Annotated in this window: 46 protein-coding genes; 28 read left to right on the forward strand and 18 right to left on the reverse strand. The window is 41.9% G+C overall.

Annotated features, from left to right (window positions below; genetic code table 11):
• The first annotated feature begins 55 nt into the window (after window positions 1-55).
• The 4 genes from ACTWQL_RS17975 to ACTWQL_RS17990 all read left to right on the forward strand — a co-directional run bounded on the left by ACTWQL_RS17975 (window position 56) and on the right by ACTWQL_RS17990 (window position 3,734).
• Window positions 56-580, forward strand: a complete 525-nt coding sequence (locus ACTWQL_RS17975) for a hypothetical protein (protein ID WP_443143810.1) — start codon at window positions 56-58, stop codon at window positions 578-580.
• 84 nt (window positions 581-664) lie between these two features.
• Entirely contained in the window at window positions 665-829 is a 165-nt protein-coding gene (ytzI, locus tag ACTWQL_RS17980) for a YtzI protein (RefSeq protein WP_443143811.1), read from the forward strand.
• Between the two features lie 160 nt (window positions 830-989).
• Window positions 990-2,372 carry an N-acetylmuramoyl-L-alanine amidase gene (locus ACTWQL_RS17985; RefSeq protein ID WP_443143812.1) on the forward strand — a complete coding sequence of 461 codons (1,383 nt, stop codon included), beginning with the start codon at window positions 990-992 and terminating at the stop codon, window positions 2,370-2,372.
• A gap of 189 nt (window positions 2,373-2,561) precedes the next feature.
• The gene (locus ACTWQL_RS17990; protein WP_443143813.1) at window positions 2,562-3,734 is read left to right on the forward strand and encodes an MFS transporter; all 1,173 of its coding nucleotides are present in this window, start codon (window positions 2,562-2,564) and stop codon (window positions 3,732-3,734) included.
• 515 nt (window positions 3,735-4,249) lie between these two features.
• On the opposite strand, the gene ACTWQL_RS17995 is transcribed toward ACTWQL_RS17990, so the two are convergent.
• Window positions 4,250-4,726 (reverse strand): BsuPI-related putative proteinase inhibitor, encoded by a 477-nt coding sequence (locus ACTWQL_RS17995; protein ID WP_443143814.1) that lies wholly within the window; start codon window positions 4,724-4,726, stop codon window positions 4,250-4,252.
• A gap of 332 nt (window positions 4,727-5,058) precedes the next feature.
• Window positions 5,059-5,940 (reverse strand): protease HtpX, encoded by an 882-nt coding sequence (gene htpX / locus ACTWQL_RS18000; RefSeq protein WP_443143815.1) that lies wholly within the window; start codon window positions 5,938-5,940, stop codon window positions 5,059-5,061.
• A 312-nt stretch (window positions 5,941-6,252) separates the two neighbouring features.
• Between htpX and ACTWQL_RS18005 the strand changes: the two genes are divergently transcribed.
• The 4 genes from ACTWQL_RS18005 (at window position 6,253) to ACTWQL_RS18020 (ending at window position 9,374) form a co-directional block, all read left to right on the forward strand.
• Window positions 6,253-6,999, forward strand: coding sequence for a DUF1836 domain-containing protein (locus ACTWQL_RS18005; protein ID WP_443143816.1), 747 nt, complete (start codon window positions 6,253-6,255; stop codon window positions 6,997-6,999).
• Window positions 7,000-7,232: 233 nt separating this feature from the next.
• Entirely contained in the window at window positions 7,233-8,447 is a 1,215-nt protein-coding gene (locus ACTWQL_RS18010; RefSeq protein ID WP_443143817.1) for a DUF2157 domain-containing protein, read from the forward strand.
• On the forward strand, window positions 8,444-8,953 hold the full coding sequence (locus ACTWQL_RS18015) for a GDYXXLXY domain-containing protein (RefSeq protein ID WP_443143818.1): 510 nt from the start codon (window positions 8,444-8,446) through the stop codon (window positions 8,951-8,953). Before ACTWQL_RS18010 ends, ACTWQL_RS18015 begins: the two co-directional genes overlap by 4 nt.
• 73 nt (window positions 8,954-9,026) lie before the next feature.
• Complete coding sequence (locus ACTWQL_RS18020) at window positions 9,027-9,374, forward strand: cyclic-phosphate processing receiver domain-containing protein (RefSeq protein WP_443143819.1); 348 nt, start codon at window positions 9,027-9,029, stop codon at window positions 9,372-9,374.
• Between the two features lie 144 nt (window positions 9,375-9,518).
• Here ACTWQL_RS18020 and ACTWQL_RS18025 read toward each other — a convergent pair whose 3' ends face one another.
• Window positions 9,519-9,764 carry a hypothetical protein gene (locus tag ACTWQL_RS18025; protein ID WP_443143820.1) on the reverse strand — a complete coding sequence of 82 codons (246 nt, stop codon included), beginning with the start codon at window positions 9,762-9,764 and terminating at the stop codon, window positions 9,519-9,521.
• A 239-nt stretch (window positions 9,765-10,003) separates the two neighbouring features.
• Between ACTWQL_RS18025 and ACTWQL_RS18030 the strand changes: the two genes are divergently transcribed.
• Window positions 10,004-11,551: an ABC-F family ATP-binding cassette domain-containing protein gene (locus ACTWQL_RS18030; protein ID WP_443143821.1), complete on the forward strand. Its 1,548-nt coding sequence runs from the start codon at window positions 10,004-10,006 to the stop codon at window positions 11,549-11,551.
• A gap of 259 nt (window positions 11,552-11,810) precedes the next feature.
• Window positions 11,811-11,996, forward strand: coding sequence for a hypothetical protein (locus ACTWQL_RS18035; RefSeq protein ID WP_443143822.1), 186 nt, complete (start codon window positions 11,811-11,813; stop codon window positions 11,994-11,996).
• A 43-nt stretch (window positions 11,997-12,039) separates the two neighbouring features.
• Here the strand turns inward: ACTWQL_RS18035 and rnz are convergent, their stop codons facing one another.
• Window positions 12,040-12,972: a ribonuclease Z gene (gene rnz / locus ACTWQL_RS18040; RefSeq protein ID WP_443143857.1), complete on the reverse strand. Its 933-nt coding sequence runs from the start codon at window positions 12,970-12,972 to the stop codon at window positions 12,040-12,042.
• Between the two features lie 161 nt (window positions 12,973-13,133).
• On the opposite strand from rnz, the gene ACTWQL_RS18045 reads away from it, so the two are divergent.
• The 5 genes from ACTWQL_RS18045 to ACTWQL_RS18065 all read left to right on the forward strand — a co-directional run bounded on the left by ACTWQL_RS18045 (window position 13,134) and on the right by ACTWQL_RS18065 (window position 20,822).
• Window positions 13,134-13,778, forward strand: a complete 645-nt coding sequence (locus ACTWQL_RS18045) for a toast rack family protein (protein ID WP_443143823.1) — start codon at window positions 13,134-13,136, stop codon at window positions 13,776-13,778.
• A gap of 380 nt (window positions 13,779-14,158) precedes the next feature.
• Window positions 14,159-16,555: an immune inhibitor A domain-containing protein gene (locus ACTWQL_RS18050; protein ID WP_443143824.1), complete on the forward strand. Its 2,397-nt coding sequence runs from the start codon at window positions 14,159-14,161 to the stop codon at window positions 16,553-16,555.
• Window positions 16,556-16,876: 321 nt separating this feature from the next.
• A complete protein-coding gene (locus ACTWQL_RS18055; protein ID WP_443143825.1) occupies window positions 16,877-19,282 on the forward strand; it encodes an immune inhibitor A domain-containing protein in 2,406 nt (801 codons plus the stop codon).
• Window positions 19,283-19,404: 122 nt separating this feature from the next.
• Window positions 19,405-20,385, forward strand: coding sequence for a S66 family peptidase (locus tag ACTWQL_RS18060; protein ID WP_443143826.1), 981 nt, complete (start codon window positions 19,405-19,407; stop codon window positions 20,383-20,385).
• A 2-nt stretch (window positions 20,386-20,387) separates the two neighbouring features.
• Window positions 20,388-20,822 (forward strand): GNAT family N-acetyltransferase, encoded by a 435-nt coding sequence (locus ACTWQL_RS18065; protein ID WP_443143827.1) that lies wholly within the window; start codon window positions 20,388-20,390, stop codon window positions 20,820-20,822.
• Between the two features lie 178 nt (window positions 20,823-21,000).
• Here the strand turns inward: ACTWQL_RS18065 and yfkAB are convergent, their stop codons facing one another.
• Entirely contained in the window at window positions 21,001-22,134 is a 1,134-nt protein-coding gene (yfkAB, locus tag ACTWQL_RS18070; protein ID WP_443143828.1) for a radical SAM/CxCxxxxC motif protein YfkAB, read from the reverse strand.
• An 80-nt stretch (window positions 22,135-22,214) separates the two neighbouring features.
• On the reverse strand, window positions 22,215-22,679 hold the full coding sequence (locus ACTWQL_RS18075) for a GNAT family N-acetyltransferase (protein ID WP_443143829.1): 465 nt from the start codon (window positions 22,677-22,679) through the stop codon (window positions 22,215-22,217).
• Between the two features lie 125 nt (window positions 22,680-22,804).
• Here ACTWQL_RS18075 and ACTWQL_RS18080 point away from each other — a divergent pair, with 125 nt between their 5' ends.
• Window positions 22,805-23,794, forward strand: coding sequence for a zinc-binding dehydrogenase (locus tag ACTWQL_RS18080; protein WP_443143830.1), 990 nt, complete (start codon window positions 22,805-22,807; stop codon window positions 23,792-23,794).
• Window positions 23,795-24,387: 593 nt separating this feature from the next.
• On the opposite strand, the gene ACTWQL_RS18085 is transcribed toward ACTWQL_RS18080, so the two are convergent.
• A complete protein-coding gene (locus ACTWQL_RS18085; RefSeq protein WP_443143831.1) occupies window positions 24,388-24,564 on the reverse strand; it encodes a hypothetical protein in 177 nt (58 codons plus the stop codon).
• Between the two features lie 103 nt (window positions 24,565-24,667).
• The gene (locus tag ACTWQL_RS18090) at window positions 24,668-24,964 is read right to left on the reverse strand and encodes a DUF3784 domain-containing protein (RefSeq protein WP_443143832.1); all 297 of its coding nucleotides are present in this window, start codon (window positions 24,962-24,964) and stop codon (window positions 24,668-24,670) included.
• A 141-nt stretch (window positions 24,965-25,105) separates the two neighbouring features.
• Here ACTWQL_RS18090 and ACTWQL_RS18095 point away from each other — a divergent pair, with 141 nt between their 5' ends.
• The 7 genes from ACTWQL_RS18095 (at window position 25,106) to ACTWQL_RS18125 (ending at window position 29,877) form a co-directional block, all read left to right on the forward strand.
• On the forward strand, window positions 25,106-25,297 hold the full coding sequence (locus tag ACTWQL_RS18095) for a hypothetical protein (protein WP_443143833.1): 192 nt from the start codon (window positions 25,106-25,108) through the stop codon (window positions 25,295-25,297).
• 189 nt (window positions 25,298-25,486) lie between these two features.
• Window positions 25,487-26,365 (forward strand): patatin-like phospholipase family protein, encoded by an 879-nt coding sequence (locus ACTWQL_RS18100; protein WP_443143834.1) that lies wholly within the window; start codon window positions 25,487-25,489, stop codon window positions 26,363-26,365.
• Between the two features lie 84 nt (window positions 26,366-26,449).
• Entirely contained in the window at window positions 26,450-27,397 is a 948-nt protein-coding gene (locus ACTWQL_RS18105) for a hypothetical protein (RefSeq protein ID WP_443143835.1), read from the forward strand.
• 116 nt (window positions 27,398-27,513) lie between these two features.
• Window positions 27,514-28,224, forward strand: coding sequence for a DsbA family protein (locus ACTWQL_RS18110; RefSeq protein WP_443143836.1), 711 nt, complete (start codon window positions 27,514-27,516; stop codon window positions 28,222-28,224).
• Window positions 28,217-28,621 carry a disulfide oxidoreductase gene (locus ACTWQL_RS18115; RefSeq protein WP_443143837.1) on the forward strand — a complete coding sequence of 135 codons (405 nt, stop codon included), beginning with the start codon at window positions 28,217-28,219 and terminating at the stop codon, window positions 28,619-28,621. The genes ACTWQL_RS18110 and ACTWQL_RS18115 overlap by 8 nt, the downstream gene beginning before the upstream one ends.
• A gap of 272 nt (window positions 28,622-28,893) precedes the next feature.
• Complete coding sequence (gene nfsA / locus ACTWQL_RS18120) at window positions 28,894-29,652, forward strand: oxygen-insensitive NADPH nitroreductase (RefSeq protein ID WP_443143838.1); 759 nt, start codon at window positions 28,894-28,896, stop codon at window positions 29,650-29,652.
• Between the two features lie 69 nt (window positions 29,653-29,721).
• Complete coding sequence (locus ACTWQL_RS18125; protein WP_443143839.1) at window positions 29,722-29,877, forward strand: hypothetical protein; 156 nt, start codon at window positions 29,722-29,724, stop codon at window positions 29,875-29,877.
• Window positions 29,878-30,166: 289 nt separating this feature from the next.
• On the opposite strand, the gene ACTWQL_RS18130 is transcribed toward ACTWQL_RS18125, so the two are convergent.
• Window positions 30,167-30,715 carry a flavodoxin family protein gene (locus ACTWQL_RS18130; protein ID WP_443143840.1) on the reverse strand — a complete coding sequence of 183 codons (549 nt, stop codon included), beginning with the start codon at window positions 30,713-30,715 and terminating at the stop codon, window positions 30,167-30,169.
• 268 nt (window positions 30,716-30,983) lie between these two features.
• Here ACTWQL_RS18130 and ACTWQL_RS18135 point away from each other — a divergent pair, with 268 nt between their 5' ends.
• Window positions 30,984-33,104, forward strand: coding sequence for an AAA family ATPase (locus ACTWQL_RS18135; RefSeq protein ID WP_443143841.1), 2,121 nt, complete (start codon window positions 30,984-30,986; stop codon window positions 33,102-33,104).
• Window positions 33,105-33,211: 107 nt separating this feature from the next.
• On the opposite strand, the gene ACTWQL_RS18140 is transcribed toward ACTWQL_RS18135, so the two are convergent.
• The 3 genes from ACTWQL_RS18140 to ACTWQL_RS18150 all read right to left on the reverse strand — a co-directional run bounded on the left by ACTWQL_RS18140 (window position 33,212) and on the right by ACTWQL_RS18150 (window position 36,683).
• Entirely contained in the window at window positions 33,212-33,952 is a 741-nt protein-coding gene (locus tag ACTWQL_RS18140) for an ABC transporter permease (RefSeq protein WP_443143842.1), read from the reverse strand.
• Window positions 33,949-34,863 carry an ABC transporter ATP-binding protein gene (locus tag ACTWQL_RS18145; RefSeq protein ID WP_443143843.1) on the reverse strand — a complete coding sequence of 305 codons (915 nt, stop codon included), beginning with the start codon at window positions 34,861-34,863 and terminating at the stop codon, window positions 33,949-33,951. Before ACTWQL_RS18145 ends, ACTWQL_RS18140 begins: the two co-directional genes overlap by 4 nt.
• 188 nt (window positions 34,864-35,051) lie before the next feature.
• On the reverse strand, window positions 35,052-36,683 hold the full coding sequence (locus ACTWQL_RS18150; RefSeq protein WP_443143844.1) for a sodium:solute symporter family protein: 1,632 nt from the start codon (window positions 36,681-36,683) through the stop codon (window positions 35,052-35,054).
• A gap of 421 nt (window positions 36,684-37,104) precedes the next feature.
• Between ACTWQL_RS18150 and ACTWQL_RS18155 the strand changes: the two genes are divergently transcribed.
• From ACTWQL_RS18155 to ACTWQL_RS18165, 3 genes are read left to right on the forward strand one after another with little or no spacing between them, the layout of a single operon-like run.
• Complete coding sequence (locus ACTWQL_RS18155) at window positions 37,105-38,004, forward strand: EamA family transporter (protein ID WP_443143845.1); 900 nt, start codon at window positions 37,105-37,107, stop codon at window positions 38,002-38,004.
• A 12-nt stretch (window positions 38,005-38,016) separates the two neighbouring features.
• Window positions 38,017-38,784 carry an SDR family oxidoreductase gene (locus ACTWQL_RS18160; protein WP_443143846.1) on the forward strand — a complete coding sequence of 256 codons (768 nt, stop codon included), beginning with the start codon at window positions 38,017-38,019 and terminating at the stop codon, window positions 38,782-38,784.
• 13 nt (window positions 38,785-38,797) lie between these two features.
• Window positions 38,798-39,352: a histidine phosphatase family protein gene (locus ACTWQL_RS18165; RefSeq protein WP_443143847.1), complete on the forward strand. Its 555-nt coding sequence runs from the start codon at window positions 38,798-38,800 to the stop codon at window positions 39,350-39,352.
• 440 nt (window positions 39,353-39,792) lie between these two features.
• On the opposite strand, the gene ACTWQL_RS18170 is transcribed toward ACTWQL_RS18165, so the two are convergent.
• Window positions 39,793-39,954, reverse strand: a complete 162-nt coding sequence (locus ACTWQL_RS18170; RefSeq protein ID WP_443143848.1) for a hypothetical protein — start codon at window positions 39,952-39,954, stop codon at window positions 39,793-39,795.
• A gap of 209 nt (window positions 39,955-40,163) precedes the next feature.
• Window positions 40,164-41,618, reverse strand: a complete 1,455-nt coding sequence (hpaB, locus tag ACTWQL_RS18175) for a 4-hydroxyphenylacetate 3-monooxygenase, oxygenase component (RefSeq protein ID WP_443143849.1) — start codon at window positions 41,616-41,618, stop codon at window positions 40,164-40,166.
• A gap of 214 nt (window positions 41,619-41,832) precedes the next feature.
• On the opposite strand from hpaB, the gene ACTWQL_RS18180 reads away from it, so the two are divergent.
• Window positions 41,833-42,219: a hypothetical protein gene (locus ACTWQL_RS18180; RefSeq protein ID WP_443143850.1), complete on the forward strand. Its 387-nt coding sequence runs from the start codon at window positions 41,833-41,835 to the stop codon at window positions 42,217-42,219.
• Window positions 42,220-42,224: 5 nt separating this feature from the next.
• Here the strand turns inward: ACTWQL_RS18180 and ACTWQL_RS18185 are convergent, their stop codons facing one another.
• The 4 genes from ACTWQL_RS18185 to ACTWQL_RS18200 form a co-directional block, all read right to left on the reverse strand.
• Complete coding sequence (locus ACTWQL_RS18185) at window positions 42,225-42,806, reverse strand: GNAT family N-acetyltransferase (protein WP_443143851.1); 582 nt, start codon at window positions 42,804-42,806, stop codon at window positions 42,225-42,227.
• A 175-nt stretch (window positions 42,807-42,981) separates the two neighbouring features.
• Entirely contained in the window at window positions 42,982-43,131 is a 150-nt protein-coding gene (locus tag ACTWQL_RS18190; RefSeq protein WP_443143852.1) for a hypothetical protein, read from the reverse strand.
• A gap of 199 nt (window positions 43,132-43,330) precedes the next feature.
• Window positions 43,331-44,020 carry a hypothetical protein gene (locus ACTWQL_RS18195; protein ID WP_443143853.1) on the reverse strand — a complete coding sequence of 230 codons (690 nt, stop codon included), beginning with the start codon at window positions 44,018-44,020 and terminating at the stop codon, window positions 43,331-43,333.
• A 184-nt stretch (window positions 44,021-44,204) separates the two neighbouring features.
• A complete protein-coding gene (locus ACTWQL_RS18200) occupies window positions 44,205-44,375 on the reverse strand; it encodes a hypothetical protein (protein ID WP_443143854.1) in 171 nt (56 codons plus the stop codon).
• Window positions 44,376-44,426: the final 51 nt, after the last annotated feature.

Raw genomic sequence — 44,426 nt, forward strand, 5'->3', positions numbered from 1 at the left:
ATAGGAAAATCCATAATAAAGGGAGAGGTAAAATCCGAACTGGGAGGTTGTTACGATGAGTATAAGACGACCATCAAAGTTGGTTATGATCATATCAGCGATAGTGATCTTTATAGTTGTAATCGGAGGATGGACTGGTATGCAAATGTTAAAGAAGGCAAATGATGAGTCTGTTACTCTAGCTGATGCGAAAAATAATGGGGAGGTCCGGGTCGTTTCTGATGATACTATTTTTGTGAACGGGAAGGAAGAGGAGTTTTCGAGAGAAATAGCAAAAATGCATGCTTATTTCAATGAATTGCTCGGGTGGGGAGGCTGGAGGACGTTCGATCCAAAGAGCAAAGACGATGAACTTCAGTCACAGCTCCAATACATCAATACCATCCTTTTACCTGAAACCACGGGTACATTAGCGACAGATATGCAACGTGCTTCAGAAGGAATAGAAAAAGCATTAGAAACCAACACCACTGAGGAAATGTTTATTACCCACCGGATTTTCCATGACCTTGATGTGGTTATGAATGACAATACCGCAGATGATTATTGGGGGATCACCACAACTTACGGAAAACAATGATTCTGTTTAGAAAACGTCAATTTTTTACTGCTGTCACGCTGCATTCTATGGTAAAGTGATAAGTGGAAGGACGGGATGTACAAGATGTTCAAAGTATTACTTGTCTCTATTCTTATCATCATCGTTGTTTTGGTTCTTTTCGTGGCAGCAATTTCTAAGGGTTATTCCTATAAACATACAATTGATCCATTGGAAAACAACCCTAACATAGATGAAAAAGAGGAAGACGAAGAAAAACCGAATCGATAAATCACTAATTCCATAATTATCTTTGAAAACAGGTTGGCTGTATAATGCAGTCAACCTTTTTATTTTGGCTCCGGGCCTTGATAGATGTACAAGCAATCTCCATGAATTGGAATATATTGTTTGTGAGGGGTGATAATCTATTGAAAGTGGTGAAAAATTGATGAGAATTGTTATAGATCCGGGTCATGGAGGATCTGATACAGGTGCTGTATATAAGCAGTACAGAGAAAAAGACTTTAACCTGAAAGTGTCACTTCTCGTAAGGGACCATCTTCTAAAGTCTTATGAAGCGGAAATCCTCATGACTAGAACAACTGACAAAACGATGGCTTTGAAAGAAAGGACAGACTTTGCAAATAACAGGAAAGCTGACTTTTTTTGTTCCATCCATCATAATGCAGCAGGTGGAAGAGGATTCGAAAGCTTTATTTTCAATGGTACAGTCCCTGACAGGACAAAACAAATCCAAACTGTCGTCCACAAAGAATTCATGTTTACTGCAAAAAAATATGGTGTAAACGATCGGGGGCAGAAAAGAGCGAATTTCTATGTGTTGAGAAACACGAGGATGAATGCATTGTTGTTAGAGGTTTTGTTCGTCGACAATGAGCATGATCTGAAACTGATCCTAAATGATCAATTTGTCCGCGATGTTTCCAAAGCGATTGCAATAGGTATCGCCAAAGCCTTGAACCTCAAGGAAAAACCTGCGCCATCCCCGGATCCTGGAACCTTATATAAGGTGATTGCTGGATCTTTTAATGAAGAAGAAAACGCGAAAGAGCGAGCTCAGTTCCTTTCAAACAATAAAATAGAAGCTTATATATATCCGATTACAATCGATGGTACTAAATTTTATCGTGTACAAGCTGGGGCATTTTCAGAAAAAAAGAATGCTGAAGACAGAGTTGCAGCCTTGAAACGTTTAGGAATTCCAGATGCTTTTATCGTAACAGAAGGGAAAAGCGATCCGGAAGAACCGCCACAACCAGAGCCGATTAAAGGATTTACGATACTAGGCTCAAGTGTCCTGGCAGCATCCAATTTGCAGGCATTGGTGAAACGGATCAATCCGAATGCTCCGAATCTTGCTTCCCTTTACATTGAAATTGGAAAGAAATACGGTATTCGTGGAGATACAGCATATGCTCAAGCGGTGCATGAAACGAATTATTTCAGATTTACAGGTGTGGTGAAACCAGAACAAAACAACTATGCGGGGATCGGAGCAACAGGACCTGAAGAACCGGGGGCTTCATTCGCTACTCCGCGAGAAGGTGTAACTGCGCATATCCAACACTTGTATGCGTATGCTTCAAAAGCTGGGTTGCCAGAAGGAGAGACTCTAGTAGATCCACGGTTCAATCTCGTATCTCGCGGATCAGCACCGACATGGGTCGCTTTAAATGGAAAATGGGCTGTACCCGGTACCAATTATGGACAACTTATCCTTGGCATCTATGATAAGGTGATTGATTACGAAGTCAGCAAACTTAATGAACAGCTTGACTTGTTAGAAAAGACGAAGCAACAATTAGATTAGGGAGCTGCCTTTTTGGTCAGCTCTTTTTTTGTTAAACATTCTTTCAGGTATATTGCTCGGCATATATTGAACATGTCCCAAGATTTGTGTACACACAGGGATTATGAGCAGGAAAGTAAGTTGAAAATACATACAGTGGTACAATTGAAAGAGGATTATCAGCTCCAAAATAGACTAGGATGAATAACTATGAAGAATTGGCGAAAAAGTGCACGTTTCTTGTGGCTTTGTAATTTCATAATCGTTGCAGCAATGACGATGATATTGCCCTTTTTGCCACTTTATCTCGAGGAATTGGGTGTAACAGGAAGTAAGGCTCTTAGTAATTGGACTGGAGCTGTTTTTTCTGCGGCATTTTTATCCGGAGCTATCATGGCACCGATATGGGGGATTTTTGCAGATAAATATGGCCAAAAAGCGAACTTGATCCGTGCCGGAATTGGTATGGGTATTTTGACGTTTTCGATGGCCTTCGCAACCGGTCCATGGATGTTATTAGCATTGCGCTTTTTCATGGGATTCTTTTCAGGTTTTATTACGGTCTCTTTTTCATACTTATCCAGAATCACACCGAAAGAACATACCGGGAGCGCCCTTGGTTTTTTACAAACAGGAGGAATATCAGGTGGAATCATCGGACCTTTGATCGGGGGTGCATTATCCGATTTATTCGGGTTCAGACCGGTTTTTGCTGTTACAGGAATCAGCATAATGGTGACATTGACGCTTGTCGTCTTTTTCATACCTAAAGATGAACCAATGCAAGCGGTAAAAGGGAAGCAAGGCACCTTCATGGACGTATTGAAAAATAGACAATTGCTCCTATTGTTCATTGCGACATTTCTTCTTCAAGCTTCTATGTTGAGTACGAATTCAATGATGACGATCTTCGTGAAGACATTTGTCGGTGATCCGGAAAACCTGGCATTACTTGCTGGTTTAGCGGCCTCCATTCTAGGGATTGCAACGATCATCGGTTCCCCGTACCTTGGAAAACTCGGGGATCGGATCGGCCATGTCAAAATGCTGCCAGTCCTTATGCTTGTCAGCGGAATTCTCTTCTTCCCACAACTATGGACGGATAATATATACGAGCTATATATATGGCGATTTCTGCAAGGATTGATATTAGGCGGAGTTTGGCCGGCGCTTCAGACACTGATTCATAAAAAAACACCGCCGGCTATACAAGGGCGTGCTTTCGGTGTCACTGGCAGCTGCCGCTTTCTTGGGAATTTGACTGGACCGATCATCGGAGGTTGGATATCAGGGAGTTTTATAACGGCCTATGTGTTCGGTTTTGCAGGCGTCATTTTGGTGATGGGCAGTGTCCTCGTGAAATGGGGCTTGGAACGGGATTGAGGACAACGAAGAAATAAGAATTTTCGTTGTAGAGATAATTTCGGAGTTGTAGATATAATTTCGAGTTTGTAGCGTTTCGGTGTAAAGTTGTAGAGATAATTTGATTAGACTAACTCAAACTAAAAGCAGGTTTTAATCTAAAAAACTTCCTCAATAACAAAAAGAGGCTGGGACAAATGAACTTTGTTCAATAGAAAACCCGAACAATTTGTCCGGATTTTCTTTAGTCAGCCATAATAAATGAAGGTCCCGCTTCGTCAACATCCTTCGCTTTACGCGGACACGGCCTCAGCCACCTCAGAAAGCACAAACCGCTTTCTTCCGGGGTCTTCGACTCGTGCTGTTCCGCAGGAGTCTATGGATGTTGCCTACGCTTTTCGTCTTTCATTTTATCCATAATACTTTATTGTTCGTCTCTTCTGTTTTCAGTTATAGTTTTGTCCCAGCCTCTTCATTAACATACGAGGCAACCTAAGCTCAGCGTACGCCAAAGGCCTGGCTGAGCCAAGTTTTCTTTATTCAATCGTGTGTGTAAATGATGTCTCAATTGGGGGTTTGGATGTGACCTTGAACTTCACTTTATACGTACCTGGATCAAGTTTTGGAATATCAACTTCAAATGTATGTTTCTGACCAGGTTCTATCGTGATCGTCTTCAAGGCTTGAGTGAACATTTTACCTTCTGCCCAATGGAAGACTTCTTTTCCATCTTGATCTGTGATCCACATATCATATTGCTGACCACTGGAAAATTGAAGCTCTTTAGAACTTTGCGTCTGATTTTGGAGTTCGATCACCGCTTTATTATCAGTGAATGAAACGACGTTAAGCTGTAATTCATCTGACACGCTATCATTCCCTTCCGAACTTTTCTCCTTTTTATCTTCACTTGCTTCTCCATTTGTCGGCTGGGATTCTGGTTCTTCAGGTTGATTGCTTGTCCCACATGCAGTCAGAAGAAGGACTAGAAAAATCGTTACAAGTCGATACATGGTGAGTTCCTCCTTTTCCGGACATCCCATCTATTCTTCGATGCCCTGAAATCGTATTTGTAGTATAGACGTAACGATCTCAGGCTATGTTTCACCGTTTTATAAATTAAGCAGTTTTTTATAGAGTCTAGTGTTTACATATATATATTGACACTCCCACGGCTAAACCGCAAGTTGAACTTCGGCCATCCCACCCCTAAATGACCCTAAATGAGGGCTTTCCCGCTCATTAGAGCTTTAAATCAGAAGGACGCTTTATCGCAATTATCGCAATTATTGATATTAAAAACAGGGGCTGACACGTCGGCCAACCCCTGTAGATGTTCATTTGATTATTTAGCATGTAAACGACGGATACGCTCGTCTAGATCTGGGTGAGTCGAGAACAGCATTTTCTTCTTCTTACCACCGCTGATTTTCATTGTTGCAAGTGATTCTTGACGAGTATCGACCCGGTTTACATGAGCACGTAACGATTCAAGTGCATGAATCATCTTATCTTTCCCAGCTAGATCCGCACCACCACGGTCCGCATGGAATTCACGGTATCTTGAGTACGCCATGACAACAATCGCACCAAGAATTGAAAATGCGATTTGGAAGACAATGATGGCAAGGAAATGGACTAATGCCGCTTTATCTTCATCAACGAGTTGCGCGACTGCCCATGCTGCGATACGTGATAAGAATACTACAAATGTATTGATGACACCTTGCAGTAAGGTCATCGTCACCATATCCCCATTGGAGATGTGAGCAACTTCGTGCGCTAGTACACCTTCAACAGCATCGTCATCCATGTTTTGTAGTAATCCGCTTGAAACAGCGACGAGTGAACGGCGTTTCGATGGACCAGTTGCGAAAGCATTGACTTCTGGAGAATCATAGATTCCGACCTCTGGCATCTTCGTCAATCCCGCTGCACGTGACAAACGGTGTACTCGTTCAACAAGATCTTGCTCATATGATGAATTTGGTCTGTCAGGATCAATAACCTTGACGCCCATCATTTTTTTAGCCATCCAACGAGAAATTGCAAGCGATATGAATGAACCACTGAAACCAATTACTGCACTGAAGACCAATAATTGGCCGAACATGATGCTGCCATCAGCACCGATGTAATTGTTTACACCTAACAACGATAAGACAATCATGATCGTAGTAAGGACTAGAATGTTTGTCAGGATAAACAGAAAAATTCTTTTTGCCATTTTCCATACCTCGTTTCAAGTTCATTTGAACTTAAGTTATGAGAATAGTATAAATTACCCTTAAGGAATTTTCAAGATAAGAGTTTCAGATTTTAATGAAAATTATTGGTGGACGTCGAACCTAGCAGAAGGAACGCTGTTTGGTCGCGCCTCCTCGTCATTTTCCAGTAACCTATGTGTCTAAACGAGTCGCTGCCACTTTTATTTGCTTTAACCTGTGGATAAGGAGTGGAATTTTAATTCTATAATTGACGTTCCCCTCGTTTATTGCGTATGATAAGTTCAAATGACCATATTTGAAGAGGTGAAATGATGCCTTCCTTTAAACTTACCCGTAAACAAATGGCAGAACTACTCATATCTTTACAGCCTGATCAAGATAAAACACCCTTGGATGTGTTGAAACAAGCCTGGCGTGATTCGAATGGCCAATCAGAAGGATTTGATGAGAATGGAATTCCTGAATCTTCATTTCCTGGCATTTTCGAAAGAATCATCAAAGGGCCGAAACAGGACAAGGGCTTTTCAATCAACGAAATTGTATCTCTCGGGAACCAGATTGAGTATAGCAGTTTTTCAACTAGTGCCGTTCAAAACTGGGTGAAGAGGGATGTGCGAAATTTGATCGGTTCACCTCAGAAGGGAAAGAAATATTCTCTTGAACAAGCAGCGATTCTGTTTATCGTGGAAGATCTCAAGAGTACGCTTGATTTCCTATCCATAAGAAATCTGCTTACACTCATCTTCAATAATATAGAAGACCGACATGATGACCTTATCGATCCGCTTGATTTCTATTATACATATACAGCTATTTTTGAAGAGCTGGATCTGAACAATGACCAGGTTGTTGATGTTGATTTTCGTGTGAAAAATGGTGCTAAAGCTGAAACGCTTATTTTTACGAAAGCGGGAAATAAAATCCAGTACCTTGAAAACTTGGATAGTAAAGAACATTCCATTGTGAAAAATGGGTTGGTGATAGCGACATTATCCGTGCAAACTTCGTACTTTCAATCTGTATCCCGGCAATTTTTAAACAAAACCTTATTCATATGAAGGGCTGTTCCAAAGTGTCTGTGTCTCTCCGAACTTAACAACATTTCGAGAAATTTCGTGGTTATACAAAATGTTGTGTTGGGGTGTCTGACACTTTTTTTCTTTTTGGACAGTATTATTTTTGTATATCCAAAAGTGCGAAAATAGTGTAAAATTACACTAATGAACCTTTTGTATTTTATAACTGTTTTTTTATAAGTCTTCATAAATTAATAGGGAGAGGGGGAGCAAGAATGAACGAACGAAGATGGTTGAAAAAAGAAGGTCCGAAATGGATGGAAAAAGGACTGGTTGAAAAAGAACAGCTTGATGGCATCTTATCGTTATATGAAAAAAAGAACAACAATCTTTTACCGATCTTAGCAAGTATTTTAATAGGCTTGGGGGTTCTTACTTTTGTAGCTTCCAATTGGGGGAACATGAGTGACTTGTTCAGGTTAGTCATCATTTGTGCAGCACTCATCGGTTTCCAGCTAATTGGATACCGCCTTATTGAAAAAGGATCCGAAACACTGGGAATTGCTCTAGTAGGGATCGGAGTGATCACCTTCGGAGCAGGGATATTCCTGACTGCTCAAATGTTCCATATCGTTTCCTATACCGCAACAGCCTTTATTTTATGGATGGTAGTCGCTTTATTAACGTATGCAATGCTGCCGAACAGTTATATTTATCTCTTGTCTTTAGTGATTGGTGTTGCAGGCTTGATCTATAGTGCCGTCTCTTTTCAAGGCTTCAGTTTTGTATTAGCTTTCCTTATTCTGATTGTAGCAGGATACTTGACGTTTAAAGAGGATCATCCACTCTTTTATTACTTCTATTCAATCGCCTATTCAATTACAGGAATAACGTTGTTAGTTGCATACGATTTAACGTATTTATGGATGACGATCATCTTCTTCATCCTTTATGGAATCAGTGAATTGATTCCAGGTGAAAAGGGTCAGCTGGCATTCAGGAATATGAGTATCATCGGTAGTTTAGCAGTTATCTTCATCCATGTCTTCTTTTTGGAAGAGCTTGTCCGTTATGAAGAGGATATCATCGGAAGCGGAGCGTTCTATTTTATCATGTTACTAGGACTCGGTGCTTTGATTGGATGGAACAAATTCCGTCAGAACACACAGTCCAATTGGCTTGATCTCGCTTTATTTTTACCGTTGTTCTTAATAAGTGATATTGGGGACTTGCTTTATTTATTGCTTGCGTTCGGTTATTCCTTATTCATATTGATCCAAGGATACCAATTAGAAGAATCTGAACGGATCAATCGTGGGACTTTTCTGTTCCTGATCAGTACTCTCGTCGCTTATATTCAATTAGCCTGGGACTTTCTGCCAAAGTCGATGTTCTTCTTAGCTGGAGGGGTCTTGCTCTTCATCCTGAGCTGGCTTCTTGAACGGAGAAGAAGAAAATGGGTGCACCAGGCAAAAGGAGGGCGATCATGATGCGAAAAAAATGGATCTATTTATTGATCGTGCTTCAAGTGTTGATGCTGTCAGGCATTGCTTCATCACATTATTTAACGTTGAAAATCGGTGAACAGGTTGTACTTAAAGCAGAACCGATTGATCCGCGCGATCTCTTTTACGGCGATTACGTGACATTGAATTACGAAATTTCAACTTTACCTCAGAATTTAGTAGAAAATGAGGACATCGAACAGAGGGAAACGGTATATGTCGTCCTTCAGAAAGCAGGCGATGTTCATGAAGCGAAAAGTGTACACCGTAGTAAGCCTGATGTCGCAAATGATGAAATCGTCTTAAAAGGTAAAGTCCGTTGGGTTGATGAATATTCTAATATTTTGACGGTTGATTATGGGATTGAACGATTTTATGTGGAAGAAGGCACAGGAAAGACTATTGAAAATGAGCGGCCTGATAAAATAGCCGTGCGGATTGCTCCATGGGGAAATGTCGTGATAGAAGAACTTTTGTCGAATGATAGCTGATTTGATAATCGTTTTGGGGTTATGGAACTGAGTGTGTTATACTTGTCTTAACCTAGCGGGAAGGAGACAAATATTGTCAAAAATTAACGTGTTTTTAGACGATGTCCGTCCATGTCCCGACAATTATATTTTAGCTTCAGACATTGAAGAATGTATTAAATTGTTGAAGGAAAGGGATATTCAACATCTTTCATTAGACCATGATTTAGAAAACAAGTATCGTAATGGATATATGCTTGTTGAGTATATGGTGAAACACAAATTATTCGCAGACACCATCACGGTTCATTCCGCTAATTCAGGTGCTGGGAAGCGAATGTTTTGGTTTTTGAAAGATGCGCAAAAGAATTTTCTCGTTCCAAGAGATGTTGAAATATTTTACAATCCATTACCGTTGAAAATAATAAGTAAAGTCCACTAGCATTTGAATAAGAATGCTTCAGGCTGTCGGGGGAACGTCTCGGCAGCCTTTTGTTGCATTTAAAGAAAGTATAAATTACTTTCTTCAATATAAGTGTAACTAAGGCTCAGCCTTCGCCCAAGGCTTGGCTTTGCCAAGTTTTCTTTATGCCGGATAGCTGGGATCTGCTTTACAATGGAATTGAAATTCGATAACATGGAAGTAATAACCAACGAAAGGGTGTTTATTTCGAGATGATGATGCGTTCTGTTGTGCTTTTAATTGTAATGGCTTGATGACGGGAGAAGTATGCCCATTTTCAGGAAAAGCCATCACAAGACAACAGATCAACATCCTCGTAACCCCTTTACCGGCATAGAATGATACGGAAAGGATTTTTCCTTTCCTCATGATCAGGAAAGAAGTAGCAGGGTGTTCGTTCACTCTGCTTTTTTTACATGTAAAAACTAAGGCTCAGCCTGCACCAAAGGTTTGGCTTTGCTAGTTTACTGTAAGAGAAATTTGTAATAAACCCGCGGAAAGGGAGTAAATTCCGTAGAATTCCATAATAACAACGAATATAAAGGGTGAGCAATTCGTTCTGCTGTCTTGTGTGATGGTCCAAACTATAAAGAAAGAAGGAACAATCGATGAGTATATTACATGTTAATGGACTGACACACGGTTTTGGTGATCGGACTTTATTTAATCAAATCGAATTCAGGCTTTTGAAAGGTGAGCATGTCGGGCTTGTAGGCGCTAATGGGAGCGGGAAATCTACATTATTGAACCTGCTGATAGGAAAGTTAGTTCCTGATGGCGGTGATATCGACCGTCATCCAGGCATTGAAATCGGCTATCTAGAGCAGCATCCTGATTTTAAAAAAGGAGAAACCATCAAAGCTTACTTGCAAGGTGCATTTGCACGTCTTTATGAACTAGAAAAAGAGATGATGAGCATCACTGAACGCTTATCAGACCCGAAGAATAACAATCTAGAAAAAGATCTCGAAAGACTCGGAAAAATCCAGGATACGTTGGAGGCTCATCAGTTTTACACAATCGATGCAACAATAGAAGAAGTAGCAGCAGGCTTAGGGATTACAGCTTTAGGGATGACTACGGAGACGGAACAGTTGAGCGGAGGGCAGCGTACCAAGTTGATGCTTGCGAAACTGTTATTGAGACAACCAGATGTCTTATTGATGGATGAGCCTACGAACTACTTGGATGATGTTCATATCACCTGGCTTCAGAAATATCTATCAGATTACCCGAATGCGTTTATCTTGATCTCCCATGACACGTCATTCATGAATGCGGTGGTGACGGTGATCCACCATTTAGAGCATACAAAGTTGACTCGATATGTGGGAGATTACCATGCTTTCACAGAAGCCTATGAATTACGGAAAAGACAAACGTATCAGGCTTTTGTCCGACAACAGAGGGAAATCGACAAGCTGGAGGATTATATCCGCCGTAATAAAGCACGGGCATCGACAGCCAAGCAGGCGAAGAGCCGTGAAAAAAAGCTGGAGAAAATTGAGCGCATTGAAAAACCATCAAACTTACCTGTGCCACGTTTCAATTTTGATGTATGCCGTGAACCGAATCAAGAAGTGGTGATAGCGAATGAGTTGCAGGTTGGTTATGAAAGACCATTGTTTAGCGGCATCGATTTGACGATCAAGAAGAATAGGAAGATTGCGATCACAGGATACAACGGAATCGGAAAATCGACGACGATCAAGTCCTTACTGGGCTTCATTGAACCACTTGGAGGAGAAGTGAAGCTCGGAAGTTTCGTGAGACCAGTTTATTTTGAACAGGAAATCACGCTGCCAATTAAAGAGTCAGCTCTTCAATATGTGTGGTCCAGATTTCCGCTCATGCAAGAAAAGGATGTACGGAAGCGTCTGGCGAGAAGCGGTTTGAAAAACGAACACATTTATCAGCCGATGAACACACTGAGTGGAGGAGAGCAGACGAAGGTAAGGCTTTGTGTGTTGATGATGCAGGAAAGTAACTTTCTTGTCCTGGATGAACCGACAAATCATCTAGATGTGCGGGCGAAAGAAGCTTTGAAGGAAGCCCTCAGAAAATACAAGGGCACACTCCTGATCGTCTCCCACGAACCTGAATTTTACGAGGAGTGGGTCACAGATATATGGAATGTGGAAGATTGGGTGAATTAAAGTAAGAAAGACTTCGGTTAACAGCCGAAGTCTTTTTTATGAAGGTTTATAAGGCTTCCTCTTAGTTTTTTCAAAAGGCTGTTTTCGCAAACCTAGTTGATTTTGCAAGTCGTTGATTTCCGCTCCAGGATGCTCGCTTTCTGCGGGGCGTGCGGTGAGCCCACTCGTCGCCTTGCGACCTCAGGAGTCTCCTTTTCAAGGAAGCATTTGTGCTCCTGCGTCTACAAGAAAGTCCTGTCGAAGCGAGCTTTCTCGTCGCATGCCTTGCGAGGAGATTATTCAGGTAGTAGGCACGCTGATCCCGCAGGACAAGGAAAGCTTCGTCAGCGTTACATCGCACGAAGAAAATACGATTTTCATTTTCGAGGAGTCTCGCACCTTGCTCTCCAATCAACTTGGACAAGGTGGTTTATTACAAAAATGCCCCAGGAGCAACAATCTTTAAGTAAAGAGGCTTTCAAAATCACCACTAGGTTTTACAAATATAGCTACGTATCTTTCCGTTTTGTCAGGTTAAAAATGTCGAGGTCGTGTGCGAGTTCTGTGTTCGTAAATACGCGGACTGCACTTTCAAGTAACTCATCTGATTGGTCATGGTATCTTGAACTGATATGGTTAAGGATCAGGCGTTTGGCATTCGCCTTTTTCGCAATGTCAGCGGCTTGTATCGTAGTCGAGTGGTAGTAATCGATCGCCTGCTCCTCCATCCCCTCAGCAAACGTCGCTTCATGGATAAGCAGGTCCGCATTTCGAGCCAGCTGGACTGTTTTTTCAGAAGGACGAGTATCGCCGCAAACTGTAACGACCCGGCCTGATTGTACCTCACCGACAAAGTCTGCTCCGTTTAAGATCCGTCCATCTTCCAAGGTGACTGTCTTACCATCTTTCAGCTTTTTATAGAGGGGTCCTGGCGGAACATCGAATTCCTTAAGCTTTTCAACAAGCAACCGCCCAGGCTGTGAAGGTTCTGTCACTCGAATTCCAAAGGAAGGGATCACATGCTCCAGTAACGATACTTCAATTTTATAACCGTCATCATTTTCAACATATCCATCTTCATATTCAACAATCTCCAAAGGATATTTCAAGTAGGTCCTGCTCGTTTCCAATGCAGCGGTCACAAATTCGTAGATACCCTTTGGTCCGTATACTGTCAAAGGATTTTCTGCTCCCTGGAACGAACGACTCCCTAAAACTCCGGGAAGGCCGTAAAAGTGATCGCCATGCATATGTGTGATGAAGATTTTTGATATTTGCCATAGCTTTAAGTTTGTATGGAGTATCTGGTGTTGCGTAGATTCACCGCAATCGAATAACCATACATCACCTTCACGATTTGTCATGAAACGCAGAGCAAGAGACGAAACGTTCCGGTCTTTAGAAGGAACACCTGCCCCTGTTCCGAGAAAATGAAATTCCATACGATTCATCCTTTCACTGATAGTATATACCATCCATTCTCCATCCTAAAACGAATGCACACTTCAGTCCTCAGACGGATATGAAACCAACCTCTTGCCCGTTTAATGTAAATCCTTAACGGACTAAACTAAAGATAGCGATAAAAAAGGAGCGATCAAATATGTTCATAAAAGAAAGAACGACGAAAACACAGACCATTAAACGGAAAAATGAAACAGAATTGGATGTAAAGTTGCAATTAGGAACCGGAAAACTTGATCTACACGATGGTACAAAGGAAATCATGGAAGGAATGTTTACGGTCTACGGGGAATCTTCTGAACCCGAAATTGAATATGACATTTCTGAAAGTGGTATCGGAAAACTTGTCGTACCTCAGAAATCTATTGCCACATGGAGTATGAAAAAGACTCAACAAGAGTGGGACATTGCATTGAATGGAGATCTGACTCTTACTCTGAAAGTAGAGCTGGGTGCCGGAAAGTCAAAACTCGGTCTTTCTAAGTTGAATTTAAAGGATCTACATATTGAATCGGGGGTAGGGGAAACAGAAATCGACCTGGCAGGAGAATGGAAAAATAGTTTTAGAGTCAAAATTGACGCCGGTATCGGGAAAATGAAAATCCGTGTACAGAAACATGCAGGCGTGAAGATTGATGTTGATAAAGGGATCGGCAAAGTAAAAGCGGATCATTTCATTGGTGTGGAGGACAGCTATCAAAACCAGTCGTATGAAACAGCTGATGTGAAAATTGATATTGATCTTGATGTCGGAGTAGGAGAAGTGATTTTGGAACAAGTTTAAAGAACCCCTCCACCCTCCTCTAATAAAAAGCTAGCAGTAACCAGAAAGGAGCGTGGAGGCACAGTGCGGTGAATGGCGAAAAAATCAAGTCAATGGCAAAAAGACCTATTACATTAAATGGGTCTTTTTTCAGGTATGCCCATTCTCTATCCGAAAATAATGGTGTTAATCAGTGCGAAATTCCCATTTAATTCAAGTAGTAAAGGTATTTTTTACCACCATATACTTCATTATTTTTCAATATTATACAAAAATATGTCTATTTTCCCCTTTTTCTTTATTATTAAACATAATATTTACAATTTTTCGTCAGATTGATACTATTACTACAAAAGTATTAGAATATTATATTTTAATAGTTTAGGGGAGGGCATTACCAGGTGAAAAAGAAGAAGATAGCATCCACGGCACTAGCAGTCATGATGGGGATCAGTACGCTTACATACGGTGCATTTTCATCACCTCAGCACGCAGAAGCTGAGCATATCAAAGAAAGCGTTTCAAAATCTTATGCAGGAGCACCGATTGATCTCGGGATTGCAAATGATGAGAGATTAATAGAAATGCTGAAAGAAAGCGGCAAGATTTCAAAGAATGCGACACCTGCGGAAGCAGAAAAAGCATTGAAGAAATATTTGAAAGAAAGAGCAGGGAATGTAAAACATTCGCATGGCGGAGAGCTTGAAGAAGAAGCCAAAGAATCTAAAGAACAACTAAAATCACAAATGGAAAGTAACGGATTGATGTCGGGCAAAGGGAATAAAAAAGGAAAGTCAAAAGGTGAAATTGTTGATGGAGTTGAGGAAGAAGATTGGAACGGTGGAACACGTACAGATAAAGTTCTAGCTCTGTTAATTGAATATCCAGATTTCCCTGCGGAGGAAATCATTCCTGAAAGTACTGACATGTATTATGAGGATTATACAAAAGAGCATTACACGGATATGCTGTTCAGTGACGATGGTTACACTGGACCGAATGGTGAAAAACTTGTCTCTGTCAAACAATATTATGAGGAGCAATCAGGGGGAAGCTATTCGATCGAAGGTGAAGTTGCAGGATGGTATCAAGCCTCTAAACCAGCTGCAGCCTATGGTGGAAACAATGATAGTGATAACGATACCGACGCTCGTGGACTTGTAAAAGAAGCACTTATGGCAGCAGCAGCAGATCCAAACCTTGATTTGAGCCAGTATGACCAGGAAGATCGTTATGACCTTGATGGTGATGGTGAATACCGTGAGCCAGATGGTTTGATCGACCACTTGATGATTGTCCACTCTTCTGTTGGTGAAGAAGCAGGTGGTGGACAACTAGGTGGAGATGCGATCTGGTCACACCGTTGGAATTTGGGTGGAGTCACAGCGCTCCCAGGCACTGAAGCGGAAGTTCCATACTGGGGCGGAGCAATGGCAGCTTACGATTACACAATCGAACCTGCGGATGGCGCCGCTGGTGTATTCGCCCATGAATACGGTCATGACTTAGGGCTTCCAGATGAATACGACACGATCTATTCAGGTGCAGGAGAGCCGGTTTCTTATTGGTCAATCATGTCAAGCGGAAGCTGGGCTGGTGACATTCCTGGAACAGAACCGACTGGATTCAGCGCATGGGCTAAAGAATTCTTACATTCTTCAATGCCTGGCAGCAACTGGTTGACTGGTACCACAATCCATGCTGATGACGTGACAAGCTCAGGCACTGAAGTGTTGCTTGATGAAGCCGTAACAAAAGGTACAAACAATGATGCAGTGCGTGTGGATCTGCCAGACAAGGTTACGGTCGTCAATACTCCTGCGAGTGGTGAATATGAGTACCATGGCGGTACAGGGGATGAAATCGACCATAACATGGTGACAGAAGTAGATCTAACGAATGCAACGAATGCAACATTAGACTACGATGTATGGTATAACATCGAATCCAATTGGGACTTCGGAATGGTGCAAGTATCCACTGATGGTGGGGAAACTTGGAACTCACTTTCAACACCAAACACTTCATCTGATATCGTTTCAGATGGTTATCCAGCGATCAAAGAGAATCTTCCTGGATACACTGGTTCAAGTAATGGATGGTTGCATGAGTCGGTTGATTTGAGTGAATATGCAGGACAAAAAGTGCTTATGCAGTTCCGTTATATGACGGACTGGGGCACGAACCTTGATGGTTTATATGTGGATAATGTCAAAGTGACAGCTGACGGAAGTGAAGTCCTATCTGATGGTGCAGAAGCAGAATCAGCATTTGATTTACATGGGTTCAAAAAGGATACAGGTACGTTCACTTCAAGCCACTATTACCTGCTTGAATGGAGATCACACAACGGTGTCGATGAAGGGCTTGCTCATATCCGACGTGGAAACAGCTTGATGAAATTCGATTCAGGGCTAGTCGTATGGTATGTTGATGATTCTTACGATAACAACTGGACGGGAGTCCATCCTGGTGAAGGATTCCTAGGAGTAGTCGATGGGGATCAAGTTGTGAACCGTTGGAGCGATGGAACTTTAGGCGCTACTCGTTACCAAATGCACGATGCAGCATTCGGATTAGGTAAGACTGAAGATATGTTCCTTGATTACAGCGATACGTTAGGTATCACGATGAAGGACTATGCAACAGAAAGAAAGCCAGTTTTTGATGACTCTAGCAAATACATGTCTCCAGTACTTCCAGACGCAGGACGTAACGTTCCTACTTACGGATTGAAATTCCGTGTTCTTGCAGATAGCGAAGACGGAACAGTCGGTAAAGTAGGTATTTATAAGTAAGGACGTCAACCTTTAGGAAATATATTGAATCCCGAATGATGGATTTTAAAACAGCCCATCATTCGGGATTTTTTATCTCTGAATGAAGACTTATCGATACAAAGGGCGTATAAGTACTGATTGAAAAAATTCATGATTAATTTCCTACAGTAAAAAGTCCTGACTATCTTGGAAACTTTGAGGATTTCCGCATGAAACCTGTCGAAAAATAACTACTTTTGCGGAAAATTATTCATAATATTTACAAAATTCTACTACTTTGGTATTATTGTAAAAGTATTACAAGATATAAATAATTTACTAGTTTAGGGAGGGTGTTACGTGAAGAAGAGTAAGGTGGTTTCAACGGCACTAGCAGTCATGATGGGGATCAGTACGCTTACATACGGTGCATTTTCATCACCTCAGCATGCAGAAGCTGAGCATATCAAAGAAAGCATTTCAAAGTCTTATGCAGGAGCACCGATCGATCTCGGTATTGCAAATGATGAAAAGTTGATCGAAATGCTGAAAAAAGAGGGGAAGATCTCTAAAGATGCAACTGCATCCGAAGCAGAGAAAGCTCTTAAAAAGTATTTGAAAAAACGATCTGCAAATGCTGAGCATGCACATGATGAAGGTGAACTTCATGATGAAGCACAGGAATCTAAAGCGAAATTGGAAAAAGAAATGAAAAACAACGGGTTAACATCCGGAAAAGGTAATAAATTAGGACAAGCAAAAAAGAATAAAGTGGATGGTGTAGAAGAAGAGGCCTGGAATGGGGAAATGAGAACGGATAAAGTTTTGGCGATATTGATTGACTATCCAGACAAACCACATAATTCGATGACAGCTGATGAGACAGACATGTACTATGATGGTGACGATGCCTATTCTCGTGAACATTATCAAGACATGCTCTTCGGTACAGGTGGTTGGACTGGTCCAGACGGAAAAACCTATGTGTCTATGAAACAATATTATGAGCAGCAGTCAGGTGGAAGCTACTCTGTAGAAGGTGATGTTGCTGGGTGGTACACAGCTAGTGGAAATGCAGCAGATTATGGAGCAAATGTTCCTGCTCCGGACGGTAACGATAAAGATGCTCGAGGCTTAGTTAAAGAAGCATTGGCTGCAGCAGCTGCAGATCCGAATGTGAATCTAGCAGACTATGACCAATGGGATCGTTATGACCTAGATGGGGATGGAAACTATCTTGAGGCAGACGGTCTTGTCGACCATTTGATGATTATCCACTCTGGTGTAGGTGAAGAAGCAGGTGGAGGGTCTCTCGGATCTGATGCAATTTGGTCACACCGTTGGAACCTAGGCGGTATCTTCCCGATTCCTGGAGCCCCTGAACCAGAAGTTGATTATTGGGGAGTAGGTACCATGTATGCGTATGATTATACAATCGAGCCTGAAGATGGTGCAGTCGGAGTTATGGCCCACGAATTCGGACATGATCTGGGTCTTCCGGATGAGTATGACACTCAATATACTGGTGCTGGTGAAGCTGTAGCTTACTGGTCAATCATGGCTAGTGGAAGCTGGGCAGGAGATATTCCTGGAACGATGCCGACAGGATTCAGCCCTTATATGAAGGAAATGCTTCAAGCATCAGCAGTTGTGGACAACCAAGGTACTCAAGGAAACTGGCAAACTGGTACTGAATTAGATGTAATGGATGTAAATAATAACGGTGTGGAAGTTCTGCTTGATGAAGCGGTAACGAAAGGTACGAACAATGACGTTGTCAAAGTTACTCTTCCACAAAAAGAGACCATCATCAATGAACCTGCTAGTGGGGAGTCTGAGTATTTCTCTGGAAGTGCTGATAACTTGCACAATGTACTAAGCGCTTCAGTAGACCTTACAAACGCAAATTCTGCACAGTTCAATTTCAAAGCATGGTATGACATTGAAGTAGATTGGGATTATGCTTATGTAACCGTTGATGGAGAGCCGATTCCAAGTGATATTACAACTAATGCTAATCCACATGGAAGTAACTTGGGCAATGGTATCACTGGTTTTTCCGATGGTTGGATCGATGCTTCGTTTGACCTAACTGGCTATGTTGGGGAAAAAGTTGAAGTAGCCATTGAGTATGTAACCGATGCAGCCGTATCGAATCCTGGTTTATATGCTGATGATCTTTCAATCGTAGTAGATGGAGAAGAAGTATTGTTCGATGATGCTGAAGCAGAGCCAAAAGTTAATCTTGATGGCTTCACAATAAATGATGGAATCAAGCGTTCTGATCACTACTACTTGTTAGAATGGCGCAGCCACAACAGGGTGGATGAAGGTTTGACAAATATCCGACGTGGAGCAAGCCTGATGACTTACGATGATGGATTGGTCGTCTGGTATGTTGATAAGCAATACAGCGAAAACTGGACAGGTGACCATCCTGGCGAAGGGTTTGTCGGAGTCGTTGATGCAGACCAACACACCAACTATTGGAGCGATGGAGCAGTGGGATCGACGCGCTATCAAATCCATGATGCTGCATTTAGCTTGAATAAGAGCGGAAAAATGTTCCTTGATTACACAGATCTTTTAGGTATCACAATGAAAGACAATCATACAAAACGTAACCCTTTATTCGATGACAGCCAAAACTACCTGAACCCAGGATTAGTAGACGCTGGACGTAATGTACCTAACTACGGATTGAAGTTCCGTGTTGTCGGACAAAGTGAAGATGGAACAGTCGGAAAAGTATTGATCCACAAGTAAAACTAGTGAATAAAACCAGTCTCGGGGAATTCGAGGCTGGTTTTTCTTATTTATCACTTCCTTTTTTCTACCAATCTGGTATGATAGGAAAATATTACATGGGAGGGGGAGTGAGAGAGGCTATGAGAATTCCAAACAAACTACAGGCTGGCGATGAGGTGAGGGTGGTTGCCCCTTCTACCAGCATGAGGATCAACCAGAAGGAAAACGCACGACATTCCATTGAGAGATTAGAAGAAATGGGGCTGCGCGTCACGTTAGGGAAGCATGTCAATGAATCAGATGAATTCACATCATCAAGCATCCAATCAAGAGTGGAGGATCTCCATGATGCTTTCCAGGATTCAAATGTGAAAGCGATCCTGACATTCCTTGGTGGTTATAATGTGAACCAAATCCTCCGTTATTTGGATTATGATTTGATCCGTAACAATCCGAAAAACCTTTGTGGATACTCTGATATCACTGCACTAGGAACGGCAATCTATACACAATCCGATCTGGTCACCTATTCGGGTCCGCATTTTTCAACATTCGGAATGAAAAAAGGTCTAGAGTATACGGAAGATCTATTCAAAAAGTGTTTGTTTGCAGAAGCGCCGTATGAGATCTATCCAGCAGATTATTGGAGTGATGATCCCTGGTTTAGAGATCAGGAGAATCGTACGTTCAATGAGCAAGGTCCATTTGATGTGCTGCAGGAGGGTGAAGCGGAAGGGACAATCATTGGCGGAAACCTTTGTACGTTGAACCTTTTGCAGGGAACGGAGTACATGCCTTCTCTAAAAGATAAGATTCTTTTCATTGAAGATGATTACTTGACTGAGGATCTGATTTTCGATCGTGATTTGCAGTCATTGCTGCACTTACCTGATGCGGATAAGATCAAAGCTCTCGTCATTGGCAGGTTCCAGCCGCAATCTGACATTTCAGATGAAACGCTGCGCCTTATCATCGAACGTAAAGCCGAGCTGAAAAGAATTCCGATTATATCGAATGTCAACTTCGGCCATACGCAACCAGTCTCGATTTTCCCGATCGGTGGGAAAGCTAGAATCATAGCAAACGGCCAAGAGTCTAAAATCGAAATACTGGAGCACTAATCATGGACATTCGGATTTTAACCAGTATGCCTGAGGAAAAAACACTTGATCAAATATGTGCGTTACACAATCTGGTGTTCAGCTCGACAAAAGGCTTTCTCGAAGAACTGCAGACAAAGCACCGTTTCTGCATGTTAGCAGCTTATGACAAGGGAACACCTATCGGGTATAAAATCGGGTACGAACGGAAGGCAAATCATTTTTACAGCTGGTTAGGGGGAGTCCATCCTGATCATAGAGGTAAAGGTGTAGGCGAGGAACTTCTCATCCGTCAACATGACTGGTGTCGGACGAACGGGTATCAGACGATCCGGACACATACGAAAAACAAGTGGCGGAGCATGTTGATTCTGAATATCAAAAACGGATTTGATATCATCGGAACATTCACTGATAAAAGCGGTGAACCGAAAATCATCCTTGAGAAGCACTTGTGACTATGAGAGAATACTTTTTACGAATTAGAGGACATCAGTTCCGTTATTTGCCTGAAACACGGGTGGATTTCTCCGTATTACAGCAGATAAGGTCTCTCATGTCCTCTAATTTTATACAACATAGGGTTATCAGCCCGATAAGGTCTCTGGTGTCCTCTAAATGTAGGAAAATGGTTTTTCAGCCATTGGTTTTACTAATATTTGATTTTTTCAATGTGAAGTCTTCTTCTGGATAATATGCGTTTTTTACAAGAATGTTAGGCCCGAGGCATTGGACGGCTGGGCAGTAGCAATTGACGGTTTGAGCCAACCTGCTTTTCATCCATCGGTCATACATATCTTGTAAGCGATCCCACTGAATATTTCCGAGTGGAGGTGCATCGCCAAAATCAGTGACGATCACACTTCCGTCGAAAATGTTGACATTCAGACGGGAGCGTCCGTCGGGGTCATTCCTGATAGTGACATTCTTTTCGTTGTATAACCGTCTCAGAAGAAGCAAGTCCTCTTCCTTATCACTACACGCGTAAAAAGGGAGGGTTCCGAACAGCATCCACGTGTTACGGTCGCGAGAATCCAGCAATCGATGGATGCCTTCACGAATCTCAGGGAGCGTCGCAGGCTCTAAGCCGCTCGCGAAATCACTAGGGTACATAGGGTGGACTTCATGTCTCTGACAGCCCATGGCAACAATCTGTTCATGAATCGCTTCGAGATGGGGCAAAGTCCGTTTGTTCAGCATTGTTTCCGCAGAGACAATCACCCCTTCACTTGTGAGAGCTTTCGCATTTTCTATCATCCGATGGAAGTACTTCTCCCGTTGGGTATCAGTAGGTTTTTTCTCCATCATTGCAAATCCGATTTCGTTAAAATCCTCAATCGAACCATAGTTGTGAGAAATATGTAGAACATCTAAATAATGTGTAATTAGTTCATAGCGTTTCAAATCAAGTGTAAGATTCGAATTGATCTGGGTCCTGACACCTCTTTCATGCGCATAACGGAGTAATGGAACGACATGATTTTTAACAGATTTCATGGAGAGCATTGGTTCGCCGCCCGTAATGCTGATCGAACGAAGGTGAGGGATTTCTTCAAGACGACGTAGCATCAAATCGACTGGAAGTGCATCCGGGTCTTTCGGCTGCAATGTATAGCCTACTGCGCAATGTTCACAACGCATGTTACAGATCGTTGTTGTCGTGAATTCGATATTGCTCAACACCATCTGTCCGTGTTCAGTGACATCCAGATAAGCCTCCCATGGATCATTTTCCGGTGTGATTCTTGGTGAAGATGTTTCTTTTATCATGAAAAGAACTCCTTTGATGAGGTAATTCTCTACCCACTATACCATGAATATTTTTCAGAAATGGCGGTTGCGCAATATTCTTATAATTTCTTTGACATGACGATACTGTTTTCTTCATAACCGAGTTTTTTGTAAAGTGCAATAGCACCGTTATTTTGACCGAATACGTGTAGCCCGACATTATTTGCTCCTAAATCCTTCGCTTTATTATGCAGTTCATCTAATGTTTGAGTTCCATAACCCATCCTCCGCTTATCTGGATCCATCCAAATTTCATAGATGAAGATCTGTCGCTCCTGTTCTTTGTAGTTATACCAGATCATCCCGACATTTTCATTTGTCTCATCATCTACGACATGAAGGATATATTGATTTTCCGTATTTAATCCATCCTTTAATAACTCTTCGAATTGTTTCGTTGCATTTTCAGTTGCCTTCTCGATCGGCATATCGTAATTCTTGCTCATGTTGTCGATATACTCATTGAGTGAACGGTCGCGAAAGGCTTGAAACTCCTGATTTGTCATTTGTTGAAATCGAATCATGGCGACAACCTCCTTTCACACCATATTACCATATTGTGTGAATTAGAGAGGAGATGCTGAAGCGTCTTATTCGTGTAACGCGGTTGAATTGTGTAATAATAATGAAAAAAGGAGGAGGATATGGAATGAAAGCGATCGTACATACGAATCCAAAAGGCATGGAAGGTATGAAAGTACAGTCATTCGAGTCTCCCGTTTTAAAAGATGACGAGGTGAAAGTCCAGTTGAAGGCGGCAGGCTTGAATCATCGGGATCTGTTCGTCCTACATCGACACGGAGAAGATGAAGGACCTTTTGTGGTCGGGTCAGATGGAGCAGGAATCGTAATGGAAATCGGTTCAAGTGTGACCGGCGTTTCCGTAGGAGATGAAGTTGTCATAAACCCTGGCCTTGGTTGGCAGAAAAATTCACCAGCCCCGCCAGAGGGATTCGGTATTCTAGGCTATCCTTCGAATGGGACGTTTGCTGAAGAAGTTGCTGTTCCATCAAATCAGGTAGAGCCTAAGCCTGAACATCTGAGCTGGGAAGAAGCAGGGGTATTGCCGCTAGCAGCTTTAACGGCTTACCGAGCGCTCTTTACGAGAGGAAACCTCCAAGAAGGGGACCATCTGTTGCTCCCAGGAGTCGGAAGTGGTGTCATCACGTTCATTTTACAATATGCAAAAGCAGTCGGGGCGAAAGTCACTGTCACTTCCAGAAGTGAAGAAAAGCGGAACCAGGCTTTAAAACTTGGGGCAGATGACGCCATAGACAGTGAATCAGACTGGATTGAAGCGATGAATGGTGAAAAAGCCGATCTGGTGATTGAGAGTGTAGGTGCTGCAACGTTCCCAAAATCGCTTGATCAAGTAAAACCGGGTGGCACCGTTGTCACATTTGGGGCCTCTGCTGGAGATGAGATAACGATCAACATCCGCAATTTCTTTTACGGTCAATACAATTTACTAGGGTCTACAATGGGGAGCCATGAAGAATTCAAAGAAATGCTCACTTTTATCAAGAAATACAATATCAAACCTGTAATGGATCGAACATTTTCATTAGATGAGGCACACGAAGCGTTCAAAAGATTGGAAGACGCGAAACAGTTCGGAAAAATAGGATTCACAATTTGAACATGAAAAAGGATTGCAAGTGAGCCACCAAGGGTCACGTGCAATCCTCTCTTTATATAGGCCGTCTACTACGAAAGAGAATTCCAGAATGAAAGGGCAACAAAGATAAAAGCAAGGACAGCGATAGTTCCAGCAAGTAACGGACGAAAAAGATCCATGAATGTGTTCATATGTAATCTACCCCTTTAAAAAGTTTATTTGTCTATATAGACGAATAAACCACGAACAGGTTTCAGGTTTATTACGAATATTACATAAATGTTACGAAAGAACTAGAATCTGTTTTAAATACTAGTCAAAAAAAACTATAAAATTTTTGTTTTTTTAAGTTTAAAAAGTTATGGACGGGGTATCCTTATACTAACAACCTTTTATCCCCCTAACCCCTAAACCCTAAGAGAAAACCTCTTCCGAAATCGGAGGAGGTTTTTTCGTACTTCGCCACGTTTTGAATCAGAGGAATTTTGTTGTTTTGTAGATAGTATCTTGTTTTTGTAGGTGGTTTCAAATTTTTGTAGAAACGCACATTCAGTCCTTGTAATTTTGCGTTGAGTTGTACTGAATGATAACATTTGGAGGATTTATCTTATATGCTATTTTGATCGAATCTCCTCAATAAGAAGGGAAAGCTTTTCATTCAACTCATGGTCACTTGCTTGTTTCTGTTTCATGAATTTGATGAAAGTGACCAACGCATAAATACCTAACCCAAATAGACTGATTATGAAAAGAATATTAAGTAGACCAAAAATACCTGTAGCAAGTGCCATCAATTTTTCCCCCTAAAGTATATTTCCTTCTCTTGATTATAACAGAAATTACCACATTTGATGCTAAAAAACGATGAACAAGAAAGTGCTCATCGTTTTGTGTTTATACGTATTTGGTCATGATGCGCAACATCAAGACGGAAGATAATGAGATCAAAATACCTAAGATGATCCATGAATAGATCCCGATCAATTGTGCCAGGAGAGCTGCCAGGAAAATCATCACTCCGATGGCCATCACATACAGTCCAGCCGCTTTTGCCAATCCTTTTTTATCCGTGACTGAGCTTTCATCATAATGTTTGATAAGGAATATGGATTTTTTCAACCAAAATCCTGCTCCTAGCAGAAACAGGCTGCCCCCAATTAAAAAAACCGCAACGAGTTGTTTTGTAACCATTCTTTGACCACCCTTTAACGTTATCTGTTTACTACTTTACATAAGGATGTGCATGGTGTAAACGATTTTCCGAAACAAACCGACCTGTAGGTTATCAACATGCAAGAAAGGGTATGAAAGGAGTAAAGGAGGTGTCAGGTGATGTGGATGATGGTTCTGATTCCGCTTTTAATTGTCCTGATCGTTGCGATCTACTATGAGTATACGAATAAAAAGAAAGCTGATCTCCATTTAAACTCACGTGAACACCAGGAACGACCATCTCAAGCCAAAATGAATGAAACACAACATCGTCATACAAGCGGGGAGGGAAGTGAACCTCCACCAACATAATCAATGGGAAATAGAAATTTAGCCAAACACTCACATTCAGCACCTTAAAAATGGGTTGTATATTGTGAGTCGTTTGGCTTTTCGTTTGCCTCCATCTATTTTATACTGATATACATATTTTCCCTGCGGTATGCTTTGTATTTTGATAAACTAAAGTGAGATACGTGGTACAAGGGGTGTTGAATTGAAATGGACCAAACAGGGCTAGTATTAGAAGGTGGAGGCATGCGCGGTGTTTATACTGCTGGTGTCTTGGAATATTTTATGGAACAAGATTTCTATCTCCCATATGTGATCGGTGTATCTGCCGGTGCATGTAATGCTGCTTCTTATCTGTCCCGCCAATTTGGGCGTAATAAGAAGGTTACTATCGGTTTTTCGAATCATCCTGAATATATTTCATTGAAAAATTTATGGAAGAAACGTCAGTTATTCGGTATGGACCTGATCTTTGATGAAATCCCGAATAAGCTTGTACCGTTCGACTACGACAAATTCCATGAGGCAAAGGAACGATTCGTCATCGGAACCACAGATTGTATAACGGGAGAACCGGTCTATTTTGAGAAATCAGAATACAAGGATCAAATTTTGCCGATCCTGCGAGCTTCAAGCTCATTGCCATTCATGGCACCGGTCATCGAAATGGAGAACCGCTGCTTGATGGATGGAGGGATATCGGACCCGATTCCGATACGAAAATCAGAACTAGACGGAAACAAGAAGAATATATTGATCCTTACGCGGAATGATGGTTATATTAAACAGCAATCACGAATGAACTGGTTGACTAGGAAGTTCTATCCGACATATGAAGGGCTTGTCAACAAAATGGAGAAAAGATTTCAGGTCTACAATGAAACGATGGCTTATATAAAAGAAAAAGAAAAGACTGGTGATGTATATGTCATCCGTCCGACTGAACCACTGAAAGTGAGCCGGATCGAAAGAAATCCAGTCAAACTCACTATGCTTTATGACCAGGGTTATCAGGATGCCGCTAAACATTTCAATGGATTGAAAAAATGGGTAGCTACAAGTGAAATAACGATGGAGATAACAAGTTGACTCCATAAAATTTAAAAAATAATGTTTAATTCGTCGAAATAAGGGTATGGGAATATGTTAAACATTTTCTCGAGGGGGTTGGAAATGAAAACCACAGTACTTGCCGAAAAAATTCTAGCTGAAAAAGAAGTCATAGCCGAGAAGACCCGCACGATTTTCACAGAACAAACAGGACTTCATTTGAACGAACAAGTGACCAATGATCATGTTTTGCTCGCAGAGTTTGTTGCAAATGGATTAACAGCGGAAGATACAACAAAAACAAACGTTTTGATGAAAGAATGGGCAGAGAAATCCAGTGAGAATTCACTTCAAGAAAAAAAACCATTTGAACATTCATTTAAACGCTTTCAGATTTTTAAAAATCAGATTTGGACCATCATTGAAAACCAATTGGATGAGGAATCGTTAACAAGCAAAGAGCTGTTTCACATTCTCCGTAAGGTAGAGCTTATAATTGATAAAGCCGGATTTGAGTATGTCCGGGCAATGGTCCAAAACTTCGAAACCAAGGTGAATGATTTCGAGAAGACTATGAGGAAGGACAAGCAACTGATAGCAGACTTATCTGTACCGATCATTCCATCAATTGTACCTAACACCATTTTGGTACCGATTGTCGGAATGCTTACCAATGAACGTTTTGAAATATTGAGGCAGAAGCTATTGAATAACGTTCCTGATCAAAATGCTGAATCGATTGTTTGTGACTTTACAGGGGCAGTCATTCCGGAAAACGGAGAGTTCCAAATGGATGATCTGGCTCACCAGATTGAACAGATTACGAAGGCGTTATCTTTGATGGGTGTAGAAATCATTTATGTCGGTTTTTCATCAAGACTCGTACAAGAAATCGTACGCTCTGGTGTCACGATTGATGCTGAAACATTCTCGACATTCAGAACGGGCTTGAAATATCTTGCGAACCAAAAGAAATGGCAATTTGACGAACAGCATTTAGATCAGATTGAAGAGGACGAAATTGAAAAAACAGAAGAAACATTAACTACCACAACACCAACAATAACGTGAACATATCTTGTAAAGCCTCCTGATTGTAAGGGGGTTTTTATTTTTCAAAACCCATTCATTGACATCATGAGAGGAATTGATAAGAATAGAGGTAGTACATAATAGGAGGAAGCATAATGGCTAAGAAAAAGAAATCAGTATACAAGCCGCCTAAAAGTAGCAACAAAGGATTCATCATCGTTATTGCCAGTATCTTCGTAATCGTGGCTGCACTGTTGATTATCATCAGTAACCAGGAAGGAAAACAGCCAGAGACTGGAAGCGATGGAAATAATCAAGAAATTGAAGTCACCTATGAAGGGCAGCCTACTGTTGGGGAAGAGGATGCTCCAGTCAAGATGGTCGAGTTCTTCGATTTCAAATGCCCGCACTGTGCAGAGTTCGCTGAACAGGTGTATCCGCAAATCAAAGCGGATTACATTGATACAGGAAAAGCACAAATGACATTCATCAATAAACCGTTCATGGGAGCGGATTCCTCTACTGCGGCCTTAGTTGGTGAAGCCCTCTTTGCTCAAAAGCCGGATGCGTACATGGAGTATTATGATCTTGTTCTTGAGAATCAAGGAGATCCGAACGAGGCATGGGCAAGTGAGGAATTTCTCGTCAGTTTGGTGGAAAAGAATATGAAAGACATCGATATTGAACAGTTGAAGACGGATATGGAAGACCAAGCTATCCGTGAAAAAGTAGAACAGGATCGACAAGAAAGCAGTGCAGTCGAAAGCACTCCTACGATCCTCGTGAATGGAAAAATGGTCGATCTAGATTACGAAAATGGAATAAAGCCAGCAATTGAAAAGGCTTTGGAAGAAGCAAATGAGTAACAAACGAGTCGGGATCGCCTGGATCATTTCTTTGACAGCATTTCTTGGCAGCCTCTATTTCAGTGAAATAGCTGGATTCGTCCCGTGTGAATTTTGCTGGTATCAAAGGATTCTGATGTATCCATTAGCGATCATCCTCGGAATTGGATGGTACATTGAGGATAAGAAACTTCCATATTATGTCCTGCCATTCAGCGTCATCGGTGCAGGTGTATCAACATTCCATTATCTACATCAAAAAACAGAATGGTTTACCCAGGCTGTTGCTTGTACAGAGGGCGTTCCGTGCTCTGGAGTGTATATCAACTGGCTTGGATTCATCACGATTCCGTTCCTTGCGTTGATTGCTTTCTTATCGATATCAGTCATCATGATCACAATGCTGAAAAAGAATTAAACGATGAGGAGAGCCGTTCTTGATGGCTCTCTTTTCTTATGGCTTTATATTTTTATACATCATGGCTTTCGCAGAAATGGACCTTGTTCTCGGAAAATTTTTTCACATTTAAAGAAAGTATAAATACTTTCTTCAATAGAAGGGCAACTAAGGCTCAGCCTGCGCTAATGCTTGGCTTTGCCAAGTATTCTTTAAGTCAGAATGTTTGTTCAAGGCATGACGGTTGGATACCATATAGATAGTTATCAATTATCGAAGTTAGGGTGAATGTAATGAATGAAACAATCAACACGATATTGAATCATCGAAGCATCCGTGCATTTAAAGATGAACCGTTGACTGATGAACAAATCTCTCTCATCGTCCAAAGCGCACAAGCGGCAGCAACCTCAAGTTATCTGCAGGTCTATTCGATCATCGGCGTTAAGGATCCTGCTAAGAAAAAGAAACTTGCAGAGCTGGCTGGGGATCAAGAATACGTCGAAAAAAATGGCCACTTCTTCGTGTTTTGTGCAGACCTGCATCGTCATAAACTGGCTGTCGAGATGGAAGGGCTCTCGGAAAAAGATATTGAAGAAACAGTCGAATCTACCGAAAAATTCATGGTTGGTACGATTGACGCAACCCTCGCAGCCCAAAATGCTGTTCTTGCCGCAGAATCGATGGGGCTCGGCATCTGTTACATCGGTGGTCTCCGTAACCGCCTGGATGAAGTGGTTAAAGTATTGAACACACCGGACAGAGTCATACCTTTGTTTGGACTTTGTGTCGGGGTGCCTGATCAGGATCCTGGAAAAAAGCAACGCCTGCCGATGGAGAACGTGTATCACGTAGATGAATACCAACATGATGATGAACTGTTCAAAAAACAACTTGCTTCATACAATGAAGATATTTCCGCTTATTATCGCGAGCGTACCCAGGGTAAACGAACACATACCTGGACAGAAATCATCGCAGGTAAAATGACGAAGCCGGTGAGAATGTACATGAAGGAATTTTTGAAGAGCGTTAAAATCCCTTTGAAATAATCCCTGAGTATACGTAATTAAGAGTCAGCAAAAACTACCTCTATAACGTAAAAAGATGGAGGTTTCAACATGACGAAACGTAAGCAGCAAAAGGATAAGACCACCCACCATAATCAAACACCGAAGGAAAGTCTGCCGGATTTTGAAATTGCTGAAGAAATGGCGAAGGGCCCGAATAAACTTCGGGAAGAGGATCTGCCAAAGCGAGAAGAACAAGAATTTTAAGATCAAAGATAACATTGTAAGGAGTTAGAATTAGAGGACAGTTGTTCCGCTATCTGTGACAAAAAGCAGTGATCTGAAAAATTAGAGGACAACTGTTCCGCTAATTTGGTGAAACGACCCTGATTTTTTCGAGTTTTAGGCTAATAAGGTCTCTGGTGTCCTCTAATTTTCTAAAAATGGGGAATCTGGGGCAAATAAGGTCTATGATGTCCACTAATTTATAATACGCGAAAAATCTTCTTGCTCTACGGAAGGCTCAGCCATCGTCATGGCTGAGCCAAGTTTTTTGTCATCTTTTAAATTCCCTCAATAACTTATTCAGTTCACCGGCTTGCATCAATGCCTGGCTGTCTTCCATCACCTCGCCTGGTTTATTCGCTTGACCGATGATATAGCCCGCAAACTCCAATGACACAAACTCAAAGATGTAGTTGAACTGTTGGATGAGCGGCAATGCTTTGATCTTGGGGTTATCTCCGCCACAGCAGATTACATAAGCTTTCTTTTTGCTTAAACGATCTTTGAAATCATATCTTGTATCTCGCATGTTTTGAGAAAAACGATCGATCAGATCCTTCATCATTCCAGACATCCCATACCAATAAACAGGAGTAGAAAAGACAAGGATATCGTGGTCTAGCATCAATTTGACGATATGATCGTTGTCATCCTCAATAGGCTGAAAACCGCCAGGCTCATGACGAAGATCATCAATTGGCTGGATTGTGAAATCACTTAGATGGATGTGGGTGACATCTAACCCTTCAAGGGCTTTTCTCGTCAACTGTTCTGTATTCCCATTGGGTCTCGAACTACCATGAATTGCAAGTATTTTCATTTAGATATACCTCCCAAACACTTTGCTTTTTTCAGCATAGCTAAATGGCCAATGAATTGCGAGACATTCGTACTCGTTAATCGAAACAAGTTTTTTGCATCCTCTAGATTCATCTGTTAACCTCGGAGACCAATTGAATAGTAGGGGGAAATTTTATAAAACAAAATACTTGAAAGTCAAAGATGGTCAAACTATAATATAATTAAAGATCAAAGATAGTCAAAGTCAACTTTGATCAAAAACAAATATTTTAAAGGAGGTCATTGATATGCGTTGTCAAAAATGTCAAGTTAACGAAGCCAATGTAAGAATGACTCTTCATATAAATGGGGTAACGAAACAATTGCATCTCTGCCCTTCATGCTATAAAGAAATCCAAAACGAAATGAAGCAGCCAAGCGGTTTTGGTGGTTTCGGCCACAGTCCGATGGGCTTCAATATGGAAGATTTCATGGCACAAAAAGAACATCAAGCAGGTCAAGGTACTGGATCTAAAAACGGTCAAGGCGGTCTACTTGATGACCTTGGTCGCAACCTGACAGATGCCGCTAAAGCTGGATTGATCGATCCAGTTATCGGCCGGGATAAAGAAGTGAAGCGAGTCATCGAAATCTTGAATCGTCGGAATAAAAACAACCCTGTGTTGATTGGTGAGCCAGGTGTAGGTAAGACAGCGATCGCAGAAGGTCTTGCATTGAAGATTGCTGAACAGGATGCACCTAAGAAGCTTCTCAACAAGCAGGTTTATCTGTTGGATGTTTCATCACTTGTTGCGAATACAGGGATCCGCGGTCAATTTGAAGAGCGGATGAAACAGTTGATTTCAGAAGTTCAACAACGTAAAAACGTTATCCTTTTCGTAGATGAAATCCACTTGTTAGTAGGAGCAGGCTCAGCTGAAGGGTCCATGGATGCAGGGAACATCCTGAAGCCGGCTCTTGCACGAGGAGAGCTACAACTAGTTGGCGCAACAACATTGAAAGAATACCGTAAAATTGAAAAGGATGCTGCACTCGAGCGTCGTTTCCAACCAGTCATGGTGAAGGAGCCGAATGTCGATGAAGCAGTCGAAATTTTAAAAGGATTGAAGGGAAAATACGAGCAGTATCACGATATCCGTTACACAGATGAAGCGTTGAATGCATGTGTAACTCTATCCCAGCGTTACATCCAGGATCGATTCTTACCAGATAAAGCGATCGACCTTATGGATGAAGCTGGTTCAAAAATGAACTTGAAATTCGCAGGAGCGACTTCATCAGATGATATCGAAGAACGGCTTGCACAAATTGCTAAGGAAAAAGAAGAAGCGACTCAAAAAGAAGATTATGAGCGTGCCGCTAAGCTCCGCGATGAAGAGTTGAAGCTGCAAGAACAGACAGCGACATCAACTGAAGAGAAACCAGAGGTCAAGCTTGAAGATGTGCAATGGATCGTCGAAGAAAAGACTGGTATTCCAGTGCGCAAGCTTCAGGATGAAGAACAGAACAAGTTGAAGAACTTCGCTGAACGTCTTGGTTCAAGTGTCATCGGACAGGAAGAAGCGGTACAGAAGGTTGCCAAAGCAATCCGACGCAGCCGTGCAGGTTTGAAGTCGAAAGTCCGTCCGATCGGTTCATTCCTATTCGTAGGACCTACGGGTGTAGGAAAGACCGAATTGACGAAGACACTTGCGAAAGAATTGTTCGGTTCGAAGGATGCCATGCTCCGTCTTGACATGAGTGAGTACATGGAAAAACATTCTGTGTCCAAGTTGATCGGTTCACCTCCAGGATATGTTGGACATGAAGAAGCAGGACAACTGACAGAGCGCGTGCGAAGAAATCCTTACAGCATAATTCTATTAGATGAGATTGAAAAAGCGCACCCAGATGTCCAGCACATGTTCCTTCAAATCATGGAAGATGGCCGACTCACTGACAGCCAAGGTCGCACAATCAGCTTTAAAGATACAGTCATCATCATGACAAGTAATGCGGGTACTGGCGATAAGAAAATTAAAGTCGGCTTCGAAAACCAGGGCACTGAAGCGATTTCCATCCTTGAAAATCTAGGGGATTACTTCAAGCCAGAATTCTTGAACCGCTTTGATGCGATCATCCAGTTCAATGAATTGAATGAAGAACATCTTGTACAAATTGTTGATCTAATGCTGGATGATATCCGTGAAATGGTGAAGGAAGATGGTCGTAAAATCGAGGTTACAGATGAAGCGAAGAAACAAATTGTCCACCTTGGATACGATCCTCGATTCGGTGCACGGCCAATCCGAAGAGTCCTTCAAGAAAAAGTGGAAGATGGCATTGCGGATCTTCTACTGGATGATGAAGAGATCACAAAAATCAAAGTCGATTATATCGATGACGAAATCGTTGTCCAAAAAGGATAAAAATAATGAAGGAAGAGCTGAATCGCTCTTCCTTTTTTTTGATTACATATTGCCGTTTACAAATATCTTAGCTGAATTTACAAATTCCTCAAAGCTCTCTTTACTCGTTATTGCCCGCTCCAGCGGAAGAATCGGGATGCAAGAAACAAAGATACGACTGCAATTCCCAACAACACTCCTACTTCAAGCCCATAATCTGAGATCGGTGCGGTATTCCAGGTTCCTCTTAATAGCTGGATTGTATAGTAAAGCGGTAGGGCTTTCGCTACATACTGCAAAATCTCGGGCATCATTTCCAATGGGAAGGTTGCCCCGGAAAGGAATAGCATAAGGTTAAGGAATAGCGAACTGATTGCTGCAGCTGCCTGCGTGTTTTTTGCAAGGGAGGTCAAAAACAATGCAAATGGGAAAAACGCCAGGATACTCACGAGCAAAGCAAGTAAAGTACTACCGATATACTGCGGCAATGTGAGATCATACATCAACATACCGAAAACCATCAATAGGATGGCGGATATCATGAATATGACGGTACCCTGAAACGTATGTGCGGTCAAAATTTTCCACGGTTGCAGAGGGGTGGATTGATAGCGTCGCAGTACGCCTGTTTCACGGTAACTGGCCAGTACGGTACCTAATGTGAAAAAGGAAGTCGTCACGATATTGACCCCGATCCAAGAAGGAACATAGAGCTCCGCAAATGACATCCCACCCATCTCTTGCCCCTGGAACATCGAACCGAACAGCCAGATCATCAAAACAGGGAATAGAAAGGTCCAAAAAACACTTAGACGATCGCGGAAAAACATCTTTGTTTCTAGGTTTGCTAATTTGATCATTGCTGTCATGCTGGCTGGTCCTCCTTCTCCAAATAGTGGACGAAGAGATCATCAAGCGTCCCTTTTTCAAACTTGAAGTTTTCGATGACAATATCCTTCTCATTGCAGTGGGCGAAAATATGGTAAGTGGTCTCCTGTAGGGTTTCACTATAAACTTTGAATGTATCATGTTCATTTTCAATACGGATGACACCAGGTAACGAGAGAAGATGATCATACTCCAATCCATTACTTTGGAAGGAGAGGTAATTGACTGCCATTTCTTCAAGAAGTTCTTGGGGTGTATTCAAGGCTTTCAACTGACCGCCATAAATCATCGCAACCCGATTGCAAAGCCGTTCCGCTTCTTCCATGTAGTGCGTGGTGATGACGATGGTACAACCTTGTTCTTTCAAGAGCTTGATCATCGACCACATTTCGCGTCTGGCATGTGGATCCAGCCCCATGCTCGGTTCATCCAAGAAAAGAATCTCGGGTTGGTGGAGAGTTGCAAGGGCAAGGGTGACACGCTGCTTCCAACCGCCTGATAGATCTTCAAACTGTACATTCAACTTCTCTTTCAAACCGAGCAGTTCGATCAGGTAATCCTTCTGGGTGTTCGTTTTATAAAAGGAAGAAAACAAGTCGAGCGCTTCTCTGACTTTCATCTTTTTCTGAATCGAAGTCGCCTGGAACTGAACCCCGATCCGCTTGTTCAATTCCCTTAATTGACGGTGTGGTTGTAATCCTAAAACATCGATTGATCCTTGGTCCGGTTTTCGAATCCCTTCTAGCATTTCAATAGTTGTCGTTTTACCAGCACCATTCGGCCCGATGATCCCGAAAATTTCACCTTTCTGTACAGCGAATGAGATATTTTGTACAGCATGGGTATCTCCGTAGGATTTTGATAGGTTTTCTACGGTTATGACATGTTCCATGAAACGTCCTCCTCTAAAATTGCAGTTCGGTTTTAATCCACAATTTCTAATGTATGGTTATAGTTACGGATTTAGGAGTGATTGGTTTCAAAGTATCTGATTTAAAAACAGGGAAACTTGAAATCACCGAAATTTTTCAAGTTTGCACCGATAAGCCAAAAACAGTTACATTAAAAAAGCACCGTCCATTATTGGACAGTGCCTTCTGATTTCCTGCGTCGCTCTTCTGGTGTGAGAAGCGGTTGAGGCGGAGATGCTTTCTGTGTCATTTCAGATACGATAAGGATCGTAATGAATCCGGCCACCATCGCGAGGGTCCGGAATGGGAAGAGGACAACCCCATCTTCAACCAAGGGATAAGGTAAAAACTTCGGCAGTCCGATGATTGGTTCCCCGCCGCCGATCCTTAAGAAGAAGGAGACGATGATCCCTGCAATCGATCCGTATTTGGTAGCCCGTTTATAAAACAACGCCATCGTCAACTGAGGAAACAGGATGACGTAGACGAGATCCGCAGCCAGGTACCAGAGCGCGTAAACACTTTTAATACTCAAGGCGATGATGGTCGCCGCGACACCAACAAGGATGATGGTTCGCTTTATCACTTTTTTAAGTTCCTCGCCAGACGCTTTTGGTTTTATCAAAGGACGATAAACGTTCCAGGAGGCCATGGATGATGCAGAAAGGATGGATGAATCCATTGATGACATAACTGCTGCAGCCAAAGCCCCTAGTCCGATAGCAGCAATGATCGGCGGTGTCATGTACCGTAAAACATAAGGGAGGATCATCGCAGGATTTTCAGGTTCTGAAACCCCCATACTTGCCCAATCTACTGCAAATCCAGCCATACCGATAAACACAGCCGGAATCGCTGCAATGATACAAATGAAACCAGCTGAAATCGATAACCACATGGCTGTACGAGGTGTGTTAGCTGATAACACACGTTGGAAATACACTTGCCATGGGATTCCCCCGAAAATCAATAATAGAGCATAGTCCCACCAGTTCCAGTAGTAATTGCCCCAGTCCGGGTGCTCCCAACCATTCAATGGAGGGAACAAATTCGCGAGTGAACCCATTTCTCCGGTATACATACTCCATGCTGAACCGAAACCACCGACATTATCCAAAGCAAAAGGTATGACAAGAAATAATCCTATGATGACGATGCTCATTTGGATGACATCAGTGTATGCGACGGACCACATGCCCCCAACTACCGTGTATGCAATTGCAATCGCAGCCGAAATAATGATCGATGTTTTAAAATCAAGGCCAAGGATCGTCCCGAAAGTGGTTCCAAGTGCTGTCAATATCGCACCACTCCAGAAGATTTCCCCTAATAGTGCTGGAATGTATAAAACGCCAGCTACTTTTTTACCGAAACGCATTTCAAGCGGATCGATCATCGTCATGAATTCATAACGTCTCATTTTACGAGCGTAAAAAATACCACCGATGATCAAGCTGAGGGCATACCCCCACGGTGCCTGAGCCCAGGCGATACCGGAAGAGTAGGTGTACTCTGCAGTACCAGCTATGTAACCGCCTCCCACCCATGTCGCTGCCATCGTGAACATGGCGATCCATAATGGGAGCGATCTTTTCGCTACCATCATATCGGAAACAGTGTCCGATTTCTTGGCAGCCGAATACGCACCGATATAATAGATCAGCGCATAAAAAATGATCATGGAAATGAAGCCGCCCCAATGAATATCAGGATTAGTCAGTGCAAGATATAAGAAAACAAGTGCGACAAGAATCGCAAAAATACCCTGTTTGAAAAAACGATTCTTTGTTATATTTGCCACAATATAACCTCCATCAACTAGTCATTGATCCTTATGATAGTTTGTCTAAAAGGAAGATAAACATACAGAAGACAAGCTCAGTCAATGAGTAATAACCTTACTTGTTGGAGGTTCTTGAAGTGCATGGAATTCGTGAGTTTTCATAAATATCCTTGCACCCTAATTAAAACTGTTAGTACAAATAACCAGCGCCTGAAGTGTAATGAGCTGTTCAGCAGTTCTTACTTAGTATTTCAACTAACCATATAAGACGTTATTCGCGAAAATATAGTAGAACAAAAAGATCACTCTATCATTGATATTACTAGCTTTTTTATTTGTTCAGCAGTCTCTAAGTAATCAGTAATTATTTCTAAAAAGGACTTTTCATGCTTATATCGAAATGGTGAGGATGCAGAGATTGAAGTAAGGAGAGACATCTATGAAAAAGTGGGCGTATGTATTGATCGCAATCGGTGCAGCCTTATGGGGGCTCATTGCGATATTTGTTGAAGGACTATATGAATATGGGTTTACTGCCATACAGGTGGTCGCAATTCGTGTAATCGTTGCAGCGTTGATCCTCGTTGTTTTTGTTCTTATAAAAAATCCGAGACTACTCAAAATGGAAATGCGTGACAGCATATATTTCATCGGAACGGGGATATTCAGCATTGTTTTCTTCAACTGGTGCCTGTTCACCGCGATACAAGAGACGTCGATTGCAGTGGCAGCCATTTTACTATATACCGCACCCGCTATCGTGACGATTCTTTCAAGGTTTTTATTTCAAGAATGGTTTACGAAGCGAAAGATGATCGCGTTATTCATGACATTGTTCGGATGTACATTTGTAATTGGATTGGTACCAGGTGGATCAAGCTCAGTTTCATTTTTTGGTGTCATTGTAGGTCTTGGTTCTGGTCTAGGTTACGCTCTTTATAGCATTTTTGGAAAATATGCACTCGCGAAGTATTCATCACTGACAGTCACCACATATACGTTCATTTTTGCTTCTGCAGCGATGATACCTACAACTGGATTGTGGACAAAAACGAGTGAGCTTCAAGAACCCGGCGTCCTACTGAATGCAGTTGGTATCGGTTTTTTATCGACAGTATTAGCCTATATGCTTTATACGGTTGGTCTGCAATTCGTTGAGTCGAGCCGGGCTTCGATTACGGCAACGGTTGAACCGGTCGTTGCGACACTCGTAAGCGTGATGCTTTTCCATGAACAGCTTACGGTTTGGCAAGTACTCGGAATCTTCCTGGTGCTCAGTGCTGTGATGATCGTACAAGAATCGAAAAAGGTAAGAATGAAGCAATCGTTAGCTCAATGAGGGGGTACAAACATGAATCGAATCGCTTTGGTTACAGGTGCTAGTCGTTTGAATGGGATTGGAGCAGCAGCATGCAGGGCACTCGCTGAGTCCGGGAACGATATCTTTTTTACGTACTGGACAGATTATGATCAACAGATGGAGTGGGGAATTGCTGCTGATGAACCTGCACGCCTTCAAGCCGAGATTGAAGGAAAAGGTGTACGGTGTGAACGCATTGAAATGGATTTGTCGCAAGCATCTAACATACTTCGCTTATTGGAACAAGTTGAAACGACGTTAGGGTATCCGGATATCCTCGTCAACAATGCATGTTATTCTGTGAACGATACCTATGATTCGATCGAGGAGGAAAACTTGGACCTGCATTATGCAATCAATGTGAAAGCAGTGACCTTATTGACTTCCTACTTTGCAAGAGGTTATCAAAAAGGAAAAGGGGGCCGCGTGATTTCAATGACTTCTGGTCAGTCCCTTGAACCGATGCGACACGAACTTTCTTATGCAATTACGAAAGGTGCGGTGGAACATCTGACAAAAACTCTGGTCCCTGATCTCGCGGAAAAAGGAATCACAATCAACGCTGTCAATCCCGGACCGAATGATACAGGCTGGGTAGATGAACAATTGGAGAAATTACTGCTGCCGAAGTTTCCGATGGGAAGAATTGGAGCCCCAAAAGATGCAGCGCAGCTGATCAGCTTCTTAGCAAGTGAAGAAGCAGGATGGATTACTGGTCAGGTCATCCACTCAGAAGGCGGTTTTCAACGCACAACGTAAAGGAGGATCTTTTTTGACAACAATCTATTGGGTTCGCCATGCTCACTCTATTTATTCACCTGATGAATATGGACGTGGGCTTTTTGAGCATGGAATAGAAGATGCTGAACGAATAACGGAGTGCTTCCAAAACGTACATGTCGATGTCGTGCTGTCGAGCCCATACCGAAGAGCGGTTGACAGTGTGAAAGGAATTGCGGAAGCAAAAGGTACTGAGGTGGGGACAGTCGAAAATTTGAAAGAGCGAACATTATCCGGTTCTCCTGTTGAGGATTTCGACGAGGCAATCAATAAAGTATGGTCGACCACTACCTTTACATTTCCAGGTGGCGAATCGAACACACAGGCACAACAAAGGGGGATTTCTAGCTTCCGTTTCCTCTTAGAAAAGTATGAAGGAAAACACGTTGTAATCGGAACACATGGAAATATAATGGTCTTGATCATGAACCACTTTGACCGGCAGTATGGATTTGATTTTTGGAAACAGTTGATTATGCCTGATATTTATAAGGTGACTTTCGAGCAGCAAGAATTAAATAAGGTGGAGAGGCTATTGAAGGAGTAGGGTAGAATAGGTTTACCGCAAGTAAGCCCTACCATTTGGACATAGACGGAGAATAAAATCAAACCAGAGGCGGAGGGAAATCCAATCTGCTGACGGGTTAAAAAGCAAGAGGAATTCCGTAAACTAAGAGTAACAAAACAAACTCGAAAGGGAGCGGATTCCATGTTTAACTTCTACGAAATCGAAAAGATCATCATTGAAATGACAAGAGAAAATAAAAGACGATAACATTGTTGGAAGTTCACCTGTTAAAGTGGGTGGACTTTTATATTGTGGAACTTTTTAGCGGACACCAGGGATCTTATTTAATCAAAATCATTAAAAATCTGCTTCAATTGTTACAAATAGCGTCCCCTATGTCCGTTAATTTTCTAGAAACGCCTCATTTTTCACAAATAATGGCGCTCATGTCCGCTAAATCATTACAGAGACCTCTGAAGCTAGTTTCCGTCCAGCTTCTTCTCCAGTTCTTCTACTTTTTTCCTCAAATACACCAAGTCTTTACTTGCAGATGAAATTCGATTACCGATCATAAAGACAATCGATACAATGAAGATCACAAAGACAATCAGTCCCACTACAACAAGAAAAATGATTTCCATCGAATCCCCCTTTTTTCCAATTGTAACATTCATTAGGAACTATTTCTTGGTATTATTTTCCATGTAAGAGAATATGAACATCCTGACTAACACAGTCGGAATGAAATAACTCGCGAGGAGACTTGCGGTTCGCCCGCGGAAAGGGAGTGTTCTGTAAAAATAAACAATAAAGTATAACGAAGTATAGAATTAAAAAAGCAGCCGAATGTTCAGCTGCCGGGCTCAATATCTTTAATCGAAAGGAAATCTTTGACCCATTCAATTTGAGGATCCCGATAGTACCCTGCATACAACCGTTTGGCAAGGCTTAGCGGGCCACCGAAGAAATATTGCTCATAAAGCGATTGACGTGTGCCGAAAGCACTCATAGATAAGTCCCATGCCAGGCGGAAAATTTTAACGCGGTCTTCCGCATTTGCATTTGCTGCTTGGAGATAATCATCAAGGTCTCCACGAATCGGAGAGTGGAAATCTTTTTCATTCGGTATCGTGACAAGACCACTTGCGCCAAGATTTTGGATGATTTCACTGAAGGTTGGGTAAATTTTCGCATAATAACATAATGCAGCATGAAGAGGCTCCCGAGCAGGTGTCATTGTCCCCCACCGATCGGGTTTTGCTTGAATTTCAGATGAAAGGACGAATGCTTTCATTGCTTCCAAAGCGATGATCACATCTGCAACCTTATCCTGAACCAGATCATAATCACCAATGTTGATGGTATGGATCATCAATTGGATTGTTCCTAAGATGAATTCGGTCTTAACGATACAACGGCTGACCACCTGGTGGACCGTCTGTGGAAAGAAACTGGTTTGTGAATACACTTCGCCCGAGAGCCGTTTACTTTCATAAAAGAACACGTTTTCCCATGGTACGAGTACATCATCGAATACGATGACAGAATCGAGTTCATCGAAACGTGAGCCTAAAGGATGATCGAAGTTCGATTTTCCATAATCAAACGATTCGCGAGCAATAAACCGTAAACCAGGTGTATTTGCAGGCAGTGAAAACCCATTCGCCATACAGGATTCTCCGACACCACCTTGAGGGAAAACGATCAACTCATCGGTCAATCCACCCTGTGTCGCTAACAGGCGAGCGCCCTTGATAATAAGCCCATCCTTCGTCTTTTCCTTGATATGCGCTGCAACTGGATCATCTGATAGCTCAAAATAATAACGGCCGCGATTTACTTGAGGATGGACGAATGTGTGCGTGAAGGATAGGTCCTCACGAGTGGCTCTTTCATAAAGGTTTCTCATGTTTTCACAAAACTTCGGATCCTGTGATTTGAAGAGTTCAGCAGCTTGGTTGAAAGTCATCAAAATCGTATTCAAGTAATCCGGCGATCGCCCGAGTAACCCCCCAGTGGATTTTGCCCATTCTTGGAAGGCGAGACGTCTTTTCTCCAAATCCTCTTTCGTTTTAGGAGGGAAGAATGCCATACCGGCACGTTCGCCATTTTCTAGTTTGAATGACATTTTATCAAGCTTATCTTCCTTCAATTGCAAGTCATATAAGTTCGCTTTACTTTTCATGATCCCTTTCAAAGCTGGATGTTCTGAAAGCTTGCCTTTTGCTTGTTCCCCATCGATCCATATTTCTGGATGTAATTTGTTGATTCGGTCGATGTATTGTTGACCAGATATAAGTCCCATAGATCTAACCCCTTTGCCAACCAATCATACATATACGATATGCAAAAGAGGGCGCAAGGGTACGAAAGAAAGCTGGTGATGACCATGATGATATTTCTGACCATAGTCGTATTGATGGGGATTCTTGGCATACAAAGCCACTTAAGAAAAATTATGAAACAAAACGACCTATTAGAGGATATCAATCGTAGTAAATAAGTATGGAGGGATTTTTATGAAAAATAACAAACAAAAGTTGATAACCTTTGGCGTTGTCATTTCAGTCTTCCTTATATTCTGGAGTACACAGATGGATTTACCCGAGGATGGACCACCGGCGTTCGGACCTCCTTTTTTAGCGGAGGATGAAAACCAATTATCCTTATTTGTAGTCGGTGATTCTGATTTCAAAATGGAAATGTTGCGGGAGAAGGGGCTCCATTATTCCTCGGCTAGTATGCAGAAAGTGGATTCTTTAGAGGATGCGCAACTCGACCACCCTGGGCTCGAAATCGAGTCTGCACCAGCTTACCTCGTATTCAACACCCGAGAGCTTGAATACAAAACTTATGAATTAGATGATTTGATAAGGTATTTGAAAAAAAGTAAAGAGAAGCAATAGAATTGTCAATGGAGCTTCTCTTCAAGTTTCTTTTTCACATTCGGCCATTCTGATTCAAGAATGCTGAAATAGACAGTATCCCGTACATATCCTGTATAGGTCATCCGGCTCTTTCGAAGGACTCCCTCTCGAACCCCACCGATCCGCTCGATCGCAGCCTGGGAACGTTTATTTCGACCGTCCGTTTTCAGTTGTACCCGTATCGTCTCCAGTTCTTCAAAACAATGACGCAACAACAGATATTTGCATTCGGTATTCACAGATGAACGCCAAACGGATGGAGTCAGCCATGTCCAGCCGATTTCAAGATGTTTATCTTTTTCCGAAATATCCAGGAAACGTGTGCTTCCGACAAGCTTTTGTTGTACATGGTCATAGATGACAAAAGGGAACTCAGTACCTTTTTTTTTTGCTGTTAAAGCTTGCTGGACAAGCTTCTTCATTTCCGAAGGAGTTGTGATTTCCATTGGCATGTAGTCCCAAATCCCTTCATACTGCGCTGCTTCATATAACTCATCGATATCTTTCATTTCCATCGGACGGATCTTGACACGGGTGCCTTCCAGCGTTACAGGTTGGATCCACATTGGTCATTAGCTCCTTCTTTTCTGACTGTTTTTCTATATTCCATCAAAGAAAAGAAAGTCCTTTAATTAAGGTTGAATCTTTATAGAAGGAGTTCGGACAGGGAGAGGAGTAAAACGGGAAAGGATGTCCGAACATGATGGAACTAATCATTTAAATTGTCTAAATTAAAGGCTCTTATCTAAAAGCCATTTTTAAAAAACCCCCTTGTGCAAGTTGATTGGAGAGCAAGGTGCGAGACTCCTCGAAAATGAAAATCGCATTTTCTTCATGCGATATAACGCTGCCGAAGCTTTCCTTGTCCTGTGGGTTCACCACACGCCCCACGGAAAGCGAGCATCCTGGAGCGGAAATCAACGACTTTTAAAGAAAACTTGGCGAGACCAAGCCTTTTGTAGGTCGAGCCTTAGTTGCCCTTATACTGAAGAAAGTATTTTATACTTTCTTTAAGTGCAAGTGCAACAAAGTTTGCGAAAACAGCCAAATTAAAAAAGATGGACCCGAAATCAGCCCATCTCCCTTAGAGTTATTTCTTCATGATCGACTTTATATCTGACCACACTTTTATCATCTCAGCATGCATTTGCGCATCGCTGACATTGAAATGTTTCATCATTTCTTCTCTTGAATGACCTTCTTTTTTATACTTGATGACTTCTTTCAAATCTTTATTGCTCAGTTTTGCTACGATTGCGGCTTTTACGAGCTGTGGCATACGGATATCTTGCTTCAAGTAACCTTTCAGTTCAGCTACATCCTTATTGGAATAATCAGCGACATAACTGAGAATCTCACCTTTGTGCTGTTGGAATTTCTTTTTATGTGCTTTCCATTTGGCTTTTTGTTCAGCTAACTTTTCAGGACTGACTCCGTAATGCTCAGCCGTTTTCTCCCATGATTTAGAGCGGTTATAGTGATTCAGAACTTCCTCAATCGACTTTTCAGAGAGCTTTGCGATTTGTGCTGCTTGGAAGACATTTTCTTTCGAATGACCTTTTTCCAAAAGTGAACGGATCTCTTTCTTATCAAACTTATGATGTGTCGCTGGTGCAAGGCTTAGTCGCCCTTTATGACCGTCATCCTCTTTAACCTCTTCGGATGACGTCATCGTGACAGTCCCCTCAATATCCATATTAGATGCGTCTGCATATTGGGGTAAAACCATTCCCAAAAAAGCTATTCCTATTAAAGCAAGCCCAAACTTCTTTAGTTTCATAACTCCTTCACTCCTTTTAGATTTAAAGAAAGAATAAAAATTCTTCAATATAAGGCTCATCCAGCTAAGGCTTGTCTGAGCCAAGTTTTCTTTAAGTATTTGCTACTATGTAAAAACCATTCATATTTTGTGAGACTTTACATAATTGACTTATTAAAAAAGGCTCTTTTCTAAAAGATTGTTGCTATTGAGTCATTTTTAAAAAAACATCTTGAGCAAGTTGATTGGAGAGCAAGGTGCGAGACTCCTCGAAAATGAAAATCGCATTTTCTTCGTGCAATGTAACGCTGCCGAAGCTTTCCTTGTCCTGCGGGATCAGCGTGCCTACTACCTGAATAATCTCCTCGCAAGGCATGCGACGAGGAATCTCACTTCGACAGGACTTTCTTGTAGACGCAGGAGCACA

Origin of the sequence: Pseudalkalibacillus sp. R45, assembly GCF_052246725.1 — a bacterium.
In the GTDB taxonomy this organism is placed as follows: Bacteria; Bacillota; Bacilli; order Bacillales; family Fictibacillaceae; genus Pseudalkalibacillus.

Coding starts and splice junctions, on each gene's coding strand:
- ACTWQL_RS17975 (WP_443143810.1), top strand. CDS start 56: ATGAGTATAAGACGACCATCAAAGTTGGTTATGATCATATCAGCGATA.
- ytzI (WP_443143811.1), top strand. CDS start 665: ATGTTCAAAGTATTACTTGTCTCTATTCTTATCATCATCGTTGTTTTG.
- ACTWQL_RS17985 (WP_443143812.1), top strand. CDS start 990: ATGAGAATTGTTATAGATCCGGGTCATGGAGGATCTGATACAGGTGCT.
- ACTWQL_RS17990 (WP_443143813.1), top strand. CDS start 2,562: ATGAAGAATTGGCGAAAAAGTGCACGTTTCTTGTGGCTTTGTAATTTC.
- ACTWQL_RS17995 (WP_443143814.1), bottom strand. CDS start 4,726: ATGTATCGACTTGTAACGATTTTTCTAGTCCTTCTTCTGACTGCATGT.
- htpX (WP_443143815.1), bottom strand. CDS start 5,940: ATGGCAAAAAGAATTTTTCTGTTTATCCTGACAAACATTCTAGTCCTT.
- ACTWQL_RS18005 (WP_443143816.1), top strand. CDS start 6,253: ATGCCTTCCTTTAAACTTACCCGTAAACAAATGGCAGAACTACTCATA.
- ACTWQL_RS18010 (WP_443143817.1), top strand. CDS start 7,233: ATGAACGAACGAAGATGGTTGAAAAAAGAAGGTCCGAAATGGATGGAA.
- ACTWQL_RS18015 (WP_443143818.1), top strand. CDS start 8,444: ATGATGCGAAAAAAATGGATCTATTTATTGATCGTGCTTCAAGTGTTG.
- ACTWQL_RS18025 (WP_443143820.1), bottom strand. CDS start 9,764: ATGAGGAAAGGAAAAATCCTTTCCGTATCATTCTATGCCGGTAAAGGG.
- ACTWQL_RS18030 (WP_443143821.1), top strand. CDS start 10,004: ATGAGTATATTACATGTTAATGGACTGACACACGGTTTTGGTGATCGG.
- ACTWQL_RS18035 (WP_443143822.1), top strand. CDS start 11,811: ATGCCTTGCGAGGAGATTATTCAGGTAGTAGGCACGCTGATCCCGCAG.
- rnz (WP_443143857.1), bottom strand. CDS start 12,972: ATGGAATTTCATTTTCTCGGAACAGGGGCAGGTGTTCCTTCTAAAGAC.
- ACTWQL_RS18045 (WP_443143823.1), top strand. CDS start 13,134: ATGTTCATAAAAGAAAGAACGACGAAAACACAGACCATTAAACGGAAA.
- ACTWQL_RS18060 (WP_443143826.1), top strand. CDS start 19,405: ATGAGAATTCCAAACAAACTACAGGCTGGCGATGAGGTGAGGGTGGTT.
- ACTWQL_RS18065 (WP_443143827.1), top strand. CDS start 20,388: ATGGACATTCGGATTTTAACCAGTATGCCTGAGGAAAAAACACTTGAT.
- yfkAB (WP_443143828.1), bottom strand. CDS start 22,134: ATGATAAAAGAAACATCTTCACCAAGAATCACACCGGAAAATGATCCA.
- ACTWQL_RS18075 (WP_443143829.1), bottom strand. CDS start 22,679: ATGATTCGATTTCAACAAATGACAAATCAGGAGTTTCAAGCCTTTCGC.
- ACTWQL_RS18080 (WP_443143830.1), top strand. CDS start 22,805: ATGAAAGCGATCGTACATACGAATCCAAAAGGCATGGAAGGTATGAAA.
- ACTWQL_RS18085 (WP_443143831.1), bottom strand. CDS start 24,564: ATGGCACTTGCTACAGGTATTTTTGGTCTACTTAATATTCTTTTCATA.
- ACTWQL_RS18090 (WP_443143832.1), bottom strand. CDS start 24,964: ATGGTTACAAAACAACTCGTTGCGGTTTTTTTAATTGGGGGCAGCCTG.
- ACTWQL_RS18095 (WP_443143833.1), top strand. CDS start 25,106: ATGTGGATGATGGTTCTGATTCCGCTTTTAATTGTCCTGATCGTTGCG.
- ACTWQL_RS18100 (WP_443143834.1), top strand. CDS start 25,487: ATGGACCAAACAGGGCTAGTATTAGAAGGTGGAGGCATGCGCGGTGTT.
- ACTWQL_RS18105 (WP_443143835.1), top strand. CDS start 26,450: ATGAAAACCACAGTACTTGCCGAAAAAATTCTAGCTGAAAAAGAAGTC.
- ACTWQL_RS18110 (WP_443143836.1), top strand. CDS start 27,514: ATGGCTAAGAAAAAGAAATCAGTATACAAGCCGCCTAAAAGTAGCAAC.
- ACTWQL_RS18115 (WP_443143837.1), top strand. CDS start 28,217: ATGAGTAACAAACGAGTCGGGATCGCCTGGATCATTTCTTTGACAGCA.
- nfsA (WP_443143838.1), top strand. CDS start 28,894: ATGAATGAAACAATCAACACGATATTGAATCATCGAAGCATCCGTGCA.
- ACTWQL_RS18125 (WP_443143839.1), top strand. CDS start 29,722: ATGACGAAACGTAAGCAGCAAAAGGATAAGACCACCCACCATAATCAA.
- ACTWQL_RS18130 (WP_443143840.1), bottom strand. CDS start 30,715: ATGAAAATACTTGCAATTCATGGTAGTTCGAGACCCAATGGGAATACA.
- ACTWQL_RS18135 (WP_443143841.1), top strand. CDS start 30,984: ATGCGTTGTCAAAAATGTCAAGTTAACGAAGCCAATGTAAGAATGACT.
- ACTWQL_RS18140 (WP_443143842.1), bottom strand. CDS start 33,952: ATGACAGCAATGATCAAATTAGCAAACCTAGAAACAAAGATGTTTTTC.
- ACTWQL_RS18145 (WP_443143843.1), bottom strand. CDS start 34,863: ATGGAACATGTCATAACCGTAGAAAACCTATCAAAATCCTACGGAGAT.
- ACTWQL_RS18155 (WP_443143845.1), top strand. CDS start 37,105: ATGAAAAAGTGGGCGTATGTATTGATCGCAATCGGTGCAGCCTTATGG.
- ACTWQL_RS18160 (WP_443143846.1), top strand. CDS start 38,017: ATGAATCGAATCGCTTTGGTTACAGGTGCTAGTCGTTTGAATGGGATT.
- ACTWQL_RS18170 (WP_443143848.1), bottom strand. CDS start 39,954: ATGGAAATCATTTTTCTTGTTGTAGTGGGACTGATTGTCTTTGTGATC.
- hpaB (WP_443143849.1), bottom strand. CDS start 41,618: ATGGGACTTATATCTGGTCAACAATACATCGACCGAATCAACAAATTA.
- ACTWQL_RS18180 (WP_443143850.1), top strand. CDS start 41,833: ATGAAAAATAACAAACAAAAGTTGATAACCTTTGGCGTTGTCATTTCA.
- ACTWQL_RS18185 (WP_443143851.1), bottom strand. CDS start 42,806: ATGTGGATCCAACCTGTAACGCTGGAAGGCACCCGTGTCAAGATCCGT.
- ACTWQL_RS18195 (WP_443143853.1), bottom strand. CDS start 44,020: ATGAAACTAAAGAAGTTTGGGCTTGCTTTAATAGGAATAGCTTTTTTG.
- ACTWQL_RS18200 (WP_443143854.1), bottom strand. CDS start 44,375: ATGCCTTGCGAGGAGATTATTCAGGTAGTAGGCACGCTGATCCCGCAG.